This window comes from Paenibacillus sp. FSL R5-192 (assembly GCF_000517845.1).
Lineage (GTDB): Bacteria > Bacillota > Bacilli > Paenibacillales > Paenibacillaceae > Paenibacillus > Paenibacillus amylolyticus.
In genome coordinates, this window is record NZ_ASPR01000013.1 from 1 (window position 1) to 57,671 (window position 57,671).

The window sequence follows — 57,671 nt, forward strand, 5'->3', positions numbered from 1 at the left end:
TTCTTGCAGAAAGCTTGTAGGCGAAGTGTATGCTTTCGAAGTAGCTTTCCTGCAGAAAGCTTGTAGCTCCGCTTCTTCAGGTCCTTTCTGTCTTCTCCGTTTTGTGTAAATGTTTTGTTCAATTTATATAGATTTGGGGTATATATTAAGGAGGGATATCTTGGTTGATAACCGATCATATGTTCTGTATAATGGGATAAAAAGGAAGTGTAACTGTTGATTCAATCTGCGTTTAAACATATTGACGTGGCTGTAACATCTTTAATCGATATATGTGATCAGCTGTCGGAAGAAGACTTGGCTTTGACTCCAATTGAAGGTAAACGACCTGTTGGAGAATTACTAGCCCATCTGTCTGTGATCTGCCGAGCGGATGTTTATATTTCCGAAGGTGCATCGGAGGAAGAGATGGCTCAATTCTATGCAGAGAATCAGGTGCATTCGCTCGGTGAGATCAAGCAGGCTCTGATTGATAACCAGATGTATCTATACCAACGGTACAGGCAGTTTAACACGGAAGAGTTATTACATGTGACGGATTCGTACTGGGGAGCTTCCTATAGTCGGCTGGAGTGGTTACTTGAGATTATGGGGCATGTATATCATCACAGAGGACAATTGTATACGATGCTGACCCTGACGGGCAAAGAACCCGAATCAGTACTTTTTAAATAGAAACGGATAGAATACATATAAGCATGTTATAGGAAATATCATGGGTTAAAGTGGGAATAGACCGACGATACTACACGCCATACGTGAAATAACGGAGGATTAGGGACGTGGAACAACACGATACATGGAATGCATCGATGGACAATACGTTGATTGACAGGTTAAAACAGATTCCTGAACTTGGTCAGGCCACGCGGATTGAACCTGTTATGAAGGGTTATTCAGCAGATACTAAATTCAAAATGTTTGTCCCTGGTCAAGGCCATGTGCTGGTGAGGGTGTATGATATTGCTGAGGAATGGATGAAGCAAAGGGAATATCAATATTTGCAGAGCATGCAACAATTAGGTGTACTGTGTCCAGCAACGTTGGGCACAGGTAGATTGGATGAGAAGAACGGATATATGATTCTTAGCTACATTGAAGGCGAAGATGCTTCTGAGAGATTGCCTCAGCTGAATGAACAGCAGCAGTGGGCGGTTGGTTTGGAAGCAGGAGCGCAGCTACAGCTGATTCACCAGTTGCCGATGGAGGAACAGATCGAATCATGGTACATACGCAAGAGCACCAAGCATCAACGTTACGTGGAGCGCTATAAACAGTGCCCTATTGTGATGAAAGAGGATCATGTTATTCTAACGTTTATTGCAGACCATCTCGGTTGGATGAAAAATCGTCCAGATGGATTTCAGCATGATGACTTTCACCCGAGCAATCTTGTCGTTAAGCAGGATAAACTCGTAGGAGTGATTGATTTTAATCGTTATGATCAAGGTGATCCCATTCATGAATTTTTGAAGCTGGGTTTGTTTGCTTCAGAGATCAGTATTCCATATTCCATAGGTCAAATTCAAGGCTATTTCGATGGCAATGAACCGGATGAGTTATTCTGGAGATTGTATTCACTGTATACGGCTATGGCGCTGGTGTCTTCTGTAGTGTGGATTCAGCAGGTGAAGCCTGAAGAGACGCTTGAGATGATGGCCAAGATCGAGCGTGTCCGTGAAGATCACGATGATTTTCGCAGTTTCATCCCTCGGTGGTATACTTTGAACAGGTAAGGAATTATGGAAGGGAAAGGAATAATGCCGTGGCACAGCCAGCAACCATTCTGCTTGTGGATGATGAGCAGGAGATTATTAAACTGATGGAAATTTATTTTGGCAACGAGGGTTATCGGATTCTCACCGCGAATGATGGGCTTGAAGCACTGGAACAATTGAAAAAAGAGTCGATCGATCTCATTATTCTGGATGCCATGATGCCAAATATGGACGGAATCGAAGCTTGTATGAAAATTCGGGAAGAGCAGAAAATGCCGATTATTATGCTGTCCGCCAAAAGTATGGATATGGATAAAATCACAGGGCTAAGCATCGGTGCCGATGATTATGTGACCAAGCCGTTTAACCCGCTTGAACTTGTCGCACGGGCGAAATCCCAGCTGCGCAGGTATCATACCTTTAATGAAGGTCGGGAGAACAAAGAGCACGAGTGGGTTATTGATGATCTGGTCATAAATACCGATACACATGAAGTTTGGGTGGATGAGCAGCCGGTTCGTCTGACTCCGCGTGAATTTGCAGTTCTTGAATTACTAGCTCGTCACCAAGGTTCAGTACTTAGTATGGAACAGATCTATCGTCAAGTCTGGAAAGAAGAATTCATGGAGTCGAATAATACAGTCATGGTACATATTCGCAAGATTCGTGAGAAGATTGAACTCGACAGCAAACACCCCAAGTTTATTCAGACCGTATGGGGTGTTGGTTATAAGATGATCAAACCGCAATAAACATGTACATTCACAGGATGTCGTGTAACATGAACACATTCAGGGAGTTCCTACTATGAATTCAAAGTTGATTAATACAGTCCGATGGAAATTTATCTATGCATTTCTGCTGAGCGGTATATTAACTGCAGTTATTTTGTACGGGGGTAGTAAGGTGGGGCAGACCATCCTGGAAGCTCAGACGTATCCGGATTATTCCATTCCAGCCCAAGGGATCAGGTGGTTGGTGAATAATATCGGTTCGGTGCCTTTGATGATTGTGGTAGGCGTGCTTGGTTTTGTGCTGTTTTTTTTCCTGTTCTCACGCAAGGTGATGCGGGTCCTGGATGAAATTACGGCGGGGATTCAGGAGGTTGCCAAAGGAGAGTTATCCCATCGCATCGAAGTGAAAACCTCGGATGAATTCGGAGTGGTTGCTGCAAGCATTAATCAGATGGCTGAACAATTGCAGTTATCGCTTCAGGAAGAGCGTAATGCAGTTGCTGCCAAAAACGATCTGATTACGGGGATATCACATGATCTGAGAACACCACTCACTTCTATTCTGGGATTTCTGGAGTACATCGAGAAGGATCGCTACCAGGATGAGATTGAGATGCGCTATTACGTTAGCATTGCCTATGAGAAATCCTTGACCCTTCGCAAGTTAATTGATGACTTGTTCGAATATACGCGTGTGAGTGGCGGGAGCCTTCCGTTATCTCTGCAAGCGTTGAACCTGAATTCGTTTCTGATGCAGCTGGCTGAAGAGTTTGCTCCCATGCTGGAGGATGCTGGCATGACCTACAAGATCATCGGCGGGCAAGACCCACTATGGATACAGGCTGCTCCGGGGGAGCTTGTAAGAGCATATGAGAATCTGTTCAGCAATGCCATTCGGTATGGTTCGCAAGGTAAACGAATGGAGATTGGGCTGGCCATTGAAGGTAAAGAGGCTGTAGTCCGCATCAGTAATTATGGTGATCCGATTCCGGCACAAGATCTGCCACATCTATTTGATCGATTCTATCGGGTAGATAAATCCCGTTCCCGCGATACGGGAGGTACCGGTCTCGGCCTGGCGATTGCCAAATCGATGATTGAATTACATCGAGGAAGTATCGTTGCTTACAGTGAAAATGGCAGAACGGATTTTGTTACCCGTTTCCCTGTAACCGCTGCTTCGCCAAGTAATTACTCAGAGGAAAAAAATTAAGAATTTGGTAAGAAGTTAGCCACTATCTCATTAAGAAATATTCGGTATTCTACCTCTATTACCATATTATTGTATAGAGGAGGATACCGAATATGAAGTCTCAATTTAGTACAGTAAGACTAAGATACATATACATTGGAGGAGCAAGCGCGTTACTGAGCGCAGCGCTCCTTTTTGTCGTTTATCACATGCTACGGTTTGCCCACAATCACATCCTTCCAGATGCAGCATGGATAACGCGTATGATGAACTGGGGAATCAATCATATCGGAACAAAGCCGCTCTTTATCTTCATTGGAGGAGCCATGTTTGCGATCCTTTTCTGGATTCGATCCCAGAAGATTGCGGAAGATCTCAGTCAACTTGCACGCGGAACAGCCGAACTTGCATTGGGCCATAATCCTGGAAGAATTGATGTTCTAAGTGGTGGTGAACTACGACAAATTGCTACCAATCTGAATGTAATTACGTTTCTCCTGCATGAGGAAGGGCTGAGCAGATCAGAACCGAAACATGAGAGAAGAGAGGTAGAGGGAGCGTTTATTCAGCATGAGCAACCCGGCCTTCAGCAACATAATGAAGAAGACAAGGAGAACACTCAAACTATTTCTACACAGGTTGACCTACCGATAAAACTTACTCTCTACGGTATTCAATCTTCTCTGGATGAGATTATCCAAGGGCGGTGTCAGGACGAGGTGGAAGTTCAGCATTGGGTCAAGTTGGCGTATGAACAGACATTGCTGCTTCATCATGCTCTGGAGATTACACAACGAGATAGACAGGAACACGAAGTTTCAATTGAACGGGTACACAAGGAGCCTGAATGTTGAAACACGTGAGCAAGCGATGGATGTATTACGTTTTTGATGCCGCAGTGGTTGTAGTTTTGATATTGACCCTTTTCTATCTCTATCTGATTACTTATGGCGAAGGAATGCTTCGCAATCGTCCAGAGGCCATGCAGGTGGCCTCTTCAACCATTATTACGAATGCAGAGGGGACCGAAATTTCGAGGTTGCATACGCAGACCAAAGGGTATTCCGAATATGCTGAACTGAACGCTATGCCAGATTTATTAAAGATGGCTTTTTTGGCTACAGAAGATCGACGTTTCTACAACCATGATGGACTGGATTTCATCGGACTTGGCAGAGCCATTATGCAAGACATCTTACATATGAATCTGAGTCAGGGAGGAAGCTCCATTACGCAGCAACTGGCAAGAAATCTGTATTTGAATGGGGATAAAACGTTGAGTCGAAAGGTGAATGAGATATCGATTGCGATGGCCCTGGAGAAGAAGTATAGCAAGGATGAAATTCTGGAAATGTATCTGAATCAGATCTACATGGGACGCCAGCAGTATGGTGTAAAAGCGGCAGCCTGGCGGTATTTCGGAATTAAGGATATGCACCAATTGAAACTATGGCAGATTGCTACATTAGCTGGAATGCCCAAAGGTCCATCCATATACAATCCAGTAGATCATCCTGAGCTTTCCAAACAAAGACGTGCCGTTATCCTTGGACTAATGCATGAACAGGGACTAATTACACGAAAGCAGATGCTCCAAGCCCGTGACGTCGATTTCACGCCGCCTGAAACCGTATTGAATGCAACAACTTCACCGGGCTTGAGCGAGCCCGCATATGTGTCTGCCGTGGATGCTGTGATTCAGGAGGCTTCTCGGCTCACAGGTAAAAGTGAAGCAGAGATTCAATCGGCAGGTTGGGTTATTCAAACTGGGCTAGACGAACAGGCACAACTGGCGATGGAAGAAACATTTGCAGACGCTACCCGATTCCCCGATGATCGCCAAGACGAGCAGGTCCAGGCAAGTATGGTTATTATCGACCAGCACAACGGTGAAGTGAAAGCGATGATGGGTGGACGTAATCCTTTAAAAGGGGGCATCAACCGGGCGATTATGGATGCAAGGCAGCCAGGTTCATCTTTTAAACCGATTATTGCATATGGCCCTGCGTTGGAGTCGGGGAAGTTCAAGCCAGAGAGCATACTACCGGATAAACGCATGCAATATGGCAGCTATCAACCTTCCAATCTCAGTGGGCGTTACAGTGGTTCAATAGCCATGTCCCAAGCCTTGCAAAAGTCTATCAATGCCCCAGCCGTATGGCTGCTTCATGAGACAGGACTGAACGATGCACATCAATTTGCGGCACGACTCGGTATTGAACTGGGGAAAGAAGATCTAAACCTCTCAATTGCCTTGGGAGGTGTGCATCAGGGAGTGTCGCCAATGAAGATGGCGCAGGCCTATACGGTGTTTGCGAATCATGGCAAATTGAATACAGCCCATCTGATACGCGAGATTACAGATTCACAAGGACGGACAATATTTGCTCATAAGTCGGAAAATAAGCAGGTAATGTCCTCCAGTACGGCGAATGCCATGACCAGAATGCTGCAAAATGTAGTCAGTCAGGGAACAGGAAGCCAGGCACAACTCGGTCAGCACAAGGTAGCAGGGAAAACGGGAACAACACAGGCTGCATTACCTGGTGTGGGAAGAGAGGCCAATCGGGATTTGTGGTTTGTGGGCTATACGAGCAGCTGGACTGCGGCGGTCTGGATGGGATTTGATCATACGGATGAAGAACATTATATGAGGTCAGGAAGTGGTGTTGCAGCGGAGTTGTTCGCAACAGTGATGAGACGTGCTACCCAATAGAATGCAAGAGAGAGACCTTATTCCAGATGGTTCTTTCCTTCTCTTGGATAACACAGAAAATAGCTTCTAATGTATAATATGTGTCTTATCTATCGTAAACGGAGGCTGAAATGAACTATAAATATAGGGACTCGGAACTGGATACAAGCTCGCTGCAGCCTAAAAGTGGTATCAGACCGGAACGGCCTGGCATCTCCGGATTAGGCGGATGGCTTATATTAATTCAGATTGGCCTGTGGGTCACACTGGTGCTTCTTATTGCGGATATGTCGCAGGTAAATGTCATTATGGATCCGGTGAGATGGGAGGGTGTCCGTGGTGTTGATTCGGAACTTTATACTGAAGGGATACGCCCGCTCCTTTGGTTCGGAGTCATAAGCAGCGTCATGTTACTATTGCTCGTTATCGTGAATCTCGTACTGCTGCATAAGAAAAAAAGGCAATTTCCGTGCATGATGATTATTCTGTACATTGCAAATGTATTCATTGGAGTCGTGACATGGATCTTGATCGCACGAATTGAGATTCCGAGAGAGCAACATGTGCTCGATCCAACATCAGCATTTAATTTAACAATCCGATCGCTTCTGACATGTTGTATCTTTATCCCGTATTTCCTACGGTCGGTACGTGTGAAAAATACGTTTGTGAAGTAAATAGACTTCTTTGATTGTCTCACTGCACTATGCACTATAGTGCTCTATAGGATAGTGACACGTAAGGCCCGTAGGTATACAAGATTTCATCCTGTATGCCTAACGGGCCTTCCACGTGTTGAATATTATGAAAAGAATAATCATTTCGATGATGATTTTGCCCGAAGTGAGGCGGGAATTCGGCGTATCATCTGGTTTAATACCTCGGATAACACAAGGCCTACGGCAATAGCGCCGGATAACATGAGTGCCTTGGCGGCCATCTCCATAGCGGCACTGTAGTCATTTTGCACAAAACTTCGCATCGCATTATACGCCAGTCCACCAGGAACGAGAGGAATGATGCCTGCAACGCTGAAGATGATGACGGGTGCGCGAAACATGCGAGAGAATACCTGGCTGATGACACCTACGGCTATGGTCGCTGCAAGTGTAGCAGGAACCGCATCCGCTGCATATTCAAGCACGATATAGATAATCCAGCCGATCATGCCGACAAATCCACCGTGGAGCAGCATGCGCCGTGGTGCGTTGAAGATGATCCCAAACGCGGCTGAGGCGACAAAACTGGTCAAGGCTTGTTCAATAAAATGGAGCATATCCTGCATTCCTCCGTCTTACATAAAAAGTGAAAATACAACTGCAATGCCTGTACCTATAGCAAAAGCAGTCAGAAATGCCTCGGCTCCCTTGGATAATCCGGAGACGAGATGTCCGGCCATCAGGTCGCGTACAGCATTGGTAATCAGCAGCCCCGGAACCAGCGGCATAACCGAACCAATGATGATTTTGTCCCGTTCATGACCTACTCCCATATAGATCAGGAGAAAAGCGAGTAAGCCAATGACAAAGGATGCCGTAAGCTCGGCAAAGAATTTGACCCGCACCAACCTGTGAAAGGCAATAACGGCTGCATAACCTATGCCCCCGCAGATTAACGCCGGAAGAAAGTCGCTCCAGCCCCCGCCAAACATAATGGTAAAACAACCACTGGATAACGCTGCGGCCGTAAGCTGCACAGCCGTTGAATAGGAGGAGGGCTTTCCTTCGATCTGTATCAACAGATCATGGGCTTCCTGAGCGGATAGCTCACCTTGTCCGATGCGACGGGAGACCGCATTCACCTCGGACACCTTGTCCAGATCCGTCGTACGCTCGGAGATACGAATGAGCTTGGCAGGTTCGGTTGCATCAACAGAGAAGAAGATGCCTGTCGGAACAACGTAACTGTGCGAATGGGGTAAGCCCAGCGCAGCTGCCATACGTTTCATCGTATCTTCCACACGGTAGGTTTCACCACCGCTTTGTAGCATGATTTTGCCTGCGAGCAGACAGATTGCAATCACGCGTGATTGTTCAGTAGGATTGCTGCCAATCATACCCGTCTCGGCTTGTGATACGGGTGATGAATCATGACGTATGTATTCCAACCGGATCAAGCTCCGTTTCATATGAGATATGGGGTGGTGCGACACCATTGTATCATATTTCACACGCTCGCAAGGAATCATACGGCACCATCGCCAAGACGATAAAAAAGCCTCGTTCCCAAGACTTGAAGATCTCAGGAGCGAAGCTTCTTGGAACAGGTTCGGATATAGAAGTACAATACCACTACATCAACAGTGTGATAACCAACAATTCATACAGCACAAGCGGCAAAATCGTTGGTCCAAACAAAGCGCGCGGTTCAGGATATCCATGCATCGGGGTAACCTGGAGATACAAAATTCCCCGGTCTGCACTGATGACGACACCTTCCCACACTTGCCCATCGATATTCTGGACTTGTACCTTCTTGCCTATATGCTGCCGAGCTGTATGATGAAGCATATTCCGCACATTTTGCACGGATTGAAGCATCGGTTGATTGGCTTGATACACGACACGCGTGGATGGCGTGGATGTAGATTCAGACATGATGCACAACCCTTCCTCAAAATAAGTTCTTACTTCAAGGTATGCATCTGCCTATAAAAGGTGATTACACAAACGCCATCTCAAGGCTCCCGCGTCCATTTTCATAAGCGACTTTGCCCAATGCTCCATTCACAAAGGTGAGCTGCGGCGGAACATGGCCGAGATCCACATCGTACAGTACAGGGACATCCAGATCCCCAAGTGCAGAGGATAGGGCATCGGTAAAATTAAAATCGGCTGTATCGGAATAACCCGCAGGTCGTCCAATCATGAAACCTTTCACACCTGCAAACCAGCCAGCCTGTTTCATCTGCCACAGATGACGGTAGATATCCCCCGCATTCATCTCACAGCTCTCCAGATACCAGATGGTACCTTCGACTGCACAGTATTGCTCCAGATAGGATGCAACAGGTGCATATGGCGTGCCAATCAGACTGGAGATTGTATCCATACAGCCACCGATCAGCCGACCGGAGAACGACACAGCGGTATCTGCATCTTCCGAGTGGCCGAGCTGTTTCCATTGCGAAGGTGTATCCAGGTTAAATCCAGGCAATTCCGGTTTCCATGCCGATTGATAATGTGTGGAAGACGATTGTGTGATCTGTCCGCCGTATTTGGTCTGTAACACATCAATCCAGCGCGCAGTCACGGGATCGAGGGCGTTTGATCTTAGATCAACATAGTTGGTGCCATGTGCTGATGCTGTTCCGGTGATCAGGGTATAGGCGAACAGGAACGTACTTATATCCGAATATCCCATGACCCATTTGGGCGGTAATGTTTTCAAAGCTTCCCAATCCAGCAGGGGGAGGATATCCATCAGAAATTCCCCGCCCCATGGAGGGATAATGGCTTGAATATTTGGATTGCGGAAAAACTCATTCATCTCTTCGGCGCGTTCCTCTTTGGAGGCACTCACACATTTGGTGTTGTGGCGGAGCGATGGGCTTTCCAGCACGTCAAAACCAAGGCGCTCCATATTACGTTTGCTCTCCTCAAGATAATGGTATAGGGATTCGCCTACACCGCTGGAGGGGGCTGCCACACCGATGGTATTTCCCGGAGCGAGTGGCTGCGGATAACGGATGGAACGTTGATTCATATCTAAACACACCTTCCCTATGAACATCATTGCTCGTAATAATGAATGTTTCCATTATATAGAATATTTGCGATAATCACAGCCTACTGGTAGAAAATTAAGGATTAACAGGGATGTCCAATGAGAAGGGAGACTTTACTTTCATCGGATAGGTGGAGATGTTCATTTTCACTTCCCCTTTTAATTTGGCTCCATTTTTGATAGTAGAAGAAACAATCGTATGACTGTCATCCGTTCCCTCTCCACTACTCCAACTGGCGCCAGGGACTTCATATGACTTCCCTGTACTGTCTGTAACTTTCCTGAAAGTTAGAACGAACCCACCGTCCATCCTGCCAGCAACGGAGAAGTCAATAATTAGATCTTTGCCTTCGACCTTGCTGCCTACCATCTTCAATCCAGGTGGTCCACCTGTAATCCGGTGTGACTTCAGATCAAGGGTAAGAGCCAACTCATCTTTATCCAATCCGGAGAAGCCAGATCCCTGTAACGTCAGCTTTTTCGGTATGGAGAAGTACATGCTTTCGAAGTAAATGGACCGTTCATCCTCACCGGTTGAGGTATCTGTTCTCCACGCGCGGCCTTGCTCATCAACCAGTTGAAGATCGCTGAGGCCGAATACCTTCTTGGTATTTTTAGGATCAAAATTCACATCAAGCACAAGACGTGTTGGATACATAGTAGCCTGTTTCACATTAATACGCTGTCCATCCACTGTTAACGTCTGATTCACAGGAATGACCTTTTTCATGCCTTTGGTAAGATTCTTGTCTACCGGGAACGTTATTTTCCACTTTTCTGCACGCGTTGTATCTCTGGCCTTAAACACGACGCTCAGCTCTTCAGGAGGAGAGGTTCCATCCGTGAAGATCACGTCTATCATATTCTCATTCACATTCTCGTCTGGTGAAGGTGTTGGATAAGCGTGAGTAAACGCAACTGGAAGATCTTTACCGTTCTCATCGAGCAGATCAATATCATAGTTGAATTTCTCGGGATCTTTCATGCCTTTCATCGTGTAAAAAATAACCATACGTGACTCGTCTGTGATAATGCCATCAACGGTCAAGGAAGTACCATCATGCTCGTCGGTGACACCGACCTGCTGTAAGAGGGACTTATCGATGGCCATCATTAATCCTTTGTCCTGGCGAATCATACTCACAATGCCCTCCATTCCGGGCAATTGCTCCACGAAGGATGCAAAAGCGGGAGAGACACGGATACATCCGGTAAACAGCAGGATGAAGGCCGCTGCCGAGATTGAACTCATGTACCAGCGCAGCCGGGACTTTCGCTTACGGGCAGCCTGGCGGATTCCGGACTGCACAGCCTGATAGGCGGCGGAATCGGGCACAGGCATGGTTTCGTACTCCGTCTTTCGAGCATTCAGACGTTCTTCCAATGTGTCGAATGAGTTTTGTTCATCCGTCATGAGGATACATCTCCCTTCGTTTCAAGTTGATCACGGAGCTGTCCGAGCGCCCGATGTAATCGAGATTTTACGGTTCCGGTCGGGATTTCGAGAATATCGGCAACTTCAGTTAAGGAGAAACCTTCGAAATAACTCAGGATAATAATCTGTTTGCAATCCCGGTCAAGGGTGGATACGGCCGCAGCAAGATCGGGGTCCGCAGGACGATCCCAGCTGCTGGATTCATGAATCTCGGTGACGGGACTGAACCGACTTTTGCGTTTGCGTTCGTCCGCACAGTAGTTGAGCAGAATGCGGATGAGCCAAGTGCCGAAGTAGGATGGTTCCTTTAATTTTTTGAGTTTACGGAACGCCCTGAACGTTGATTCCTGAATCGCTTCGAGCGCATCACCTTCGTTATGCAGGTAGGCATAGGCGATACGGTACAGTTGGCTCTGATGTAATTCCATTAAGGCTGCAAAAGCCTCGGCATCCCCTTTTTGTGCGGCGATGGTGAGCTGAATAGGGGTCACATGGCTCCTCCTTTCATGGATATGTTGAGTATTAGACCGTGTAAGGCATCAAACGGTTCTTACTCCCTGGAAAAAATATGATGTATCGCGATTTCTATATAAGTTGAACTATATTTACACGAGAACGTAGAGGACTGAAATAACGTGAAGAAGCGGAGCTAAAAGCTTTCTGAAAGAAAGCTCCTTCGGAAGCATACACTTCGCCTTTATCGCCAGATTTTCACCTTTGTAAAAGTGAATTAAAAAAATCTGGGGATAACAGCGATCGGAGGGTTGTTCTGTCATCGGAGTGGCAAGTGTAAATATTCTTTAGCTCAACTTATATAGTCTCTCGATAGAGGTATGTAATCGAACAACAAATAACCGTCAGACCTTCTCTTTGTACTCCAAAAAGAGTCCTGACAGTTATTCGCGTATTACTCACGTTATCTAATCATTATTGCTGATGCGCTGTAACGGCTGCTCGCAGACATGAAGCTGTAGACGTGTTACCACTTTCAAGTGAAATCTCTAGTGCGGTCTGGCCTGCTGAGTTTAGCGCGTTTGGATCAGCTCCATGCTGAAGTAACATCTCGATAAGTTCGATCTGATCCGTATGAAATGCTGCCGAGTGCAACGCATATTGTCCATCGCTGTCCAGAATATTCGTGGATGCCCCATGTTCGAGTAAAAGTTGGATAACTTCTGGTGAACGTTCTCCGGCAAGTGCGGCATGCAGTGCAGTATTGGACGGGATAAAGGAAATCTTGGAATGAGAAAGGGTGTTAACATCTGCTCCATGCTCCAGAAGGAGACGAACTGCTTCTGCTTGTCCATAATGAGAGGCATATCCCAGCGGAGTTAACCCATCCTGATTTTCAATATTTGTGAGTTCCGGGTGAGAAGCGAGCAATAATTGCAGGTTGTCCACATCTCCCGCCTGTGCAGCCTGAAATAATTGATTAATCTGTTCTGCATGATTCATAAAGGAATACCTCCATCTGATGAGATATTAGAATTTACAGGGATTCATTATACAGCTTCTTCACAGCTTCCAGCCCAGGTACCGCAAAGCAAGCGAGTGGAGAGGGCAGATCATTCAATGGGAACCAACCGATCTCACCGATTGCTCCGCCTTCTTCCAGATTACGAGCATGACCGCCAATCACCTTGGTGGAATAGAGCACGGATATCCAATGTTCCTTCTGTTGTGGCTGGATCGTCTCCGCCGTGCAGAGCAGACTGTCAATGGCGATATCCAGATTCACTTCCTCCTTGATTTCACGGATGACGGCAGTTTCCAGTGATTCATAGGGATCGACTTTCCCGCCAGGAATACTCCAGGTGTGCTGCTCGGGCTGACGATTCCGCCAGGCGAGAAGCACTTCGCCCCGTTCATTGAGGATGACCGCACCTACGCCGATGCGAGGTGAAATTTCAGATTCACCTTTTGGAACAGAACTTAATTCCGACATTGACAGCGCAGCTTGTTCGTTCCCATTAGGTTGTGAAAAACCACCCGCTACCATATCCCCAGATTCAGGAGTACGAGTAGACTGGAATGACAAGGGAAGCCCAGCCTGTGCGGACCATTCTTCGGCAAGGATACTCATCGAGATCAGGTCGTAATGCATGCCATCCCGCAAAACTGCTGAACGCTGGCGACCCTCTTCCCGGAATCCGGCTTTTAGGTACGCACGTCTCGCGGCTTCATTGTATTCAATGACTTCCAGCGCAATCCGGTTTAGGTTCAATTCGTGGAAGCCATATCGAAGAATCAGAGCCAGAGCGTCGCTTCCGTAGCCTTTACCTCGATCATTTTCTTCGCCGATACCAATGGCCAGACGAGCCGACCGATTGTTCCATTCAATTCGGTAGAGGGCTGTGAATCCAATGAATCGGTTACCCTCCAGTGTACGTAATGCAAATTCAAATCCGTTGTCGCGGCGGACAGACGAAGAACCCGTTTCATCCGGCGTTAACGGGATCGCGATATCGGTATCCATGTTACGCAAATATTCATAATCATCTGTGAAGCGGGAGAGACGCATGCAATCTTCCGGGCATGGGGCCGCTAATCTGACTTTGGAACCTAGAAAACCATTTAAATGACGTGGAGACATGTTGCACCTCTTTTATTCGATATGAAATCAATCGTTTCTCCCCATTATACTACGAACAGGAGAGGATACCGAAAAATGGCACCAAACGAGCTACACTCAGGGAAAAACAACAAAAAAAAGCAGCCGTTTCGGGCTACTTGTACATTCATTATTTCAGATCATTCAATAAATTCTTCATTTTTTTGTAATGTCCACTGACCCGATCAACCATGTAGTTATACATGAGCTGATTCTCCGAAAGATTCGCCATTTCCTTGTCAATGTCAACGTTATTGTTGTTATTGTTCATGGCTGTTTCGTTGTTCTCGACAATTCGGTACTGTACGATCGAAGAATTGGGATCACTGATAGGAAAGTGTTTGTCATGAGTCCGCTTCATGGCGAGCTGATCTGTTTTGCCATTTTCAACGATACGTCTCAACTCTTCCTGAAACTCTACCGTTTTCTTTTTGTAGTTAGGCGTGTCTGCATTGGCTATGTTGTTGGTAATGGCATTATGCTGTGCAGTAAGCGCTTGTAACAGTGATTCGTTACGTCTTGTCGTATTCGTTTCGATCACGGGCTCAGTCTCCTTCACTGTAGATTGTACAGTTACTTCTATAATAAGAAATTAAGTTGCACACTGTCAACATAACAAAGAAAAAGACAAGCACATGCCGGAGGTCCCCCGATAAGAAGAACCCTGCCTTCATGAAATCTTGTCTTAGATTTTGCCCTCATGGATCAGCGTTGAACAACCTCTTTAAGAGGGACGATTAATATTTTTGCCGTAATAGATCTCGTCCATCTCCAGCTTCAGCCACTCCGTAATCTCCTGTTGTTCCTTCTTGCTGAGCTTATCCTTGGTGTACCCAAACAGATAATTGTCGAGATCGAATTCCCTCAATTTACATTTGGTGTGAAAAATATTCTCCTGATAGACGTTCACGTCAATCATGTCAAAGCTGCTCTTGATCTCATCCGGAATATAATTCTGAATCGAGCCGATCTCATGGTCAATGAACAGCTTGCGTCCGCTCGTATCCCGCGTAAAACCACGCACCCTGTAATCCATCGTCATAATGTCCGTATCAAAGGAGTGGATCAGATAATTCAGTGCCTTAAGCGGTGAGATCTCACCACAGGTGGAGACATCAATGTCCGCACGGAAAGTACTTATACCTTCACTAGGATGAAACTCAGGGTAGGTGTGCACAGTGATATGGCTTTTATCCAGCTGCATGACAACGTTATCGGGTAGAGGGCCGGGAGATTCATCGAGTGATTCTTCGGGGATCTCCACAATTGGACCTTCCGAGACAAGCATCGTAACACTCGCACCTTGAGGCACGTAATCCTGCTGGGCAACATTAAGAACGTGGGCTCCGATGATGTCGGAGACGTTGTTCAGAATTTTACTCAGCCGGGCGGCGTTATACTGTTCATCAATATATTCAATGTAAGCTTCGCGTTCGTCTTTGGTTTTGGTATAACAGATATCGTACATATTAAAGCTGAGCGACTTGGTCAGGTTGTTAAATCCATGCAGTTGAATGCGCTGCTCTGGCGTAATTGTCATGGTTGCAGTTCCCCTTATCCCATACGACATATCATCGCAGTTATAATACTACTTATACCCAACCTGCCTCGAAAAAAAACATATGTACGTCATTCAAAATACGATTCCCCTCTGATGAAAACTATGCATGAATGGACTTCAGATGATCTACATTTTTTCAGAATGAAGAATCGTCAAAGTCTATAACATCGTTCATGCGCTCATCCTCAGCTACAGATTGAATATCCTCTGAAGTGACACTGATGATTGTATAGTCCTCGTTCTGCTGTTTCTTCACGGCTTTTTCCTTCACAAAACGGGGGCTGCCTTCTCCGGCATCTTCGTCATAGACGAGCAGAAGACCATCGCTTTTACGCAGCAACAGGTCATCCCGTGCAGTGAACTGCCACGGCCCGATATAAGGTTGATTGCTAATCGCACCGTAATAGTCCACACCCGAGAGGATGGAACGGTAATACTCCTGCTTGTCTTCTTTCCATTGCTCCTCCGGGTTCTGAAAGGCAGTGATGATCGACAGCTTCAGATGTGGATACGTCTTCTTCAGATCAATCACCACTTCGCAGGCCCACAGGTCCACACCGTATTGTCCCGGCGTCAGCACCCATTCCAGACCATCCTCCACGAGGGGAGTGAGTCGGGAAGAGATGGCTTTTTTGATAAAAGGAATACCTTCATGCTTCTGTCCAAAAATCTGCAATTCATGTGCCCGGTAACCGGTGATCAACAGGTTTTTCAGTGTCCGTTCCTCCTTTCAGGCATGATCAATCGATCAGTTGATCAGTCGATTCTATATAACGATGCAGTTATTTCACGGGTGGAGTTTCTGCACGGAACGGATACAGGAATGGCTTTGGAATATCCGTTTCAAATGACATTAACTCATCCGTTGTGGGATGGATAAACGAGAGTATACGTGCATGAAGTCCGAGACGGCCAAGGTCTCTTGTGCGTGCACCGTATTTTCTGTCACCGGCAATCGGATGTCCGAGATCTTCCATATGCACACGAATCTGATTTTTACGCCCTGTCTCCAGACGCACTTCCAGCAAGGAGAACTCACGGTTCGACTTCAGACGTTTGTAATGTGTGATGGCATGTTGTCCATCATTCGGACGAGAGCTGGAATACATTTTCAGCGTTTTGGTTTCCTTCAGCCAGGAAGAGATGGTGCCTTCTTCTTTGGCTACTGAACCTTCAACAAGGGCAACGTAGACGCGGTCCTGCACATTTTCTTTCCAGTTGTTTTGCAGCTTCTGCTGTACCTCTTCACTTTTGGCAAACATCATGACACCTGACGTATCCCGATCCAGACGATGTACAACAAAGATCCGGTTGAGCGGATTCGTGCGGCGTACATGCTCTGTCAGTTGGCGATAAGCCGTCAGGTCATCCGTCTTGTCAGCAGCGATGGACAACAGTCCGGCTTCCTTGCGGATCACAATGATATCATCGTCTTCATGCAAAATGTTAATACCCGTCAAGGATGGAGCAGCGACTGCACCTTCTTTTCGAATGTAGACAATCTGACCTGGCGTCAGCGCTTCATTAAACTTGGTTACAACCTTCTGATCCACGGATACCTGTCCACGACCCAGAATGGACTTCACTGCGTTCCGTCCTGATTTCAAATGCTGCAACAGGAAATTCAACAGTTCATCCGGTTCGGTCACTTTGTACTGGCGTGGTGGTTCCTGCTTGCGATAGTAGGAATTGCCTGGTCGTTTGGATGCGCTGGCATTTTTGGGTTTGTTGCCTCCAGCTTTCTTGGGTGCACCCGATGATTTAGCGGTTATTGGCTTCTTATTCTCCTCCGTATTGCGTGATGCGGAAGCACCTGATGTTTTGGCAGATGAGAAGTTGGACTTGCCGGAACGTGCTGAAGATGAACCTGTATAAGATTTACCCTTGGCCGAGGCCGATGTCTTGCTGGTTGGACGTTTGCGTTTATTCATGAATAGTAATCTCCTTCTGAACAGCCTGTACCGCTTGTGTGCATACGATCCGTTCATTTTCGTTATGCAGTTCAATATACCATTAACAGTCGACAAATAAAAATAGGTTCATACAATCTGCTATACATCCAATCATAAGAGTAGTGAGATTCATAGGATAGGGTATCCCATAGCATTGGAGGTGTTACTCATGGGCGTGTTTCTCGATATGAGAACTTCGATGAACTCGGCAACCGTAGGACAGCCCGGTTTGTCACTGTCAGAATCCCCGACAGCTTTTGGCACCATTGGTCTACAGACGCAGGGTGTGGTGAATCCCATTATTACGTTGAACGGGACAGTAGGTGTTACGGGAGAACTGGGAGATACCTTTGTTGTGGAGCTTGTGCGAGGTTTTTTATATGATCCTTTCTATATCATCTACCGTGCTGAAGGTACGATTGGACAGAACGGAGGTGCCGAATTCCATTCGTTCACAGCTCAGGATCTGTCTGCACCACCAGCATTGGAAAGTGTGTATACTTCGTTCATCTCGGGGGTGTCCACAGCAGTAAGAACCGGGCCGGAGATGTTATACGGTATTGCAGCCACCGGTTAGTAGTGAAAGGCGAAATATAACAGGCAGAGTGCTTCGTCATCACTTCTGTTGACGGCAGAGTTCGCTTCATACCCCAGATACGCAAGACAATGCAACGATAGGTTTCGACTAGCGCTCAGCAAGAAACCCCCGGCTCAAGAAGTCGGGGGTTTTTGCCGTACAAGCATCTGCACGTTTCAATATAAATCACGAATCTAAAGTTTGAAACTGTCCAGGATCAGTTGGCACGGCCTTTCAGAATGATGTTGTTGGCTTTGCCAAAGTCAATGGCCACTTTGCCTGCAAGTGCAGCTGTTCGCTCCGCAAGGATAACCGCGTTGACGCCACAGGAGAAGAGAGCGACATCGAAGGTATGTTGATTATTCTGAATCCAATGCAGCGTTTCATCCATTTGATCATAGCTGTCAAAGGGCAGGGCAGTCACAATGTTTAGATTATACGGATCACGTTCGAGCATGACACGCAGTGCCTCAATCTCACGAGTAACGAGTAACACACGCTTGCCTGCAAGCATCTGCCAGAAACGCGGGTTCTGCGCCAGTTCCCGATTAACACAGGCATGACAAGTCATCGGAGGAGAGATGCCAAAGTGTGCAAATACCATGTCGGTCAGGGGTCTTTTGAGATAATCGGGAGCATTAATGGTGCTGTCACCACGAGGAAGAATGCCCACGATATCGGCACGTTGCAAGGAAGCGGCGACTTCATCCCGTAGTTTCGGGTTGGGAAGACGAAGTCCCTTTTGCCCTAGGTTGGCTTTCTTGGCCCAACGCTCCTGAAGGACCTGTTCCGTGGGCCATACGGTTTCTTGAGACATGACGATATTCTCGCCATCACCGACTCTTACAAGAGACAGCGGTCGGTGTTCTAGAAGTGCCGCTTCGAGCTGATCAAGCACACCTTCCATTTCAAGATAGATCGAATTCATGTGATGGGTTGCCTCCTTTGAAAATTGAACTGTTCTATTCTATGTTGCGAATACCGTAACGATATGTACGTTCGACCCAAAGGGCGCCATCTTCGGTTGTATATCAATCTATTTATATGAAAGTTAGTACATCTGTCGGTACCGCTTCTATCAACGTTTCATACGATATAGAGTGCTGGATTCACAAGCGAGATGTGGCTTGAAAGCGATCAGATAGATAGAAGATGGTCTTCGTAGGAAGACGGCATCAAAACTATGAAAACAGTCTGTATCCGGTAAACGGAACTTGCAGCGTTCATGAGGAGGAATGTTATGTCCAGGAAAGTTGTGATTGAGATTAACTTTAACAATTACGGGATGGACCCACAGCGATTAACGCGGGAATGGCTGGAGCGTCGGATGGGCATCTTCCGCACGTTCACATTGCATTGCCTGAAGGCGCAGACGAATCAGGATTTCCTCACAGTGGTGAAGTTGTCCAAGGAATCCGGGGAATTAATGCAGGAGATTCTGGCGGGTCAGGAGCCGCTTCCCTCCAATATTCGTTTTGGAACCAATATGGAGAGTGTGCGTGCCATTTTGGCGTTTGCCAAAGGTGCGGAGCAACTCTATATTGCCCGTCTGGATTCGGATGATCTATACCATAAAACCTTTGTTCAACAGCTCTACGATATTCAACCACAGCAGCAGACGATGGCATTGATTAACCAGAACGGATATCTGTGGGACAGTGTGAATAACGAGATGGCCCCAGCGTTTCACCGTTCTCCACAGTTCTATGTCTACTTATATAAGACAGCCGAATACGCAGCAGGATACCGGGTCAAGCTCCCGGGCAGAGGTACACATGGCAATGTCATTGAACTGCCGCACGAGCTGCTTGCTCCGCGCAATTATGTCAACATCGTGCATTCGAGCAATACTTCAACCAAAAAGGTACCGCCCAAAGACCGGTTAAGCCGGGATGAGATGGCACAGGTACTACGCGAATTCATGATCTGATCAGGGAGGGATTCATCCATGATTCAAGGACAAACGATTCTGATCACCGGAGGAACGGGCTCCTGGGGTCAAAAGCTGACCGAGGTGCTGCTGGAGCAAGACCCGGCTGAGATTCGCCTTCTGTCACGTAATGAATACGCCCAGATTGCGATGCAGCGAGAGTTCAACCATGATCCGCGTCTGCGATTCATCATTGGGGATATCCGCGATAATCGGGCAGTGGAAGATGCATGCAGAGGTGTGGATGTGCTCTTCCATCTGGCTGCGCTGAAGCATGTTCCGGTCTGCGAGGACCAGCCTGATGAAGCGTTCAAGACCAATGTGATCGGTACCCAGAATATTATTCGGGCTGCGATACGTATGCAGGTTGCCAAAGTCATCGATGTGTCCACAGATAAGGCGGTAGATCCGATTAACGTATATGGCATGACAAAGGCTTTGGGTGAAAAAATGATGATTCGTGCCAACTGGCTAAGTGAAGGTACCCGGTTTGTCTGCATCCGCGGGGGCAATGTGCTTGGAACCAGCGGCAGTGTTGTGCCCTTGTTCCGTCGTCAGATCGATGAAGGCAAAAGCCCGACCATTACGGACAAAGGCATGACCCGTTTTTTCCTGACGCGTACCGAAGCTATACATTTACTGCTTAAGGCGGCTGAGGCGGCCGTGGGCGGAGAGACTTTTGTGATGAAAATGAAAGCTTGCAAGATGACGGAACTTGCATCCGTCATGTTGGAACAGGCAGGTCGTCCATCCTTCGATTATAAGGTGACGGGAATACGTCCAGGCGAGAAATTACATGAAGTGCTGATCTCGCCCTTTGAAGCGCCGCGTACGTATCAATATGATGCGCAGTATTATGTCATCCTGCCGGAGCACAAGGACAAGAGCCTAACGGATCAGTACAGCAGTCTGCCACGTGTGAACTTCTCCGAGTATCGCTCGGACAGTGCCATGATGAACAAACCAGCGATTGCCCGGTTTTTGCGTGCAGGTGGCTATATCGATTAGGGTGTGTCTCAAAACTCGTTCGGAGTTTTCAGACACACCCACCGAGGGGAGGCGGAGCGTTTGGAGGTGGAAGGAATGGAAGAAAATCATCAACACAACCAGCACGAAGGTAATGAAGAGTTACAGCAACGTACCCTAATACAACATATTAATGACCGCTCCCTAAAAGCTGTTGTCATTGGTCTCGGTTATGTTGGTTTACCCATGGCTGTAGAGATGGCACAGGCAGGTTATCAAGTCCACGGGATTGACATCGATACTTCCAAGGTAGCCAAGCTGAACGCCGGGAATTCGTATGTCATAGGTATAGAAGATGATGTTGTGCAGTCGCTTATGCAGGCTGGATTATTCACGGCAAGCACCGATTATGCAGCGGTGGCACAGGCCAATGTCATTGTAATCTGTGTGCCCACTCCGCTGACTGCCGAGCATCAACCGGATATCTCGTATATTTCGGCGGCGGTGGATGGCATGAGTCCTTATTTGCAGGAGGGCAGCCTGGTTATATTGGAAAGCACGACCTATCCGGGCACAACGGAGGAACGTGTGAAACAACCGATTGAAGCGGCAAACGGCTGGCGAGCTGGAGAACAGTTCTACGTCTGTTATTCTCCAGAGCGGGTAGATCCGGGCAGTGTGCATTATGGTGTGAAAAATACCCCGAAGATTATTGGTGGCTCCACACCCGCTTGTCTGAATTATGGTAAACAGTTCTACGGCTCGTTCCTCAACGAAGTTGTTCCGGTTAGTTCAACAACGGTAGCGGAGACGGCAAAGCTGTTCGAAAATACATTTCGCAGTGTCAACATTGCACTCGTGAATGAGCTGACTCCGGCCTGTGAACAGATGGGTGTAAACATCTGGGAGGTGCTGAATGCGGCGGCGACCAAGCCGTTTGGTTATATGCCATTCTATCCCGGTCCCGGCATCGGCGGGCACTGTATCCCAATCGATCCGATCTATCTGTCCTGGGCTGCGAACCGTCAGGGATCGGAGCTGCAGTTCATCCAGCTGGCGGATGCAACCAATCGGCAAATGCCAGAGAGAGTAGTGAAGCGTGCCTCGGAGCTGCTGGAACAGAATGGTGTAACTGTGCGAGGAGCACGTGTTGTACTGGCGGGTATGGCTTATAAAAAAGACATTGACGACTTGCGTGAATCGCCAGCGCTGGACGTTTATCGGCTGCTGAGCGCAGCGGGTGCAGAAGTGGTTTTTACAGATCCAATGGTGCCTGTCTTCCGCAAGGATGACGGTACAGTGCTTCAATCCCGGCCGGCTACGCCGGAATTGTGGACAGGAGCTGATCTGGTGATCATCACCACGGATCATTCGGGATTCGATTATCAGGAAATGGCAGATCATGCAAAGCTGATTTTTGATACACGCAATGCAACGGCCGGATGCCTCGGGGGAAATATTGTGGTGCTGGGTCAGCCGGTTCATCGGGTGAAAACGGGAGAAACCTATGGCCAATCATGATCGAGTGAGTGAACGCTATTACGGCGAGATCAATTCGGAGGATTCTCATGAAGCGACAAGAACGCGTATCCACTGGATGTGTCGTGAGGCGACTGGCAAACGCATCCTGGATGTCGGGTGCAGTCAGGGCATTACGTCCATTCTGCTGGCACGTGAAGGATTTCGTGTAACAGGGATTGATCTGGAAGAAGAAAGTGTTCGATATGCGCAAGCTGAGCTTGCCAAAGAGTCTAGGCCAGTTAGGAACAATGTGGATTTTCGAATGCTGGATATTACGCAATGGAAAGTAAGGACTGCCTTTGATACTGTGCTGCTTGGAGAAGTGCTGGAGCATTTTGCTCATCCGGAGACGTTGTTGATCCAGATTTATCGGCTGTTGCAAGGTGATGGGACGTTGGTTGTGACTGTGCCGTATGGGTATCACCCGTTCTATGACCACAAGCAGACCTTCTATGCGGGAAGCCTGGCGATGTGCCTAATACCGTATTTCGAAGTCTTGAAACTGGAAGTTCATCATAAATATCTATGTTGCGTGGCCCGCAAACGGCCGAGTACACAACTGCATATGTCGCCGACTTTGGACCAACTGATGGAGTGGATGGAACTGGATCATGTCCATTTTGCCGAGGTGGAACATCAGCACCTCCGCGTAATGAAGCAGCGCAAGAAGGCACTGGACAGTGCGGTGGAGCAGGTGAAACGCCTTCGCCGTCAGGAGAGTGGGGAAGGGTAGCAACAGCGGCAAGGGCAGGGGTATTCTAACGAATCTCACACGTCTTATTTTGATGAATTAGACGAGATGAGAAATGTAACGAATCTCAGCGGCGCTATTTCATCTGAAAGCTGCGATAAACGACGAATGGATGCCTATAATGCGAGAATAGCGGGTCTCAGATTCGTTACATTTACCAGGTGGCTGAAATACACCAAATAGCGTCACCTCAGTTCGTTAGCCACAGTGAAGATGAAATGAATTCCGTGATCAATACCAATACCAAATAAATTGGATTAAACATTTACACGAAACGGAGAAGACAAAAAGAATATCAAGAAGCTGAGCTAAAAGCGTTCTGAATGAAAGATGCACCGGAAGCATATGCTTCGCCTTTATCCCCGGATTTACCCTTTATAAAAGGAATCAAAAAAATGGGACTAACAACGATCGGAAAGTTTCTGTCATCGGAGTGTCCAGTGCAAATCTCTTTTAGTTCAACTTATGATAGTACTTTGTTCGGAGTATTTAACCAACAAAAGCAAATCGTTATGACATTTCGTAATACGCGTACGACAGGAAGGGGCTCAAAACGTGATCACCATCAGTCTGTGCATGATTGTGAAGAACGAGGAACGCACGCTGGCGCGCTGTCTGGACTCGGTTGCCGGCATCGCGGACGAGATCGTCATTGTGGATACCGGTTCATCGGATCGCACGATGGACATCGCTGCGCAGTATACCGACCATGTCTACACGTATGAATGGAAGGAAGACTTTGCCGCAGCGCGGAATGAGTCATTCGCCAAGGCCACGCAGGAGTATATCCTATGGCTGGATGCGGATGATGTGTTGCTGCCCGCGGAACGGGCGAAGCTGGAGGTGTTGAAGCAGCAGCTTCCGTCAGGGGGGAAGACGGAAGCTGTGATCTTGAACTACACGCTGGCCGAGGGAGCGGAGGGGAGTCCACTTGTGACGGACCGACGCCTTCGCCTGGTCAAGCGGGATGCCGGGTGCCGCTGGCATGGCCGGCTGCACGAGCAGCTTAGCTTTCCGCGGGGCGAGGTCATTACGGCAGATATTGCCGTCACGCATCGCCGCGAAGCGGGACATCATTCGGCGCGAAACGTGCGCATTCTGCGCAAATGGATCGTCGAAGAGGGCGTAGCCCAAGGTCGCCTGCTGTTCTATTATGCAGGCGAGTGTTATGACCGCCAGCGTTATGCGGCGGCGGCACGCGGATACACGAAGCTTCTGGAGCAGCCAAGCGGTTACCGCGAGGATCGCCTGATTGCCTGCGCGCGGCTGGCGGAATGTTATGAACGACTGGGTGAGCCGGGCCGTAAGCTCGGAGCATTGCTGCAGTCGTTCCAGTATGATCTGCCACATGCCGATTTCTGCTGCGCTATTGCGGCCTGTTTCCATGAACGGCAGGAACCCGTCTCGGCGATCTACTGGTATATGCAGGCGGTGGACGTGAGCAGCCGCGATCCGGGTCTGCGCCCGGTGCCTAGGGCTTGCCGTACATGGCTGCCACATGCTCGTTTATCCCTTTGTTATGCCCATCTGGGCAACTGGGAGCAGGCACTCATGCATAACACCAAAGCCCGTGAGTACTTGCCCAACGATCCCGGGTTGCTTGCTAATCGGCAGAAGCTCGAAGTGGTGGTACGCAAGGAGATGAAGGAGCGGGAAGAACGTGGTGAAGTGTCACCGCGTAAGTAGGGAGACGAACTGGGACAGATGAGGACAGAAGGGTTTGAAGCGGGAGTAGAGATAGAGAAAATAGATTGAAGTAGAAGTGAAATAACACAAAAACTAATCCGTTGCTGGTAGGATGCGATAGGGCGGATCAGTGAAAATAAGGGTTGAGTGGAGATAGAGTGTAAGGCACAATTGCGAGCAGAAGCAGAAGCAGAAGCAGAAGCAGAAGCAGAAGCAGAAGCAGAAGCAGAAGCAGAAGCAGAAGCAGAAGCAGAAGAGGATTAAGAGGTAGAATAGATATAATAGATAAATATGATGCTGCCATATGTTTAAAGTCCGATAGCTACGAAGTTGTTAGTGAACAAGCATATTAGATCACAATAAAGTATAAGTAAATAAACGATAAAATGCAGAACAAGAGCAGCCCCGCTCAGCCGAAAGAGTCGGTGAGAGGGGCTTTTAATGCTTCTCGTGCTGCGTGTATCTCCTGCCATGGTGTAATGAAAGTAGCATTTGGTGAAATTTTCACAAGGCATACAGAGCATTGGGACTTTTGACATGCGGTGCAGTGAAGATTACGCATCATGATGGAACTTCGCGCGTTTTAGACTTACACTATGTTGCTAAGTTGTTTTACTTTTCGGGTGCCAAGCATCGCACAGACTGGTCCTTCATTCGTAAGCTTTTGCAAGCCCAGCCCCAGCCATCATATATTTCGTCATCGATATTGAGGGTCATGGTCTCATCCGTATATTCATTCCAGTTTTCAATCCGAAGTGTGTTTTCACTGTCCCATTCGAGATGGTTATTTCCGTGGTGCTTGCCACGATAGATCGTTTTTACCGTGGCGTCCTCAGGGGCATTTGTCTTCTTTACATCGACCCAGATCGTAATCCCGCCTGCGGCACCACCATAGGGCACACCATAAATCTCGGCAGTATACTCACCATTCCTTGAAGGCATGGAATAACTCAATTCCCCCAGCTCGGAACGGTCAAATGTGGAGAAGTAAGGACGGAGCCAGAAATACAGGAATACGGCGGCAAACAGTACAAGAATCAACAATGTTAATGTAGTGAGAATAGGGTGTCTACGTATCCAAGGTTTGCGAGAATTTGTATTGGATGAACTTGAATTAGCTTGAGTATTTGAGTCCATAAGGTTGAACCTCCATATGCAGCTTACAGTGAAATTTGCTTTGCAGGAATATAAATGTCCATCTCTCCGTAGTAGTCCTGAGCCAGACTGCCGTCAATTCTTTCAAAATAGTAGGGATCACTCTTCTCGTACCCCGAATGGCTCTGCCAATATTCATCGATAAATGTCCAGACACTGTCCAGATGATCAATATTGATGAGACTTGGATGGAAATCACAGACAAATTTGAATACGGCATACTGGTTGGCTGGGACCTCAATTCCGTCCAGTTCTTCAGGGATATGATCCAGACTGGTGACCTCTACAGACGGCTGATATGTACTGTAATCCTCGTTAATTTCATTGGTAAATCCGATATATACGTTGGGTTGCAGCACGTTAGGAATCGAATGAAAGTGTTTGTCAAAAAAGTCGTTGCCTGCTGAATTGGCTTCATAGTGCTCTTCGTTATCCGCATACCGAATGTGGGACCGTTGCCCAATGAGTTTCATAGCCGGTTTTCGTACATACGTTGGTTTGAAAATATATCCATATGGAAGCGTTGTGATCATGGACGAAGTCATGCGGGCAGTGAATTCAAGGTCTCCAGCTCCCTGTTTGCGATACTGCAGGGGTGTAATGCCGAAGGCTTGTTTGAAAGCACGTATGTAGGATTGTTCATGTTCAAAAGCGTAATGTCCGCTGATATCGATAATCTTCCAGTTCAGATTCACCAATTGCTCTAGGCTGCGTGCCAATTTGCGTGAACGAATGTATTCTCCAGGCAGTTGTCCGCTGACATGTTTGAACATGCGATGCAGGTGGAATTTGGATATATGAGTCACAGATGCCAGATGATCCAGCGTTAATTTGTCTTGAATATGGTCTTCTATGTAGTCGAATAGCTTATCCAGTGTGTTTAGCAGATCGTGTTGCATATCAATCTCCCTACTTCTAATAGTACTTACAGCAATAAATGTTCATTTTTTCCTTATCACCGATGATATCATAACCAAGTACATAATTTAATGACAAGATTGGAGAAAGCATCCATGTTTGCTGACAAAAAAAATTATACAACGTTAGGCATGTTAACTCGATTATGGACACTAACGGGCAAGTACCGTATGTTCATCATTCTGTTACTTTTCGCCGCATGTATGGTCTCCCTGATTGAGGTCGGTTATTTGGAATCGATCCGAAGACTGGTCAAAGGCGCGACTGAAGCACAGTTTTCGTTACTCTACTCAGGTTTGATCATAGGCGTTAGCATTGTAGTATTACGATTGATTGTAACCGCATTCATGACGAGGGTCGAGACGTTATTCCAGCAAAAGACATTATTGTCTGTGCAGTCTCTACTGCTCTCATCCTTTAGCAACACAGAGACACGCGATCTGGCGCATTATCATACAGGTGACCTAACCTCTAGGGTCTGGACTTCAGCCAAGGAAGCACAGAAGGGGATCAACCAACATGGCATTGAACTCGCGAAAAATATCATTCAGCTGATTCTTGCCTTTGCTTACTTCAGCTGGGTTAACTTGCCGCTGTCGTTGGCTATCATTGCATTCACTTTGATCTATCCTCTTGTAACAGTAGGACTGGGTAAACGTCTACAAAGACGGCATGATCAGTTGAATGCCAGTGCAGCATCAAGAGATGAGATACTGACTGAAATCATCCAAGCCCCGGTTGAGATCCGAAGTTACGGACTCGCGGGTTATGTACACCATCAATTTAAAGGTCGAATGGATCAGGTTTTCAAACATACGATGTCTGTATCTGTGTTACAACGACTTTCGGAAGCAGCCGGACGGGTCTCCACGTATGGTGGCATGATTCTGATTCTCTATCTAGGCGGCATGCAGGTCCTGAATGGACATATGGATGTAGGCGGACTGGCAGCTTTTCTGGTAGCAAGCAGTCAGTTAACTCGTCCGATTGAATCGTTATCTGGGCTGTGGAATGATTTTATTGGTTCGGCTTCTCATGCGTCCAGAATCTTTGAAGTGCTGGATTTGGAGAGAGAGAACACGGTTGCTAATACCAGTACAAATACACATGTACGGCCCGATACGTATTTAGTGCAGCTTGAAAAACAATCTAAACCGGCTGGCATCAACGTGCAGCATGTGTCTTATAGGTATGCGGAGCAAGAAGAAGTGTTAACAGATATTTCTTTTGAGGCCAAGAAAGGAAAGCTTACTGTAATCACAGGGCCAAGTGGGTGCGGAAAAACCACGTTATTGAAATTGATAGCCGGATTAGATAGACCTGTTACTGGTTTGATCCAGGTCATGGATCAGAAGAGTTCACTGAAGGATATGCACGAAGTTCAGACAGGGAATGTCAATCAGGTGTATGTTCCGCAACAAGCCTTTATTTTCACAGGAACAGTGGAAGAGAATATTGTTTTTGGACAAGAGGGGGTATCTGCCGATCAAGTAGAGGTCGCGGCCCACATGACACATGCACATGACGCGATTATGCGTCAATCGCTCGGCTATGGGACAGAGCTTCAGTCACAAGGCGGGACGATGTCGGGTGGTGAGCTTCAGCGTATTAGTCTAGCCAGAGCGATGCTGAGGAATCCGGATATTCTTCTGTTGGATGAACCGACGTCATCTCAAGACCCGTGGCATGAGCAACGTTTGAATGATCTTTTTGCCCGAATCACTGCTGACAAAGGCACAACGGTTATTGCCGTTACTCATCGATTATCGCTGATCGAACGGGCAGATCAGGTCATCTATATTCAGAAAGGACGCGTCAAAGATACGGGGACTCATCGTGAATTGCTGGATCGTCCAAACGGATATCGAAATTATATTGCGGAGCAGGATACGGAAGTGGAGGAACAGCATGAGTAACAAGACCGAAGATGCAGCATACACCGATGAAGTTGAAATGAAGAGCAGTCATGAGAAAAGTGGAGCTTATGAGATAAATGAAAATAATGAAAATGAAAATATCGAAAATGAAGCTCATCATCAGATGAACGAAAGTGATGTTTCAGATGACCCAAAACAAGCTATATCATTGGCAACGGTATGGCCCGTTATTTTTCGCTGGATGAAGCCTTATGGATTAGCTGTAGCGATCTTGCTCATTTTTATCGCCGCAGATGCGGTCTTTGATTGGGGACTTGCCTTTGTACAGGGATTCTTCGTGGATGCTATTCATGATGGGGGACAGGAGCAGTTAAACGCTACAGCGTTGATCTTTATCGCCATTCTGGCAGGGTTTATCGTATTGCTCGCGATGCATCGTTACGTGCTGGTATGGCTCAAGGAATCGATGCAACGGGATATGTCCATGGATCTGTTGAAACTGTTAAACCTGATGCCCTATTCCTGGGTGCGCAGACAGAAGTCCGGGGATGTGATGCTTCGCATCAAGGAAGACACCAAGCATGGTGCAGAAGTTGTGGAGGCTATTGCAGAGGGTGTTACGGTTGTATTCATCATTGCTCTATCGCTGGGATACTTGTACAGAGCAGATGCATGGGTTGCGGTTATCGCCTTGGTAAGTGCAGGGGCAATCTGGTTCACGGCGAGGTTGTATGATCAGAGAATTGTACATCTGTCCGATGAGGTCGAATCCAGGGAAGGCGTGTCCCAAGAACAGATCCAACAGTATGTTGAAGGGATACCGGTGATTCAGATGTATAATGCTTCACCGTGGTTTCTCGCTCGTTTTCGGACACAACAGCAATCACTGAATCATGTTCAGGCCAAGTTACAGATGACCCTGAGCATGTCGGATAACGTGGCGATGGCGGTGTTTGGTCTGGCTCAATTGGCAGCGTTGTTCCTTATTGCTTTGTCAGCGGCTAGGGGAACTTTGTCTCCGGGCATGGTTGTTGCAAGTAGTCTGCTGTTTGAATTGGTGGTGTGGCCAGTACTCGGCTTGTCCAGCCAGTGGAGTCAGATGCAGGCCAGCGTGGGTGCATTTGGACGTATCTCTGCATGGTTGAAATTGGCGGAGAACAAGAAGACAGACGCATCTAATACTAAGCACGAGGAACTTGCACAGGGAATTTGTAACCAAGATCAAGGGAATACACAAAAAGGGGCACATAAAGAGAACGAAATTGCTATACTACGTCTTCAACAGGTTACGGTAACCGATGAAGACAGTGGTCGGACGATTTTGGATCAGATTACGCTTAATCTGGTTCCTGGTGAACTGGTTGCGGTAGTTGGCGCCAGTGGTGCTGGCAAATCTACACTGTGCCAAGTGTGTGCAGGGTTGATCGAGCCAATAAACGGAAGCGTATTACTGGGTGATAAACATGTTGCAGAGTATATAGAGATGGATAATCAATCCAGACTGACGTATATGCCACAGAGACCAACTTTTTTCACAGGAACGATTGAAGACAATATTCGTCTGAGTTCAGACGTTACATTGGACAGAGTGAAGTTTGCGGCAGAGCAGGCAGGTTTGCATGAATATATTGAGGCACAAGAAGGACAATACGCAGCAATGTTGCAAGAGAAAGGGGCCAATCTATCTGGAGGCCAACAACAGCGACTGTCGCTTGCCAGACTCTTTACGAGGTCATCTGATCTGTATATTCTGGACGAACCAACGTCATCCCTGGATATTCAGACAGAACAGAACGTGATGAATCACTTGCTGAATTTTATGAAAGGCAGCATAGGGTTGCTTGTCACACATCGAATGGAGGTAGCTCGTCAGTGCTCTCGCATCCTTGTGATGGAACATGGGCGAATTGCCGAGGATGGGACGCATGAACAACTGATGCAGAGGAAAGGATTGTATTATCGCATGAATGCAAAAGGCGGTGATACAACATGAATGAATCTGGGGTTAAGATAGTAATGGATACGCTGGAGTTCTTGAGTCAGGATCGTGAAGCACGTCGTTTGTATGAAGAGCGCCAGAAATATTTACATGACGAAGCTTCTATGATTGAGTGGGCTACGGAAAAGGGAATAGCTCATGGAATAGCCAAGGGGATAGAAAAGGAATTAGTAGAAGGGGAAAAAGAAAGGCGATTGAAATTGTGAAGAACATGCTCTCACTTGGACTCGAAGTTGCTGTTATTGCAAAGGCCAGTGGCTTGCCGGAGTCTGAGGTAGAGTCGTTAAAAGATTAAAGTGAAGTTGTAAAGTTGTAAGGTGTAGTAGCTTCACCAGATGAATGGGTACAGGTACACTAGCGTGATATGAGTGTGTCGGTTGTGAATAAAAGTTTACAACAATCGTTTTGTCCAACTAGGGCAGGACGGTTGTTTTTATTTTAATGAAGAAGCTTTAAACGTTTTACAGTAAAACGCGGTTGCTCATTCGGGGCTGGGCCGTTAAACTAAAGGGAGCGGCGTTTGCTTGACGGACAAGTCATGAGAACGCCATTTTGTTGTCAAGGATGCGGGATATGTGCCGCTTTCGGATGTCAGAATCGGATCGGACCAAGCTGGTGGAAAAACACCGGTGATAAGTAAGGAGTCTTTACATGAGTGTGCAAACACCTACATTAGAAGAAGCGCAGGGTCTCCTGCAAAAATATTATGGCTACCCCGACTTCCGTGAGGGACAGAAAAAGATTGTAGCCAGTCTGCTGGAACGTGAAGATACGTTGGGTATTATGCCAACTGGGGGCGGTAAGTCGATCTGTTATCAGATCCCCGCTCTGTTATATTCGGGTCTGACGCTTGTTGTCTCCCCGTTGATCTCATTGATGAAGGACCAGGTCGATGCGTTGACGACCGCCGGAATTGCTGCCGCGTATATTAATAGTACACTTAGCGGCAAAGAAGTGAATGATCGCATCCGCGCGGCGCAGCGCGGTGAGCTGAAGTTGCTCTATGTCGCGCCTGAGCGACTGGAGCTGGATTGGTTCCGCGAGGAGATGGGCCATTTGCCGATCTCTTGCGTTGCCGTGGATGAGGCCCACTGTGTATCGCAGTGGGGGCATGATTTTCGGACAAGCTACCTGGCGGTAGCGCCGTTTGTGGACAGTTTGCCGGAGCGGCCGGTGGTTGCGGCCTTTACGGCTACAGCGACGCCCGAGGTCATGGGCGATATTCTGCGGCTGCTGCGTTTGCAGGACCCGCAGACGTATGTGACCGGACTTGGGCGGGATAATCTGGCGTTTAGCGTGCTGCGTGGCGAGAGCAAGAAGGATTTTGTCCTGAATTATGCGCGCGAGCATGCCAGCGAGCCAGGTATTATATACGCCGCGACCCGTAAGGACGTGGACGATCTGCATCAGCGTTTGTTGCAGGCGGGATTGCCCGCAGGACGCTACCATGCCGGGATGACGGACGATGAACGGTCCCAGAGCCAGGAAGCTTTTTTGTACGATGATATCCGAGTGATGGTGGCGACCAATGCGTTCGGGATGGGGATTGATAAGTCGAACGTGCGTTACGTTATTCATAACAGCATGCCGAAAAATATGGAGGCATACGTGCAGGAAGCCGGACGTGCAGGCCGGGATGGAGAGCCAAGCCAGTGTATTCTGTTATTCGGGGCACAGGACATTATCACCCAGAAGTTCCTGATTGAGCAGAATCCGATGGACGGCGACCGCAAACAGAACGATTACCGGAAGCTGCAACAGATGGTGGATTACTGTTACACAACGCGTTGTCTGCGCAGTGCGCAACTGGATTATTTCGGTGAGGTGCATGACGATACACCTTGCGGTACTTGCAGTTCCTGTACGGACGACCGCGAGTTGGTAGACATGACGATTGATGCACAGAAAATATTCAGCTGCATTCACCGCATGCGTGAACGGTATGGTGTATCGCTGGTCGCTTCTGTGCTCAAAGGCTCCCGTGCCAAAAAAGTGCTCGATTACGGCTTCAACTCTCTGCCAACCTACGGCGTGATGGGTAATCGGACAGAGCGCGAGATATCGGAGATCATCAACGTGATGGTATCCGAAGGATATCTGATGCTGTCTGAGGGACAGTATCCGGTTGTGCGTTTACAGCCACTAGCGGTTGAAGTGCTCAAAGGCCAGCGTGAAGTGATGCAGCGTGTTGTCCGCAAGACAGCGGCAACAGCTTCGGGTACGAACTATGGTGGACGCCGCGGACGCGATGCGATGCCATCTGCGGTTAATGAGACGGTATTTGAACAACTTCGTCTGATCCGGCGTGATCTGGCGGCGAAAGAGCATGTACCATCGTACATTATCTTCAATGATGCGACCCTGCGTGAGATGAGTGTGGTATGTCCACAGACAGAACGTGACATGCTGGATATCAAAGGGGTCGGTGAGGTCAAGTACCGCAAGTACGGACTGCCGTTCCTGGAGTTTTTCCAGAAGCAATCGGGCGAAGAAGTGGATACGGATGATGATGCGTTTTACGAGTATGAGTGAGTATGAAATGAGTAAGAGTAAGAGTGAATTGAGTATGAATTGTTAATTTTCACTTTCCAATCTTTGAAGTTGGTTGTCGCGTCTCTGTAGAGTGGACAAATGGTGGCGAATTGTCTTTCAAAGGGTGGACATTGGCGTTGGTAATGGCTGACCGTATCGTATACAACATGTAGTTTGAAGGTACGGATTTTATACTGTATGTTGTGGTTTTGATTTAGTGCGGTGTATATGTCTTTTTGAAAAGAGTGTCCACTCTTTGAAAGACAAAAGTTGGATATGTCCATGAGACATGGAATGGCTAGGTCAAAAGAGGTTTAGATGAACAGCATCCGGGGCAGGATGGCTGTGCAGCTTTCCTTTTATCAAAAAAATATGGTCTGGGTGTCCAGGCAAAGGTTGTGAACCATGAAGGTTATTCTTTCTACATTAAATGCAAAGTACATCCATACCTCCTTGGCCTTGCGGTGTCTGAAGGCATACAGTGAGAAGGATTTTGATATTGACCTGGCGGAGTATACGATCAAGGACCCAGTGATGAATATTGTGTCTGATCTGTATCAGCGCGGCGCGGACGTGATTGGTTTCTCGTGTTACATCTGGAACATCGAAGAGACGATCAAGGTCATTGATAATCTGAAAAAGGTTATGCCGAATGTGAAAATTCTGCTGGGCGGGCCGGAAGTGTCCTACGACACGGAATATTGGATGAACCGGATTCCCAATGTTGATTTCATCGTGATGGGTGAAGGGGAAGAGACGCTGCATCAGCTTTTGATGGAGCTTGAAGGAAGCAAGAAGTTCCACTTTGTCTATGGACTGGCGTATCGCAAAGGGGAAGAGGTCATTCTCATGCCAGGACGGCCGAAGGCGGATCTGAACGATTTGCCGTCACCACATCGATTTGATGAGGATATCCCAGAGCTTGGGAAGCGGGTTGTTTATTTTGAGACCAGTCGGGGCTGTCCATTCAGTTGTCAGTTCTGTCTGTCCAGTATTGAGGTCGGCGTGCGATATTACGATATTGAGCGGACGAAGTCGGATATTCTGTACCTGATCGAGAAGGGCGCGAAGCTGATCAAGTTTGTAGACCGGACGTTTAACATCAAACGGGATTATGCGCTCGAAATGTTCAAATTCCTGATCGAGAATCATCAGGGGACAGTATTTCAGTTTGAAATTACGGCGGATATTATGCGTCCCGAGGTACTCGACTATCTGGCAGAGAATGCGCCACCAGGCACATTCCGGTTCGAGATCGGGGTTCAGTCTACGAATGATCCGACAAATGAACTGGTGAAACGCCGCCAGAACTTTACCAAGCTGAGCCGTACGGTCAACAAGGTCAAAGCTAGCGGAAAAATCGACCAGCATCTGGATCTCATCGCCGGACTGCCGGAGGAAGATTACAATACGTTCCGCAAAACGTTTAATGATGTGTTTGCACTGGGGCCGGAAGAGCTTCAGCTGGGATTTCTCAAAATGCTGCGTGGTACAGGCCTGCGTCTGGATGCGGAAAAGTACAACTATACGTACATGGATCATGCACCGTATGAGATTTTGGGTAGCGACGTGTTGCCGTTCAGCGACATCGTGCGCTTGAAGCGGCTGGAGGATGTGTTGGAGAAATACTGGAACGCACACCGGATGGACCATACGCTGAAGTATCTGATGGAGCAGGAATTCAACTCACCATTTGATTTCTTCCAAGCATTCGGGGATTACTGGGAGGGACAGGGTTGGCAGAAGATTGGTCACCAACTGGAGGATCTGTTTACTCGTCTGCACAGCTTCCTGGAGTCGCGGAACACGCCGCATATGGATATCGTGCTCGGCCTGATGAAGCTGGACTATTTCCTCGGTCACAAATACAAACCACGCAAAATCTGGTGGGAAGATCCGCTTCAGAAAGACCAGTGGGCGGGTTATATGAAAACGTTGGCTGAACGTCCAGAAGACGTTCGACTGCCACGTGTTGCTGGTGCCGCAGGCACGGCATGGCTGGAAAGCAGCGGCACGGGTCCGAGTGCCGCTGCGGGAAGTTCGGCTGCTGCCGGAGAAGACTCTGCCGCAGATGCGGCGGGTGTGATCGGCAGCGAAGCCGGGGGTGCAGCGTCGCTTGCTTCGGGCGACGCAACAGGGTCCGCCGCGGATGGAGCGGCGGACATGGTGGACGGCAACGCTTCGCGTGCGTTGCCGATGACCTCGGCCATGACCGCACAGACGGTCATGGGTGCCCGTGCTTTCGCCGACCTTGGTCTCGGCGAAAAGGAACTGCAGAAGCACACCGTATTGGATGTGCTTCCGTTCCGGCTTGAGCGTGTGCTAGCTGGCGCCAGCCCGCTTGCCGCGAAAGGCCGGACGCTGCTGGTCGTTGTGTACCAGCAGCATGAAGGGCAGCAGGCGCAGTATTACACGCTGCCGCTGGGAGAAGAAGCCGCTGCCATGTAGGTGCAGCGGCCTGAGATAAGCTACATGGCTAATTGGTGCCATGTAGCAAGAGGAAGCGCCACGACTATGCGGTCGTGGCGCTTTTTTTCGTGCATCGCGGCTTTGTGCTCGTGATGCTACCAAGGTGGGCACCGCGATCATTGACGCGGTGCAACCCCATTGGGCGCAGCACCTCACCCCCACGTGGCTTGCTATTGCACATGCCGCGCTCCGGTTTACCTTTTACAAGTAAAGCATCATTTAAATCGGAGAAATCAACATGATATAATCTAAGCAAAACAGATCAAGGCAGGGGAGTTCGAGAGCATGGATGATTTTACGAAGAAGCGGATTCAAAAGATTATGGACCATTACACCGAGAATGCTGTACCCGAGCATGTGAAAAGTCAGATGAAGATTAGTTATAAAATCAGAGGTAACCATGTGACATTGATTGAAGAAAGACAAGCCTTTCAAAGCGATAAATGGGTACAATTGCCGGTAGCACAATTCAGAATGGATGAGAAGGTATGGAAAGTGTATTGGCAGGACAGTAAAGGAAAGTGGTATTACATCGATGATATCGATCCGAACGAAGATTTTGAAACACAGCTCAAGATCGTGGACGAAGGTCATAACGGAATGTTCTGGGGTTAATATTTCTGAAAAGGCGTTGGGGGGTTGAGTAACCCAATTAATATTAAAAGATCTGAATATAAAACCGCAAACCTTTGAAGAGACGGATACCTTCTTTAATCTGGCATTCATCTTTAAAGTGAACTTGGAGGCCACAGAATGGATCTGAAGACGTACCTGGCAGAGCATTTTCCAAACCTGACCTTAGAACCGCCTCTTTTTTATAATTGGGATGTTGCAATACGATTCGAACTTGGCAATCCACTAATGTTTGGAATGAATACAGAGCATTACATGGAACAAGTGTATCATCGATCACTCGAATTATTTAAAGCTCTTCATGATCAAGAAGATGAAGTCCTATTAATAACTCAAGCTTATTTTGCAGATAAGCTTAAACACAAAGTGGAAAAATTGAACCTGTACAGAAAATATATCAAGAAGAAAGGGCCGATTAGAGCCTTGAGCCTTGAGATATTTCCAGGTTTGGATTGTGAACCGGATGACATCCTAAACCCAAGGAACAACATGTATAGGTATTGGACTAAATGTAGAGTTGAGGGCTTGAGATATAATCAGTTAATCAAAGCTATATGTAATCATGAGGTTGGAATTAAGCCAAAGATATATCATAGGGTGTATTTCATTAATATAAGTAAGAAAACGATATTTCATATCTATGATGATAGAGGTTGCGATGTGATTTCAGCATCAAAAGAAGCACTAACGGATATCTATACAGAATATAACGATTGGATTCTAGATTATGATCGACACAGAATTAACAATATATTTATAGGATAATGGGGTGGATGATCCAAGGAAGTTCCCAGATGTTGATCGCACAGGGATAATGTATTATTTGAAATACAGGTTTGGAAAGAACTTTAAGAGTGTTCCGATGTAAGGAGTATGGATTATGGATAAAAAAGAGAAGAAGATTATTATTGCTATAATTGTACTTGCTGTAGTTGTATTAGGAGTTATATGGTACCTAAAAGTAGGCTATCTATTAAAGAAACCGGAGATGCCTGAGGCAAATATTGCAATTCAGACCCAAATGGTGGATGGTGGTGCGATCAGTTTACGAAATGCTGATTATACGGAAAATCAAATCAAGATTGGATATGAAGTGAAAGGGTTTAGTTTGGAGGAATATAATATTGCTTGTGAGCTTTATCGTGACGGACATTTGATTTCAACTTCTGGCTCAACAGGTGGAGGTTTGATAGAACTGGACGAAAAGCATTATTACTTCATCGGTTATGAGAATATAACTGAAATGACTTTGCCTGAATCTATACATCTAAACGTGAAGATTAAAGTGATACCCAATGATTTTAGACAAAAATCGATAACTTTAACATTTGACGTTAGTCTTGATAAAGAAGTGAAATAGATTAAAGAGGGCAGTAAATTTTGATAAAAGAAATTCAAGGGGGTCCTATGAAGACCATCGTTTATATGGTAAGGCATGCGGAGTCACCGTATACGGAAGGAACGGAAAGAACGAGGGGGCTTACCCTACAGGGCAAGATGAATGCAGAACGAATAACGGAAATATTAACGAATGAAGGAATACATGCCATTGTCTCAAGTCCTTATGCCAGGGCTATTCTGACCTTAGAGGGTGTGGCAGCAGCGTTAGAATTAGATATTCAGATCATGGAGGATCTGCGGGAAAGGCATTTTTCAGATGATATGATTGCGGATGAAGAGTTTGAGCCTGCTTCGAAGAAGATGTTCGATGACCCGGATTATGCATTGCCAGGGGGCGAGTCGAACACGGTTTGCCAGAGTAGAGCAGTGGGCGTGTTGAAACAGATATTAGAAGAATACAAGGGTGAAAAAGTGGCGATCGGCACACACGGACATGTAATGACGTTGATGATGAATTACTTTGATTCGAGTTACGGATTGGATTTTATGAATCAAACCAAGAAACCGGACATTTATCGACTACAATTTGACGAGATGGAATTAGAGAACGTGACAAGGCTATGGAGCGAATGAAAGTGAGTAAGCGAGAACGCTTGTTCATAATTTTGGTTACAGGGGAGTGATTCCAATGACGTTACAAAACTTGTTTCTTGGAAAACCAACGAAACTATGGAATGAGAGAATGATTGAAGGCGGAGATGAGCTTTTCACAGAAGAGAGATTACTCATGTCTGATCAAGCCCTAGATACATATTTGCACCAATTAATAGCATTACAAGAAACGCAAGATTCTGAGCGCATGATGAAGGCTGTAGAAGAAGTTGTGCTTAGGTTTAATGAAATGAATGAGGCCAATGGTTATTTTATTGAGACGATGGAACGTGAAGAATTGGCTGATTTTATAGACAAGGCGGCTAGACTGGCTGGATTAGACATCCAGGAGGATGAAGACATTACGGAAGAATGGAGAGAGTGGTAATTCGGCAGAACAGTGTTTTCCAATTTTAATGATAAGGGTGATCAATATGGAACGAGGACTCATTATATTTTTGAACGGAACGTCAAGTTCGGGGAAGACAAGCATTGCGATGGAAATGAAAAATCAGGGAGACATTCCGTTTCATCATCTATCTGTAGATCAATTTCTGCATAATTATGATCAGTTTATCGACAATACATATCCAGATATGAAACCAACAAGAGAAGTGGAACACCATGTGATGACCGATATCCTGTTCGATCCCATCAATTCGATGTACTGTGCAACCATTAAGCTATTTTCGGAAATGGGTTTGAATGTCATCGTGGATACAGTCATCAGCAATGACAAGTGGTTTAATGATTTTTATGAGTTACTATCGGATTATCCGATATTGTTTGTAGGCGTGCAGTGCTCGAAAGAGGAACTCACCAGAAGAGAGCAGAGCAGGGGAGACCGCGAGATTGGACTTGCCCATTCCCAGTTTGATTACATCTACTCCTATGATGAATATGATCTGGAAGTGAATACGGAAGAGCTTAGCTCAGCTGCATGTGCGGAAAAAATATTAAGTTATATGAAGTCTGATCAGGAATACTCGGCATTTAAGAAATTAAGCAGAAGAGAGGTAAAAACACCGTAAAAGAAATGAATTCAAGACCAAGGCTGGTAAGGTGGTCAAAAATTGGAGATGGAGGATTAGACCTCAAGACAAAGTCTGTATTTTGCAAACAAATTTGGATATAGTTCGCTTGAAGTAGTTTATAATCAGCTTAAGGAGTAAGGAGGAGTCGAGCATGATTATTTTCAAAGCAACCCAACTCACATTAAAAGATCTTCATGCCAAACCGGAAACCATCCAAGACAGCGATGACTTCTTTAGTTGGCATGCAAACTTCTTCACGTTGTATGGCAGAAAACACTATGTGTTTATGAATGATTTGTCCAGATTAAGCTTGACTGTCGATGGGATTAGAACGAATCAAGCGAATAAACTGGCAGGAATCTTTAAAAAGAATTTAGAGGACTATTTGGCCGTTGAGAAACTTCCTGACCACCTGGTGAACTATTATTTGGAAAAATGTAATGAGAGCATGATCACCAAAACCGATAGTCGAAGTGTTATAAGTACCATGAATGAAATCATGCTTGTGATGAAGACGCTTGAAGTTGAAGATAATGATTTTCGTGATAAAGATGAACGGCATATGAGGAATAATAGATCTATGTATAAACCCATCGACTATAAAAAACCCATTGAGATATTTGTTAAAGAGCTTCAAACACGGTTTGAAATGGAGAGTTAGAGAAACTGGATTTTCATCGGAGACCTCTAATGCAAAAACAGTATAAGATAGATCATGGTGGGTTATTCCAGCAAACCACATCTGGTCAAGTCAGACGTCTCGAATACGGTAAAATGAGATCAGGAGATATGTTAAAATTACAGAAAGTAGAACTAACTCAATAACAGGAGGTAGAACACATGAAATGGCAAGAAGTTAGAGAACTGTTCCCTGACCAATTTGTTCTGGTTTCTATCATTCATTATCATGAGGAAGATAACAAAAAAATAGTAGATGAAGTTGCACCAATCCGAACCATATCAGAACGAGATGTAAATAAAGAGTTTTTTCAAGTAGAGCCTGGTAACGTCGTGTATCATACTTCAAATCAAGACTTTGTGATCAACCTTCGCAGAGATCCATTAATGAGAGTGAGACGTAATACGAATGAAAATTAACTATGATGGTCAGTTAATTACAACGTCACTCACCATTACATTTAGAGGCAGAGTATTAAGAATAGATGATGTAATTATAGATACAGGATCCTCACATACGATCTTTTAGAGGAAGTCGGTGTGACCTATGAAACCGGCGATTCGATATATGAAGCATACGGGATTGGAGGAAGTATTCCTTTCTACACCAAAGTCATGGACAGGATTGAAATAGGAACAAAAAGCATTGGGAATATAGAAATAGATGTAGGCATATTACCTAAAGAACATAAAGGGCTTCTCGGATTGGATATTCTGAAACAACAAAATTTTATAATTGATCTGAAAATATTAGAATTACATTATTGAAAATTATAGTAATGAATGAGACCTATTTATAGTGCGTTTCGGATAATAAGATACATATACAAGTGGTTTTTACCTAACAAATTTTGTTGGGTTTTTTTGTTCTAGATCCTACGCGCTTTTCAACAGTTGAATTATGCTCTTATCCCATTACTCTAATCCGTAACCAACACTAAACATAAGCACGATTCGCTGCCATGAAACCGATTGCCCGTTCTCCGGTTTGAGCACAAGAAGCATGGTTTATTTTCTTCCAAGAAGCTATTGCCTTTCTCCGCACCATGTCGCATTAGTCCGGCTCAAATGTCGCAAAAGTACATGGTAACGCGATGCGTAGATCGTATATACTCTCTTTATGTTTCGATAATGAAAATCATTATCAGTATTATACATAAGGGGGATTCATCATGAATCAAGGAACAAAGAGGCAGGCTGCCGGAAGCAAGGCATATGCTGCTCACAAATCACGATTATTCATGGGCTTGATGTTGGCCCTTATTCTTGTCCTGACGGCTTGCGGTGCCGCAACAGGTACAGATAGCGGTAAACAATCTGGGGCAACGCCAGCGGAGACAGCTGCGAATGCGGAAACGCAGACGGACGGAGCTTTTCCCGTAACGATCACACACATGAAGGGTGAGCTGACGCTAAACGAAAAACCACAGAGAATTGCAGTCCTTGATGTTAAGTTTCTGGATCAAATGTTAGCGGTTGGTGAGAAGCCGGCTGGCAGTGTTATCGCTGGAGGTAATACCGATTATCCAGAATACTTAGGCGATCAGCCGAGTGATGTACAGGTTCTGGGTACACGGGACGAGCCTAATCTGGAAGCGATTGTAGCCTTGGACCCGGATCTGATTATTATGACGGATTTCCAGGAGAAGCAGTATGAGAGTGTAAGCAAAATTGCACCTACTCTCGTACTGGACTTCTACGAAGACTGGCGTGATACGTTAGCCACAGTTGCTAAGATTACAGATAAGCAGGACGAAGCGGAGAAAGTGCGTACAGCCTATGAAGAGAAAGTTGCTGGACTGAAGGCTAAGCTGGCGGAGAAGATGGGCGATGAAACGGTAGCTCTTATTCGTCCGAGAAAAGAAGGCATTCGTGTTCATGGTATCGAGCATCGCACAGGCGGCATTCTGTATCAGGATTTGGGTTTGAAAATGCCTGCACTTGTTGAGGGAATCAAGGATGATACTTCTGTTGAGATCTCGATGGAGAAAGTCCCTGATATTAAGGCAGATCGTTATTTTGTGCTGTCGGATGAGCTGTTTGCGGCAGAGGCAGAGGCTATGTTAAGTAATCCCGTGTGGAAGTCCCTTGATGCTGTGAAAAATAACCGCACGTATGACGTTAACTCAACATTGTGGATTGCATATTACGGACCTCTTGCGATTAATCTTATTGTAGATCAGGCATCGGAAGCCCTGCTCGGATCGAATTAATATGAACCCATATCTCTCGACAGACTTATGGAAAGAGACAGTGGAGGATTATTCGATCTTGCTCGGTGAGCCACCTGAACATAGTGTCCGTACCATTGCTCTAAGTGAGTTGCATGACGAAGCGGCATGCCGAGAGTACATCAGCTGGTTTCAGGAGTACATCGATGCTCCTGACATGAAGGTTGCCGCTTCCATGTTAGCCAAGCGAATTGGCTATCTGTGGACGGCTCCGCTGGTGACCGCGATGACTTTTCATCATCAGCATGTTTCGTTTCAGCTGGAGAACAGCTTTCTCTATCATCCGGCGCTCTCAGATCATGAGGGCGGCACACGATTTCCTTTTCTAGCGGTGAATGGACTTCAGGCTGAAGGACTAACGGGAGACAGGGCAGTGTGGCGGGAAAAGGTGGTCGAGGAGATGTTTGCAGTACAACTTACACCGCTGTTAAAGACGCTTGCTGCGATTGCGCCACTTTCGATGAGTATTCTCTGGGAGAATATCATGGTACGTATCGGCCGACTATTCGCTCCTGATGAAGCCGAGACTGAGCAGGAAAGTAAGATCATTCGAGAGGACTTTTCATATCTGACGCAGGTGGCATCCGGGGAAGTGTTTGGTGAGAGGAAGAATCCGTTAACCCGCTTCACCGATTGTAAGGACAATGTGCATGTTGCCAAAAGCGAGCGAATTACCTGCTGTTTCTATTACCAGATGTCAGGCGAATATTGTCTCAAATGTCCGAAAATTGACAATGAGAAAGAATCTCAACTAAAATGACAACAGCAACAAATTTACCTTTGCTATTGTCAGGAGATGAGAAAAATGCCGCTGCAAGAACAGACAAGTCTATGGAGTGATACGGCGATCAAGATGCTTGACGGGTATAGCGGTACTTTGCAGACAGGTAGCGTTTTACACGAAACGGAATTAACTTCAAATGTGCTGCTGCTGGCATATGGAGGGGAAGGGGAGCTTGCAATGGATGGCGAGGGTTGCCACATTGGAGCTTCTTTTGCTTGTCATGTGGTGAAGGGATCATCCTTTACGCTGACGGCCAGATCAGTTTCGGAGAGGAATCACAGCAGAAAACTGTTAGGGTTCAGAAATACGCAACCTTTATGTTTTGATGGGACTATCCATATAATGGTGTAAAAAGAGTTGATATCAGATTGCCACAAAGTCCAGCTTGTACATCAACTTTTTAGTCAATTCCAAGCTTTAACCAACGTTTGTTCATCAGTTTACTTATCAGAACACTCATTACAAATAAGATACCATTATAGACAATAACCGTTAATACATTACTTAGAGAAATGAAATTGCTCCCTTGTACAAACACTTGGTCAATATGGGAATAAAGGAGATTCGAAGCGTCGAATACAGCAACATATGTTAATTTATCAGAACTAGCTACTAAAACGACACCTAATATCCAGTATAAGATGCTTAAACCAATACTCATCAAGATGTTAGATGAAAGCAAACTGATTGTCCCAATAATGAGGATATATTGTGTGACTACAGACGTCAACAAAAACACCATAAGAAAAAACAGGCTAAAATCCTTGTACATCATAGATACAAATGAAAGTAATATTGTAATTAAAATAAGCGATTCCATAAAAAGTACAGCAACTTTATTCAAAAAAAATCTAAGACTGTCATACGATAATAATCTATAAAACAGAATGGTTTTATTAGAGTATTCTTTATTAACGAAGAATGCAATGATAAACGAGAACATTAAAAATCCAAATTGAGTAAACACAGTATACGTACTGAAGAGATACTCTCGATAACTTAGAGATGTAACTTTATCAATTCCAATAGGAAGGAACCAACCGATTAAGAACGACAATACAAAAATAAGTGCCAGAAACATAAATACTTTATTAAATAGGCTTTTTGCAAATTCAATCATAGTCACTAGTCCTCAATATATATTTTTATTAGTTGATCTTTGTCCTCGTATTGCACTAGTTTTTTGTCTTGAAAGAGGAAGTACCTTCCCTCGATGTTTTTGAGATCTGATAAATTGTGAGTGATGTTTAATATGATTTTGTTTGAATGCTGCTTGCTATAGATATTAAGAAATTGGTGAATCTCATTGACTGTTTTTTTATCAAGAGAATTAGTGATCTCGTCCAGAATGATAATCTCTTTATTTTCTAAAAGAAATGATACCAGCTTAAGCTTCTGTTTCTGTCCATCACTTAAATTTTTAATGAGAATGTTGGATGGTATATTTTCAATATTCAATAAATCACTAAGCTGATCCAACATCATCCGATCATATCTTTTAATTAATATCTTAAAAAGCAATTTTGCGGAAATATCTTCAGGTATATTAGAATAACTTGAGATTACGGTTAGATTTGAGGATAGTTGTTTCGGGAAAAAACCGCTCTTATTTAGAATAAAGTCTTTCGCCAATCTGGATTTCCCCACACCGTTCTTCCCTACAATATGGTTGACACTCCCTGGTTGAAAATGTAAATGTGCGTGATCAAGCAAGAGATTATTTTTGATTCTTAACGTATAGCCACTTATATCTAAAACCATGGCATGAATTCCTCCTCTTTTAAAACCACAATAATACTGAACGTATAGCTAGTAAAACTCCAATAATCTGAATTATTTTAATAATCAAATGATTTTTCTTAGAGTTTTCAAATTCATCTTTATTTAGGAGTGTAAGTAAAATTTTATATCCATCAGAGTTCAACACGGGGATCACATTCCATAATAATGCTAAAAAGAAGAAAATATATGATACCGACAACATATCCATTTTCAAGAATAACGTATTGATGATCTGGAACGTTAAAATAATGAATAAATTTATGTAAATACCTGCTGAATGAACAATGAGCTTTTCTTTTTTGGATAACATATAAATATCGTTTAGTTGAACATAAAAAGAAGGAAAAACATAAAAGTTCATTTTGAATCCAACTTTATTATGCTTCCGCCCAAAAAAATTCATGGATTTTATGTGGCCTAGCTCATGAATAAAGACATTAAAAATCATGTAAGAAGCAAAAATGAAATAGTTTTTCAGGTTATGTTCAAACCCAGGGAATTTATAACCGAAAAAATGAATAAAATAAAGATTAGACACAAGTAGTATTAAAAAAATTGTGATATAAATGGTGAAATTCACAGAATTAATTTTACTCTTATATTCGGTCAACTGCTCCTTTAAAGTTTCATTTAAATGGATAATACTTGTCTTATAAAATTCTTTTTTGCACTTATCTTTAACAAAGACTTCGTTTTCTACAAAAATTTCATATTCTTCGTTTTCAAACGTAAAACACTGCTTCATACCATATTCTCGTAGTAATTCATCATATATGGTGTTAACAAATCAATATTCTCTTCCGTTTTAAATAAAATATTGCAAATGTTACATATTGATGAAAATTGTTCCGGAATTTTAATATGATTAAATTCAGGGTTGCTCTGAACTATATCAATAAACCATTTAAACCCTTCCTTTCTCATAATGTAAAATAGAAGATTGGCGTTTAATTTTTCAATGGTTCTGTCAAACGTTTGATCCATACTTTCTCTCAAATGCAATTTGGTATCAAATACCGCTGGCGAGCAACAAGGATATATTTGACCATCAAAATGATACACGACTTCAAATCCAGGACAATGCAAACTCCTTTCGTTACTGAGTTTATAAATATGTTGAAAGCTGTCCGGTTCTTCATGTTTTGCTTCTCCAACTGGCATGAGTGGGAACTTTGTCACTCTGATCCCAAGCAAAGATTCTCCCATATATTCTAATATACGATTAGACATTTTACTTTTTGTTACAGCCATATTTAGCGCCACGCTCGTATTAGAGAAGTCTCTGCTACATTCCAGTATATTTTTAATGGCGTCTGCTTTAACGTATGGTTCATGAAATTCATCATAACTTATTGTTAGATTGGTCACATTGTAATACTCCATGTCGTTAAAATACTGTTCTGTTTTTTTTCTACTCATACCCCAAAAGCCGTTACTAATAAGGGTGATTCTCTTCTGATGAGGTTTTATAATTTCTAATAGCTCTTGTAAAAATGGATAGTTCAAAAAAATTTCTCCACCTGTGAATGAAATCAAGTTTACTTTTTTATTTTCAGCCAATTCATGGGCAAGTTGTCTTATGTAATTTGGCTCCATAGACTGAGTCGAGGCTGGAGAACAAGAAAAGCAGCAATGAGCGCAGGCTGCGTTACATTTCGCTCCCAGGTTTATGACCGCATTGTTATACATGAACATTTCCTTTCTACCGTTCTTAAATGAAGTGAGATGTAAAAGCGTTATTTCATACACAGTCGCTCGAAATTCCTACTAAATAATTCCTAATAAAGTAGCCAGACCCCATAATTAGTGGTTGGCAGTCTTCAGGCGCAAATTGTGCCAGAGCTCACATGAGTAATTCCCGTATGTATCAAAATTGATGAAGAAGCTTGGAGCTTTAGATGACTCAACCACTAATTTGAGTTTTAGCTTTTATGGAATTCACAGATTCAGAAAAGACATTTTACTTGCTTCCGCCTCCTGAACCTACAATCCAAGCACCCTCTCCAGATCTGACAAAATACCACATATCATTAACTTTAGCCAGTTTCTCCGATTTAGAAATCAATTCTTTAATCTCTAATTTTTTCATATGTATTCACCTCCTTCTAATTACCACCATTATACATGTAATTGTTATACAGACAAGTTAAAAATATGTGAAACCTATTAAATGATTGGATACTGCTGGGGATTAACGAGACTTTGATCAACATTGCTGAATCTTCGCCTAACAACTGAATATTCGTTTCCCTCATAGTGTTCTGACCATTGCTTTGCCTGAGCTGCATGACGAAGAGGTGTGCCGAGTCCGAAAATTGACAATGAGAAAGAATCTCAACTACAATAACAACAGCAATGATTATGCCTATGTGATTGTCAGGAGATGAGAAAAATGCCGCTGCAAGAACAGACAAGTCTATGGAGTGATACAACGATCAAGATGCTTGACGGGTATAGCGGTACTTTGCAGACAGGCAGTGTTCTTAGCGAAACTGAATTAACTTCAAATGTGCTGCTGCTGGCATATGGAGGGGAAGGGGAGCTTGCAATGGATGGCGAGGGTAGCCACATTGGAGCTTCTTTTGCCTGTCATGTGGTGAAGGGATCATCCTTTACGCTGACGGCCAGATCAGAGGACATTCATTATATTGTCATTATGTACAAGGCTTCTTCCATAGAGGGTGCCTCTCTTGTTGTGCCTTCATATCGCAAGCACCCGCTGCGCAGGTCATTTGTTCAAAACTCGGCAACCCATGCGGAATGGATCGAAAACGCCGAAAAAATCGTTGTCAAATGGCGCCGCGGTGAAGGACTGGAACGTTTCTATGCCAACGCTTTGCTTCAAGGAATGATCTACGAGCTGATCATGGAGTATGAACGGGGTCAAGGGGGAGCGGAGTCCGACATGGTGGATGTAGTCGCTTCTTATATCACATCGCACTATCGTCAAAACTTGGAGCTAAAAGAGCTGGCAGCCCTGGCGGGCTGTAGTGTAAGACAGCTGCAGCGACGATTCAAACAAGAGAAGCAGCTTGGACCGATGGAATACGTCATTCAGCTGCGTATGGAAAGTGCCTCACGCATGCTGCGTCATACGGATGCGTCCATTGGGGAAATTGCTGAAAAAATGGGCTACCGCGACATGTATTATTTCAGTAGGGCATTTAAAAAATATAATGGCGTCCCACCGCTACATTACCGGCATGCCGCCGCTTCGAGAAGAGATGCAGACTATGCGAATGCTTTGCTGCAACATCGCACAGCTTCTTCCTATGAATCAGCCGAAGGCCCGGTCATCTGCCATATGCGCGGGGAGTACACCGTCACCGAAATAGCACAGCGTATAGCTGTCCTCGATGTGCAATATGCTGATCATTTGCTTGCACTGGGCTTGTCTCCGGTAGGAAGTGTCGGACTTGGAAGTAGCGTGTTAACGTTCCCTCAATCACTCCGGTCAGGACTCCAGCATACAGCATTACTTGGTACGTATGAATACCCCGATCTCCAGGCGGTAGAGCGACTTGCACCGGATCTGATTATTTGCACCGAGGTGCATGATCAGCACCATGAACTGTTAAGTGGAATCGCTCCAGTACTCATGTTCAAGCGTAACGAAAACTGGCAGACCATTCTAAGTCTGTTCGGTGAACTGACAGGCAAGCGAGCAGAGGCCAAGCAGATTATCGCGGATTATCATCGCCGAACAGCTTTGCTATCCGAGGAATTGTCCTCCGTACTGGCAGGAAAAAGTGTGGCATTGATTCGTCCACTAGATTCCCTCGTGCGCGTCCATTCTGCTGCTCATCGCACAGGCGCTGTGTTGTACCGGGATCTGGGTCTGCCCGTTCCGTTATTTGTGGCAGATACCACCGACACGGCCTATCATATCTCGGTTGAGAGATTACCTGCAGTACAGGCTAGCCACTACTTTTTGCTGAGTAATGAGTTTATGCAGGATGGGATATCTGCGACCGAGCAACGTGTCTGGGGGATGCTCGATACGGATGAAGGCCAGCACATACACTCGGTCGATGCCGCAACATGGATCGGTTGTTATGGGCCGACAGGTATTAATGGGATAGTGGATCAGATTGAACAGGCGTTGTTGGCTTGATAGGTAGTTGCTGGCGCTAGCCCGCTTGCAGCGAAAGTTGGTACGCTCTACCTTTTTTAAAGTTGATATGTTCCAAATGCATCGGAAGGTCGTCGGATTCCCCATGGGATAAAGAAGGGCCTTTTTGTTTTATTACTATACGGAAGGTTCCACTGCATACTCGCGTCCTGTACAACCCTGCATATATTCAGCGTATTCAAAGCCTATTGGATCGATTGGATAAGGGGTTGAGAAAACTAATAAATCTCCCTTATTAGCCAATTCACCTTCGCAATTGTAACAATATGGGTTATCATATACGTAGTTCAGGCACAAGTAGGAGGTGACTTAATGAGAAAAAATATTGCAATAATCATACTAATGGTTGGATTGGTAATAAGCATGTACTTCAACTATCAATTCAAAGCGTACAAAGATAATCAAGAAGTTGAATACACGGTTAAACTAAATCATGGAACTCAAATGGGTATAAAAGAATCAATCTTTAATTTAGATAATGTGATAAAAAGCTTAGAGGACGGCTCTTCGAAGGAAACAGTCATACATGCCTTAGGAAATGTGGCGGTATCTTTGAAAGTTGGTGAAGAATCATTTGTCTTTCTGAAATCCGACTTCAGGGAAGATCAATTATCATCAACTTATTTAATCTATAATGTGTTTAGAGATATGTATACGCATATAAGAGTAGAAATCATAGGCGAAATTTTATCGAATAAGATATCGCTAGAAAAAGAATCGAGAAATCAACTGATTAAGGATATTGGAGTGCTTAAACAAGATTTGGAGTATATTGATAGTCAATTTAACGAGGATATTCTGAAAGAACAAAGTCCTAAGTGGATTGAAAACAGATGGAAAGAGTTAATTGGAGAGATTGTAAATCGAAATACGGATTATAAGTTATATGAAAGAATGAAAATGAAATACAATCTATAATGAGTTCGTGAGAGACTATGGATATAGGCGGATAACCCCGCACCAACTAACTGTGCTCATGTAGCAGCACCCTTTCGGGTGCTTTTAAGCCGGTGGTGGGTTAGCATCTACGAAACGACATCAAACCATAAGGAGGCCAATTACGTGATTAGATTGTGTAAAAGCATGGATACGGATGTAATGTATCAGATTATTAATGATGCAGCAAAGGCATACAAAGGAGTAATTCCTGACGATAGGTATCATGAGCCTTATATGACATTGGAAGAGCTAAAGTGCGAAATGAACGATGGTGTAGTATTTTGGGGGTTTGAAGAAAAAAATCAATTATTAGGAGTTATGGGAATTCAAGATAAGGGTGATGTATGTTTAATTAGACACGCATATGTACGAACAAACCAACGGAATAGCGGAATAGGTACGAAGCTTTTAACTCATATGGTGGCTTTAACAAATAAACCGATCTTAATAGGGACATGGGACTCAGCTGAATGGGCTAAGAAATTTTACTTAAAGAATGGTTTTAAACTGGTAGCACCTGATGAGAAGAAAAAGCTATTAAATACCTATTGGAATGTTCCAGAAAGACAAATTGAGACCTCTGTAGTCTTATGCGATAGCAAGAGGGCCACTTGACAAAATTTCAGAATATACAAGTTCAAATTAAATTAAAATTGGTTTCGTATAATATCATATTCCCGCGTAGGGGCTTGCGCCCTTTGATCTGCCCGTAATATTTCTGTGGAATGGATTAGCAGGTACATCCATTCCCTAAGATAAGGGCTATCTAAAGGGGGGCGTCGTGATGCTGGAACATTCCAGAAATTAATAAATCAAAATTTGAAAAGAGGTTTTTTCCTAAAACCGCTTATGTTTAGTTCTGGACGCTTAAGTGAAAGACTATAAGGAGGGACATAATGAAGCTTTTTCGTGGAAAAGAAGCTTTAATTCAAGATACTGATCTTATAAAACCTTCAATATATACGCCTCTTGGAACAATTGAACTTTCACTTGCTGCCTCTGGCGAATGTTATTTTCCTACTCACTGTACTCAGCTCAAACATGGCGGATTGCTCTACCAATATTACTACGACTCGTTTGATTGCGAGTTAGTGCTCTGTAATCTGAACCACAATCTTTCTTCACCTCAGGAAGTAGACGAATGCTGGGGAGCCGTATTTAGAATCAAACCCAATGCATATCATCAGATAAGCACTTGTAGCTTTTCTGCTTTGTGGAAAGAGGGATACAGCTGGGAAGATTACGGATCTGACACGGGAGAAAATCTTGAAGCTGTCGAATATGAGAATGAACAGTACCGCTTACACATAGGAACCCAAGAAGAACCACTGATAATGGGAAAAAGAAACCAAGGTGATAGGACTCCTAAATCTCTTGCTTTGAACTCTGCTTTTGAGAAGTGTAGTTTTGTCTTACATTCTGATCAAGGCATTGAAGTATCTATGACAGAGATTAATTCCCACCAGATATGCCAAGTACATTTTTTAATAGCATGGAAGAGAAAAATAGAAGAGGATATTTCTACTTGGTTAGCTGTAGACCAGCCTACGAAAGAAATCTTAAAGGGAGAAGATATTTGGTAAACGATAAACGAAAAAAGTCTATAAGGACCAAGAGATACAACTTTGAGCAAGTGGTGGAAGAGTTGTAGTACTTTACATAAAAATAGAGGATGAATTTTGATATACGTCTAAGGTAGAAGGAGAGCATGTAATGAACAACATAAACTCTCATAATTGCAACCTAAATATAAGGTATGACCTGCCTGTTGAGGTATGGGATAAAGTTTCTAAAGTATATGAGAGTATGCCAGGGTGGATTGGTTATAAAAGTGGAATTCCATATTGGTTTGGAACTGAAGAGGATGATGTTTTCATTGAAGCATCCGTTGAGCCTAGTGGATTATCATTTTATGCACAGATGAATAGCGATGTATGGATATCTTGGATAGAAACATTTAAGTTGGAAGCGTCAAAAGTGTTGGGTTTTGATGTTGGTGAACCTGAAGATGGATATGTGTGATGAATGAACGAAGTTGTAAGAATCATGGGCAGTGAATACCCACGCTGGGTGACATAGGTGTCTGGAGGTATTGTTGCAGATCATCAATGGTAAGCTCATTCAGTGGCATGATAACTCAACTGAGCTGCGTAAAATCTATAGTGAAACATTTATGTTGGAGGATCTAAACCAATAAAATGATCTAAAAAGGATAAAAAGAAAAAAATGATAACCTCTATTAGCATTGATGAACGGAATGGGACCACATTTAATGAAGAGATCGTTATGAAACCTACATGGGCAGACAGTTTACGTTTTTTGAGAAAACTCGATGGAGATAAATTTACATTAGTTTTTTTTGAGGTATCTGACACAGGTTCAGCATTAGTTGGAGGCGGACCGGAATATTTTGTAGTGTCTATTACAATGGATGAACATATATATACGCTTATGAACGATAAGCGGGGAAATAGTGAAATTTCTCTAGTGATTGGTGGTCAGTTAGGAAATTATTGCGATAACATTTGTATAGAATTAATACCCATGCTTGAAGTACTAAAGTATTTTTATGAAACTGGTAAACTACACGAATTACATCAATGGAAACAAGAATAATTACTGGTCAGTTAGGGTTCTCGGGCTCGTAAACACCAAAGGTTATGTGCAATTGTATTAAAAGAGTTGGAGTAGGAGAGATCCATACATCAATTCTTAAAGAGGTGAAACTCCTGAAAGACAAAACCAAAGTGATGGCCTATTTTTGTTTATTTGGGGATGAATTCGATCCGAATCATGTAACTTCAATACTTAGAATCGAACCTACCAATACGGCTTACAAAGGCGACATAATTAACAAAAAGCATCGAATAAAAGAAACATCATGGACATTAGGTACGGATTATGAAGAATCATTAGATGTAAATCACCAATTAATAAAAGTAGTCGATATGTTAAGAAACAAAGTAAAAGAGATCAACTCGATTCGAATTGAACATCAATTAAGAACAAAATTTTTCATTGTAATAAGAATAGAAGAGGGGAAAACGCCTGCTCTTTATTTCGATTCTGATTTTATTGAATTTGTTAATATGATTCATGCTGAAATTGATGTTGATTTGTATGCAAATCCATATAATGATGAAAAATTGGAATAAGAAAATAAAGTTTGTAAGACACGCTTTGAAGGAATGGACATCAGATAACATTATGTAGGAATAAACGAACCTTAAGGCTCATCAATATCGGATAACAAAGTGTTTATGATGTGTGACAGGTATCCTTTTTGCTGAAAATAGTGGTGTTTTTCTTAAAGGAGGATCTTAAATAATGAGAAAACGACATTCTATTGAAAAAGCGGAGTGGTCAGAAACAAGAGAGAACCAGTATCACAAAGACTGCAAGAATATTGTATTTTCATTTGGCGATAGACTCATTGAAGAGGGTGGCACGGTTTATTTGAAACGAAAAGAAGTCGAGATTAAGGTAATAAAACCTCTTAAAAGAAAAACATTCTGGTATGAAACTTGGCTAAAGATCAAAGAAATCTACAGTACATAGTCTAATGAAATTCAACATGATCGCTTAAGCGCCAGTGAAGGTTGATTAATCATTTTGTGAGTAATATTTGGAGGTAATTGAATGACGATAATTTGTCTCGAAGGTGCCAGTTCTGTAGGTAAAAGTACCACTTGTCAGCAGTTCGCTACACAATATGATGCATTTATTGTTCCAGAAACAGGGCTTCTTTTTGAATCTCCTCAACTTGACGGTAAGGAACTTATGATGTGGTTGCTGGAGAGACAAATCGATAGATGGCATATAGCATATGAGAAGAATCAACAACATGAGTATGTGATTTTGGATGGCGATGTATTTAAGATTTGGTACAGCTGGATATATGGTTATGAGCACCTATCTTTAGATGAAACAGCGAACTTTTTTAGAGAGAAGTTATTGAAGAATGAAATATCATTACCGGATGCTTATGTACTGTTCTGGGCTGAAGAAGATGAGCTGCGCAAGCGAAAGGAGATGGATCAGACAAGATCCAGAAGAAATTTTGATAAACATCTGCGCATGATTGAACCTCAAATGAGATACTTCCATTATCTTAATGAACTGGTACCAGGATATGTAGGGATTCATAAAGCAGAGACTGTAGCAGATAATATACATCATATTGTAAAGCATAGCGAGACATTACCGGACATAAAAAAACGAGAGATCGAAATCTTTGATAGAGTAATTGATTTTTACAAGAGTACTACTCCTTAATCTTAGTGTGGCTTTTGATATCAGATCTCAAAGCTATTCTAGCTGTGTCTTGGATAACTGACCAAATACTGCGATCAAAGAAAAAGAAATATATGAGGTGGGTTATGGGCGTAAGAAAAAAATATAAACGTAAAATCGTTCGCTCCAATCGATTATTTTATTGGTATGTTGAACCGGATATTGACGATGAAGGGATAATCAAATTACATATCGTTTCTGAGGATAAGAAGTTAATCGTCACTTATGAAGTTGGACAACACAGTATTAAGAACAAGATCCCATTTATAGTCATCATCGGAGAAGAATTCGAAGGATGGACAACAGAATATATAGGATACAGAAGAGTACTAACACCGAAATGGAGCGATGAGATCATCACGCCAAAATTGATAGGTGAAATCATTGATTGGTGCCTCTTGAAAGATAAAGAAATAAACATCGTTAATTGGAAAAGTGAGATTCTTCGGCCTCTCTCCTAGATGGATTGTAATTGCATTTGAAAATAATTTGGAGTCATATGGACTCTTTTGAAAACGCATACTCGAAAACAAGAGATGTAATTAACATTTAATATAAAAGGAGAGAAGCTAATGCAGATGAATCGTGGATATCACACGGTTAACAAAGTAATCGCTTGTGTTCTGTCATTCATATTTATCATTATGGCAATAGGGGTACCTGCCCACGCTGAAGAGAAACAGGTTGAGACTACACCATCCAGGATTCCTTTATCCAAGTTAGAGGAAACGATTGATGCTTATGTAGCCTCGTATGAGAAGTATACCGCTGCCGTTTCGGTTGTGGCTATCAAAGATGGTGAAACCATTGTGAATAAAGCATATGGTTACGCAGATATTGAGAATCAGCGAAAGGCGGATACCTCTACGGTTTTTGAATGGGCTTCCATCTCGAAACTGTTGGTCTATACGAGTGTGATGCAGCTTGTCGAACAAGGAAAGCTTGATTTGGAGACGGATATCCAAGAGTATCTGCCAGAGGGATTTTTCAAAAAGCTGAGATACGATGAACCGATTACCCTAATGAACCTGATGCATCACAATGCGGGTTGGGAAGATCAAACAGCGGCCGAAGTGTTCTATTACTCCGAGGATGAAACGTTAGAATTAGGAGAAACGTTGCGTAGAAATGAGCCGAAACAGATATATAAACCGAATAGCATAGTGGGTTATTCGAACTACGGCGTTGGTCTAGCTGGTTACATCGTGGAAGAGATAAGTGGCCAACCTTTTTATGAATATGTTGATCAACATATTTTCGAACCACTTCATATGAACGACACTTCAATTCATCCAACGGGGCAAGATCATCCAGACCTAGTACAAAGAAGAAATGAGATTGAAGGGTATACAAAAGATTTAAAACTGATCCCTGAGAACAGAGTATACGTAACGTTTTATCCTACAGGGGCAGCGATTGGGACAGCAGAAGATTTAGGAAAATTCCTTGCAGCATTGATGCCTGTAGATGATAGCAATGTATTATTTAAGAACAGGGATACGTTGAACGAAATGTTGTCAACAAGTCTATATTATGAAGGCACTTCTACTCCGCGATTTGCGCATGGGTTCGTTGAGATGGAATACTGGGTGCCTACACTGATGCACGAGGGGAATTTGAAAGCATTCTCCAGTAAACTTGTCTTTGATCCCGAATCTAAATTTGGGATGGTCGTCATGACAAACCAGTCTTTTGAAGAGATTTATTATTATGGGCTTACTAAAGAGATTTTCGGTGATAATGTCAATTCTAATAGAGTTACTTCGGAGGGGGGAGGATATTATCAACCCGCAAGACGGGCAGCCGCTAGATTTACTAATTTATTTACGTTTCTTGATATAACGAAATATACAAAAGCTGATTTAGCAAAGTCTTATAATGTTGTCGAGCATAATGGTATTGTTGAGAAAATTTCAGTCACTCCTTACATTGATTATTTGCCTGTATCGAATGTAAAGGTGAACTTAATTAAGATATCTCTTATTCCTGTTGCACTAGCCATCATTTTCAGTTTAATTGCTTTGATCGGCTATTTGATCCGGATGCTTCTTAACAAGCTATATAAACGAGGAAATCCTAATACCAATTTTAATAAATATCATCTTGTAATTAACTTTGCAGGTGTGGCACTCCTTCTTAATCTTTTCATCCTACAAACGAAGTTGAGGTTTCCCAATTATCCTGCTTATTCTTCGATACGCATCAATTTAATGTTTAACCTACTTTATGTGGTTCTAGCAATGGCGTATCTTGGCTTGCTTATCTACAAACTGCGGAAGAACAGTTATAGCAAAAAGCAAAAGGTGATGTACATCATGTCTGGCATCTCGGCGCTCATCTTGGCTGCTTTTATTGTGGGATGGAATTTGTATGTTTAGAGTGGATCGTGCGTAGATGATTTCCATATATATGTGATATTTCAGGACGAATCATGAAAACGCATTAGATACAAAGACAGCAGTTCTTTATTGGGATCTGTTGTCTTTCTATTTGTCCGCTAAGTATGAAAACAAAGTCGAAGCGCGAAGAAATATTGATCAGTGCTCTTATTGAGATCATTCATTGGCTTGCTGCATCAACCAAACGACCATTTTCAATGATACTACTGTTACCAAGTAAATTTTCCTACAATGGTTCATTAGCATGCAGATTGGAACATGTTCAATATTCATTAGTTGAGGCATATCATGGCTATTCATCTGTTGGAAAAAAGGGACAGATCTGCGTCTTACATCCTAGACCTGATTGTTCATAGGACTGCACGTACAACTGAATAATACAAAAAAATGAAAGATTGAAACTACTCTTTGAGATCTTAGAACTGATTTTTTGTTTGGTGATTAGGCAAAAAGATCTAAAAATAGTTCTTATAGCACAAAAAATACTCTTCGCAAATGTCACAAAATGGTTTATTATGTATGTAGTTCAGGAAAATACATTATCAAGTGGTATGTGAAGGCAAGTTATTTAGTTGTCATAAATCTTATACACACCTATGCATGAGTGTGTTTCGAAACGGGCTAAATAAATTATTTACAAAAAAATGGTGATAATATCACTTAAATCCTTACAAAGGAGAATATAACATGAGGATTACAAACAGATCTTTTTATCATGGAGTAGCATTAGCAGGAATTACTGAACATGAGAACTTCACTTCGATTAACA

The 57,671-nt window shown here is 44.3% G+C and carries 60 protein-coding genes and 2 pseudogenes (1 of these 62 running past the window's edge); 42 read left to right on the forward strand and 20 right to left on the reverse strand.

From position 1 onward, the window contains the following. The first annotated feature begins 216 nt into the window (after positions 1-216). The 7 genes from C161_RS07610 (at position 217) to C161_RS31435 (ending at position 7,016) form a co-directional block, all read left to right on the forward strand. Positions 217-675, forward strand: coding sequence for a DinB family protein (locus C161_RS07610; RefSeq protein ID WP_051449640.1), 459 nt, complete (start codon positions 217-219; stop codon positions 673-675). Positions 676-782: 107 nt separating this feature from the next. Next, a complete protein-coding gene (locus C161_RS07615; protein WP_143781382.1) occupies positions 783-1,736 on the forward strand; it encodes an aminoglycoside phosphotransferase family protein in 954 nt (317 codons plus the stop codon). Positions 1,737-1,765: 29 nt separating this feature from the next. Beyond that, entirely contained in the window at positions 1,766-2,470 is a 705-nt protein-coding gene (locus tag C161_RS07620; protein ID WP_036669277.1) for a response regulator transcription factor, read from the forward strand. Positions 2,471-2,525: 55 nt separating this feature from the next. Beyond that, complete coding sequence (locus C161_RS07625) at positions 2,526-3,665, forward strand: sensor histidine kinase (protein ID WP_036669279.1); 1,140 nt, start codon at positions 2,526-2,528, stop codon at positions 3,663-3,665. Positions 3,666-3,757: 92 nt separating this feature from the next. After that, positions 3,758-4,498, forward strand: coding sequence for a hypothetical protein (locus C161_RS07630; RefSeq protein ID WP_036669281.1), 741 nt, complete (start codon positions 3,758-3,760; stop codon positions 4,496-4,498). After that, positions 4,492-6,360, forward strand: a complete 1,869-nt coding sequence (locus C161_RS07635; protein WP_036669284.1) for a transglycosylase domain-containing protein — start codon at positions 4,492-4,494, stop codon at positions 6,358-6,360. The genes C161_RS07630 and C161_RS07635 overlap by 7 nt, the downstream gene beginning before the upstream one ends. A gap of 110 nt (positions 6,361-6,470) precedes the next feature. Beyond that, positions 6,471-7,016 carry a DUF2569 domain-containing protein gene (locus tag C161_RS31435; protein ID WP_051449641.1) on the forward strand — a complete coding sequence of 182 codons (546 nt, stop codon included), beginning with the start codon at positions 6,471-6,473 and terminating at the stop codon, positions 7,014-7,016. A 140-nt stretch (positions 7,017-7,156) separates the two neighbouring features. On the opposite strand, the gene C161_RS07645 is transcribed toward C161_RS31435, so the two are convergent. The 13 genes and pseudogenes from C161_RS07645 to C161_RS07705 form a co-directional block, all read right to left on the reverse strand. Next, entirely contained in the window at positions 7,157-7,615 is a 459-nt protein-coding gene (locus C161_RS07645) for a threonine/serine exporter family protein (RefSeq protein WP_036610676.1), read from the reverse strand. Positions 7,616-7,633: 18 nt separating this feature from the next. Beyond that, positions 7,634-8,395, reverse strand: coding sequence for a threonine/serine exporter family protein (locus C161_RS07650; RefSeq protein WP_036669533.1), 762 nt, complete (start codon positions 8,393-8,395; stop codon positions 7,634-7,636). Between the two features lie 235 nt (positions 8,396-8,630). Then, positions 8,631-8,936, reverse strand: a complete 306-nt coding sequence (locus C161_RS07655) for a hypothetical protein (RefSeq protein ID WP_036669286.1) — start codon at positions 8,934-8,936, stop codon at positions 8,631-8,633. A 64-nt stretch (positions 8,937-9,000) separates the two neighbouring features. Beyond that, entirely contained in the window at positions 9,001-10,044 is a 1,044-nt protein-coding gene (locus C161_RS07660) for a S66 family peptidase (RefSeq protein ID WP_036669288.1), read from the reverse strand. Between the two features lie 97 nt (positions 10,045-10,141). Next, on the reverse strand, positions 10,142-11,479 hold the full coding sequence (locus C161_RS07665; protein ID WP_036669289.1) for a DUF4179 domain-containing protein: 1,338 nt from the start codon (positions 11,477-11,479) through the stop codon (positions 10,142-10,144). Continuing rightward, positions 11,476-11,991, reverse strand: coding sequence for a sigma-70 family RNA polymerase sigma factor (locus C161_RS07670; protein ID WP_036669291.1), 516 nt, complete (start codon positions 11,989-11,991; stop codon positions 11,476-11,478). Before C161_RS07670 ends, C161_RS07665 begins: the two co-directional genes overlap by 4 nt. A gap of 436 nt (positions 11,992-12,427) precedes the next feature. Further along, on the reverse strand, positions 12,428-12,955 hold the full coding sequence (locus C161_RS07675) for an ankyrin repeat domain-containing protein (RefSeq protein ID WP_036669294.1): 528 nt from the start codon (positions 12,953-12,955) through the stop codon (positions 12,428-12,430). Between the two features lie 34 nt (positions 12,956-12,989). Beyond that, entirely contained in the window at positions 12,990-13,445 is a 456-nt protein-coding gene (locus tag C161_RS07680; RefSeq protein WP_036669535.1) for an NUDIX domain-containing protein, read from the reverse strand. A gap of 159 nt (positions 13,446-13,604) precedes the next feature. Next, positions 13,605-14,093, reverse strand: a pseudogene (locus C161_RS07685) (GNAT family N-acetyltransferase); the annotation flags it as partial. A gap of 148 nt (positions 14,094-14,241) precedes the next feature. Continuing rightward, on the reverse strand, positions 14,242-14,652 hold the full coding sequence (gene flgB / locus C161_RS07690; protein WP_036610664.1) for a flagellar basal body rod protein FlgB: 411 nt from the start codon (positions 14,650-14,652) through the stop codon (positions 14,242-14,244). A gap of 183 nt (positions 14,653-14,835) precedes the next feature. Further along, positions 14,836-15,651: an adenosylmethionine decarboxylase gene (gene speD, locus C161_RS07695; protein ID WP_036610662.1), complete on the reverse strand. Its 816-nt coding sequence runs from the start codon at positions 15,649-15,651 to the stop codon at positions 14,836-14,838. Between the two features lie 157 nt (positions 15,652-15,808). Next, entirely contained in the window at positions 15,809-16,387 is a 579-nt protein-coding gene (locus C161_RS07700; protein ID WP_036669296.1) for a DUF1273 domain-containing protein, read from the reverse strand. Positions 16,388-16,454: 67 nt separating this feature from the next. Then, positions 16,455-17,603, reverse strand: coding sequence for an RluA family pseudouridine synthase (locus tag C161_RS07705; protein WP_156946088.1), 1,149 nt, complete (start codon positions 17,601-17,603; stop codon positions 16,455-16,457). A gap of 190 nt (positions 17,604-17,793) precedes the next feature. Between C161_RS07705 and C161_RS07710 the strand changes: the two genes are divergently transcribed. After that, positions 17,794-18,201 (forward strand): hypothetical protein, encoded by a 408-nt coding sequence (locus C161_RS07710; protein ID WP_036610660.1) that lies wholly within the window; start codon positions 17,794-17,796, stop codon positions 18,199-18,201. Positions 18,202-18,418: 217 nt separating this feature from the next. On the opposite strand, the gene C161_RS07715 is transcribed toward C161_RS07710, so the two are convergent. After that, a complete protein-coding gene (locus C161_RS07715) occupies positions 18,419-19,129 on the reverse strand; it encodes a GT-D fold domain-containing glycosyltransferase (protein ID WP_036669298.1) in 711 nt (236 codons plus the stop codon). 312 nt (positions 19,130-19,441) lie between these two features. On the opposite strand from C161_RS07715, the gene C161_RS07720 reads away from it, so the two are divergent. The 5 genes from C161_RS07720 to C161_RS07740 all read left to right on the forward strand — a co-directional run bounded on the left by C161_RS07720 (position 19,442) and on the right by C161_RS07740 (position 25,055). Continuing rightward, on the forward strand, positions 19,442-20,131 hold the full coding sequence (locus C161_RS07720; RefSeq protein WP_036669300.1) for a glycosyltransferase: 690 nt from the start codon (positions 19,442-19,444) through the stop codon (positions 20,129-20,131). Between the two features lie 18 nt (positions 20,132-20,149). Then, positions 20,150-21,139 (forward strand): SDR family NAD(P)-dependent oxidoreductase, encoded by a 990-nt coding sequence (locus tag C161_RS07725; protein WP_036669305.1) that lies wholly within the window; start codon positions 20,150-20,152, stop codon positions 21,137-21,139. A gap of 75 nt (positions 21,140-21,214) precedes the next feature. Then, positions 21,215-22,618, forward strand: a complete 1,404-nt coding sequence (locus C161_RS07730) for a nucleotide sugar dehydrogenase (protein ID WP_051449657.1) — start codon at positions 21,215-21,217, stop codon at positions 22,616-22,618. After that, positions 22,605-23,351 (forward strand): class I SAM-dependent methyltransferase, encoded by a 747-nt coding sequence (locus C161_RS07735; protein WP_036669308.1) that lies wholly within the window; start codon positions 22,605-22,607, stop codon positions 23,349-23,351. Before C161_RS07730 ends, C161_RS07735 begins: the two co-directional genes overlap by 14 nt. Positions 23,352-23,924: 573 nt before the next feature. Beyond that, on the forward strand, positions 23,925-25,055 hold the full coding sequence (locus C161_RS07740) for a glycosyltransferase family 2 protein (protein ID WP_036669310.1): 1,131 nt from the start codon (positions 23,925-23,927) through the stop codon (positions 25,053-25,055). Positions 25,056-25,667: 612 nt separating this feature from the next. On the opposite strand, the gene C161_RS31440 is transcribed toward C161_RS07740, so the two are convergent. Beyond that, the gene (locus C161_RS31440) at positions 25,668-26,192 is read right to left on the reverse strand and encodes a DUF5412 family protein (RefSeq protein WP_051449642.1); all 525 of its coding nucleotides are present in this window, start codon (positions 26,190-26,192) and stop codon (positions 25,668-25,670) included. Between the two features lie 23 nt (positions 26,193-26,215). Beyond that, positions 26,216-27,109, reverse strand: coding sequence for an AraC family transcriptional regulator (locus C161_RS07750; RefSeq protein ID WP_036669311.1), 894 nt, complete (start codon positions 27,107-27,109; stop codon positions 26,216-26,218). 114 nt (positions 27,110-27,223) lie between these two features. Between C161_RS07750 and C161_RS07755 the strand changes: the two genes are divergently transcribed. From C161_RS07755 to C161_RS07835, 17 genes and pseudogenes are all read left to right on the forward strand, one after another. Then, positions 27,224-29,044 carry an ABC transporter ATP-binding protein gene (locus C161_RS07755; RefSeq protein WP_036669313.1) on the forward strand — a complete coding sequence of 607 codons (1,821 nt, stop codon included), beginning with the start codon at positions 27,224-27,226 and terminating at the stop codon, positions 29,042-29,044. 202 nt (positions 29,045-29,246) lie between these two features. After that, positions 29,247-30,998: an ABC transporter ATP-binding protein gene (locus C161_RS07760; protein WP_235193767.1), complete on the forward strand. Its 1,752-nt coding sequence runs from the start codon at positions 29,247-29,249 to the stop codon at positions 30,996-30,998. After that, positions 30,995-31,299 (forward strand): annotated as a pseudogene (locus tag C161_RS07765) (hypothetical protein); the annotation flags it as partial. The gene C161_RS07760 and the pseudogene C161_RS07765, both read left to right, overlap by 4 nt. Positions 31,300-31,655: 356 nt before the next feature. Beyond that, positions 31,656-33,536, forward strand: a complete 1,881-nt coding sequence (gene recQ, locus C161_RS07770) for a DNA helicase RecQ (protein WP_036669316.1) — start codon at positions 31,656-31,658, stop codon at positions 33,534-33,536. A 405-nt stretch (positions 33,537-33,941) separates the two neighbouring features. Beyond that, a complete protein-coding gene (locus tag C161_RS07775; RefSeq protein WP_036669319.1) occupies positions 33,942-35,984 on the forward strand; it encodes a B12-binding domain-containing radical SAM protein in 2,043 nt (680 codons plus the stop codon). A 306-nt stretch (positions 35,985-36,290) separates the two neighbouring features. Beyond that, positions 36,291-36,620 (forward strand): DUF3024 domain-containing protein, encoded by a 330-nt coding sequence (locus C161_RS32930; protein ID WP_051449643.1) that lies wholly within the window; start codon positions 36,291-36,293, stop codon positions 36,618-36,620. A gap of 138 nt (positions 36,621-36,758) precedes the next feature. Further along, the gene (locus C161_RS07785) at positions 36,759-37,403 is read left to right on the forward strand and encodes a DUF3885 domain-containing protein (protein ID WP_036669326.1); all 645 of its coding nucleotides are present in this window, start codon (positions 36,759-36,761) and stop codon (positions 37,401-37,403) included. A gap of 115 nt (positions 37,404-37,518) precedes the next feature. Then, positions 37,519-37,998 (forward strand): hypothetical protein, encoded by a 480-nt coding sequence (locus tag C161_RS07790; RefSeq protein WP_036669330.1) that lies wholly within the window; start codon positions 37,519-37,521, stop codon positions 37,996-37,998. Positions 37,999-38,045: 47 nt separating this feature from the next. Beyond that, entirely contained in the window at positions 38,046-38,612 is a 567-nt protein-coding gene (locus C161_RS07795) for a histidine phosphatase family protein (RefSeq protein ID WP_036669545.1), read from the forward strand. Between the two features lie 55 nt (positions 38,613-38,667). After that, the gene (locus tag C161_RS07800) at positions 38,668-39,018 is read left to right on the forward strand and encodes a hypothetical protein (RefSeq protein ID WP_036669332.1); all 351 of its coding nucleotides are present in this window, start codon (positions 38,668-38,670) and stop codon (positions 39,016-39,018) included. A gap of 46 nt (positions 39,019-39,064) precedes the next feature. Beyond that, positions 39,065-39,661, forward strand: coding sequence for a chloramphenicol phosphotransferase CPT family protein (locus tag C161_RS07805; RefSeq protein ID WP_036669335.1), 597 nt, complete (start codon positions 39,065-39,067; stop codon positions 39,659-39,661). Between the two features lie 154 nt (positions 39,662-39,815). Continuing rightward, complete coding sequence (locus tag C161_RS07810) at positions 39,816-40,325, forward strand: DUF6933 domain-containing protein (RefSeq protein ID WP_036669337.1); 510 nt, start codon at positions 39,816-39,818, stop codon at positions 40,323-40,325. A gap of 179 nt (positions 40,326-40,504) precedes the next feature. Further along, on the forward strand, positions 40,505-40,762 hold the full coding sequence (locus C161_RS07815) for a hypothetical protein (RefSeq protein ID WP_036669338.1): 258 nt from the start codon (positions 40,505-40,507) through the stop codon (positions 40,760-40,762). 120 nt (positions 40,763-40,882) lie between these two features. Continuing rightward, positions 40,883-41,110 (forward strand): hypothetical protein, encoded by a 228-nt coding sequence (locus C161_RS32935; protein ID WP_235193759.1) that lies wholly within the window; start codon positions 40,883-40,885, stop codon positions 41,108-41,110. A gap of 404 nt (positions 41,111-41,514) precedes the next feature. Further along, the gene (locus C161_RS07825; protein WP_036669341.1) at positions 41,515-42,555 is read left to right on the forward strand and encodes an ABC transporter substrate-binding protein; all 1,041 of its coding nucleotides are present in this window, start codon (positions 41,515-41,517) and stop codon (positions 42,553-42,555) included. Position 42,556: 1 nt separating this feature from the next. Beyond that, positions 42,557-43,333 carry an IucA/IucC family C-terminal-domain containing protein gene (locus C161_RS07830; protein WP_036610604.1) on the forward strand — a complete coding sequence of 259 codons (777 nt, stop codon included), beginning with the start codon at positions 42,557-42,559 and terminating at the stop codon, positions 43,331-43,333. Positions 43,334-43,378: 45 nt separating this feature from the next. After that, a complete protein-coding gene (locus tag C161_RS07835; protein WP_036669343.1) occupies positions 43,379-43,708 on the forward strand; it encodes a hypothetical protein in 330 nt (109 codons plus the stop codon). A 774-nt stretch (positions 43,709-44,482) separates the two neighbouring features. Here C161_RS07835 and C161_RS07845 read toward each other — a convergent pair. From C161_RS07845 to C161_RS07860, 4 genes are all read right to left on the reverse strand, one after another. Continuing rightward, the gene (locus C161_RS07845) at positions 44,483-45,118 is read right to left on the reverse strand and encodes an ATP-binding cassette domain-containing protein (RefSeq protein ID WP_036669344.1); all 636 of its coding nucleotides are present in this window, start codon (positions 45,116-45,118) and stop codon (positions 44,483-44,485) included. A 19-nt stretch (positions 45,119-45,137) separates the two neighbouring features. Continuing rightward, entirely contained in the window at positions 45,138-45,884 is a 747-nt protein-coding gene (locus tag C161_RS07850; protein WP_036610592.1) for a hypothetical protein, read from the reverse strand. Continuing rightward, positions 45,881-46,828 carry a YydG family radical SAM peptide epimerase gene (locus C161_RS07855; RefSeq protein WP_036611077.1) on the reverse strand — a complete coding sequence of 316 codons (948 nt, stop codon included), beginning with the start codon at positions 46,826-46,828 and terminating at the stop codon, positions 45,881-45,883. Before C161_RS07855 ends, C161_RS07850 begins: the two co-directional genes overlap by 4 nt. A gap of 271 nt (positions 46,829-47,099) precedes the next feature. Then, on the reverse strand, positions 47,100-47,228 hold the full coding sequence (locus C161_RS07860) for an epipeptide YydF family RiPP (protein ID WP_036669347.1): 129 nt from the start codon (positions 47,226-47,228) through the stop codon (positions 47,100-47,102). 303 nt (positions 47,229-47,531) lie between these two features. Between C161_RS07860 and C161_RS07865 the strand changes: the two genes are divergently transcribed. The 12 genes from C161_RS07865 to C161_RS07920 all read left to right on the forward strand — a co-directional run. Continuing rightward, on the forward strand, positions 47,532-49,253 hold the full coding sequence (locus C161_RS07865) for a helix-turn-helix domain-containing protein (RefSeq protein WP_036669350.1): 1,722 nt from the start codon (positions 47,532-47,534) through the stop codon (positions 49,251-49,253). Between the two features lie 330 nt (positions 49,254-49,583). Further along, entirely contained in the window at positions 49,584-50,189 is a 606-nt protein-coding gene (locus C161_RS07870; protein ID WP_036669352.1) for a hypothetical protein, read from the forward strand. 144 nt (positions 50,190-50,333) lie between these two features. Further along, positions 50,334-50,825, forward strand: coding sequence for a GNAT family N-acetyltransferase (locus C161_RS07875; RefSeq protein ID WP_036669356.1), 492 nt, complete (start codon positions 50,334-50,336; stop codon positions 50,823-50,825). 281 nt (positions 50,826-51,106) lie between these two features. Beyond that, a complete protein-coding gene (locus C161_RS07880; RefSeq protein WP_036669357.1) occupies positions 51,107-51,793 on the forward strand; it encodes a hypothetical protein in 687 nt (228 codons plus the stop codon). Positions 51,794-51,923: 130 nt separating this feature from the next. Then, a complete protein-coding gene (locus C161_RS07885; protein WP_036669359.1) occupies positions 51,924-52,232 on the forward strand; it encodes a hypothetical protein in 309 nt (102 codons plus the stop codon). A 264-nt stretch (positions 52,233-52,496) separates the two neighbouring features. Then, positions 52,497-52,826, forward strand: coding sequence for a hypothetical protein (locus C161_RS07890; protein ID WP_156946089.1), 330 nt, complete (start codon positions 52,497-52,499; stop codon positions 52,824-52,826). A gap of 104 nt (positions 52,827-52,930) precedes the next feature. Next, positions 52,931-53,365, forward strand: a complete 435-nt coding sequence (locus C161_RS07895) for a DUF4279 domain-containing protein (protein WP_235193760.1) — start codon at positions 52,931-52,933, stop codon at positions 53,363-53,365. A gap of 172 nt (positions 53,366-53,537) precedes the next feature. Continuing rightward, complete coding sequence (locus C161_RS07900; RefSeq protein WP_036669362.1) at positions 53,538-53,768, forward strand: hypothetical protein; 231 nt, start codon at positions 53,538-53,540, stop codon at positions 53,766-53,768. A gap of 81 nt (positions 53,769-53,849) precedes the next feature. Continuing rightward, positions 53,850-54,485 (forward strand): AAA family ATPase, encoded by a 636-nt coding sequence (locus C161_RS07905; protein ID WP_036610570.1) that lies wholly within the window; start codon positions 53,850-53,852, stop codon positions 54,483-54,485. Between the two features lie 104 nt (positions 54,486-54,589). After that, complete coding sequence (locus C161_RS07910) at positions 54,590-54,964, forward strand: hypothetical protein (RefSeq protein ID WP_036669364.1); 375 nt, start codon at positions 54,590-54,592, stop codon at positions 54,962-54,964. 111 nt (positions 54,965-55,075) lie between these two features. Then, positions 55,076-56,881, forward strand: a complete 1,806-nt coding sequence (locus tag C161_RS07915; protein ID WP_036669367.1) for a serine hydrolase domain-containing protein — start codon at positions 55,076-55,078, stop codon at positions 56,879-56,881. A gap of 708 nt (positions 56,882-57,589) precedes the next feature. Continuing rightward, positions 57,590-57,671 carry the start of a hypothetical protein gene (locus C161_RS07920; RefSeq protein ID WP_036669369.1) on the forward strand. It continues 389 nt past the right edge of the window, so only the first 82 of its 471 coding nucleotides appear in the window; its start codon is at positions 57,590-57,592; its stop codon lies beyond the right edge, outside the window.

What these genes read in the sequence shown, in the direction of transcription:
- C161_RS07625 (WP_036669279.1), top strand. Translation starts at nt 2,526, where the DNA reads ATGAATTCAAAGTTGATTAATACAGTCCGATGGAAATTTATCTATGCA.
- C161_RS07630 (WP_036669281.1), top strand. Translation starts at nt 3,758, where the DNA reads ATGAAGTCTCAATTTAGTACAGTAAGACTAAGATACATATACATTGGA.
- C161_RS07635 (WP_036669284.1), top strand. Translation starts at nt 4,492, where the DNA reads ATGTTGAAACACGTGAGCAAGCGATGGATGTATTACGTTTTTGATGCC.
- C161_RS31435 (WP_051449641.1), top strand. Translation starts at nt 6,471, where the DNA reads ATGAACTATAAATATAGGGACTCGGAACTGGATACAAGCTCGCTGCAG.
- C161_RS07645 (WP_036610676.1), bottom strand. Translation starts at nt 7,615, where the DNA reads ATGCTCCATTTTATTGAACAAGCCTTGACCAGTTTTGTCGCCTCAGCC.
- C161_RS07650 (WP_036669533.1), bottom strand. Translation starts at nt 8,395, where the DNA reads ATGATTGGCAGCAATCCTACTGAACAATCACGCGTGATTGCAATCTGT.
- C161_RS07655 (WP_036669286.1), bottom strand. Translation starts at nt 8,936, where the DNA reads ATGTCTGAATCTACATCCACGCCATCCACGCGTGTCGTGTATCAAGCC.
- C161_RS07660 (WP_036669288.1), bottom strand. Translation starts at nt 10,044, where the DNA reads ATGAATCAACGTTCCATCCGTTATCCGCAGCCACTCGCTCCGGGAAAT.
- C161_RS07665 (WP_036669289.1), bottom strand. Translation starts at nt 11,479, where the DNA reads ATGACGGATGAACAAAACTCATTCGACACATTGGAAGAACGTCTGAAT.
- C161_RS07675 (WP_036669294.1), bottom strand. Translation starts at nt 12,955, where the DNA reads ATGAATCATGCAGAACAGATTAATCAATTATTTCAGGCTGCACAGGCG.
- C161_RS07680 (WP_036669535.1), bottom strand. Translation starts at nt 13,445, where the DNA reads ATGTCGGAATTAAGTTCTGTTCCAAAAGGTGAATCTGAAATTTCACCT.
- speD (WP_036610662.1), bottom strand. Translation starts at nt 15,651, where the DNA reads ATGACAATTACGCCAGAGCAGCGCATTCAACTGCATGGATTTAACAAC.
- C161_RS07705 (WP_156946088.1), bottom strand. Translation starts at nt 17,603, where the DNA reads ATGAATAAACGCAAACGTCCAACCAGCAAGACATCGGCCTCGGCCAAG.
- C161_RS07710 (WP_036610660.1), top strand. Translation starts at nt 17,794, where the DNA reads ATGGGCGTGTTTCTCGATATGAGAACTTCGATGAACTCGGCAACCGTA.
- C161_RS07715 (WP_036669298.1), bottom strand. Translation starts at nt 19,129, where the DNA reads ATGAATTCGATCTATCTTGAAATGGAAGGTGTGCTTGATCAGCTCGAA.
- C161_RS07720 (WP_036669300.1), top strand. Translation starts at nt 19,442, where the DNA reads ATGTCCAGGAAAGTTGTGATTGAGATTAACTTTAACAATTACGGGATG.
- C161_RS07725 (WP_036669305.1), top strand. Translation starts at nt 20,150, where the DNA reads ATGATTCAAGGACAAACGATTCTGATCACCGGAGGAACGGGCTCCTGG.
- C161_RS07730 (WP_051449657.1), top strand. Translation starts at nt 21,215, where the DNA reads ATGGAAGAAAATCATCAACACAACCAGCACGAAGGTAATGAAGAGTTA.
- C161_RS07735 (WP_036669308.1), top strand. Translation starts at nt 22,605, where the DNA reads ATGGCCAATCATGATCGAGTGAGTGAACGCTATTACGGCGAGATCAAT.
- C161_RS31440 (WP_051449642.1), bottom strand. Translation starts at nt 26,192, where the DNA reads ATGGACTCAAATACTCAAGCTAATTCAAGTTCATCCAATACAAATTCT.
- C161_RS07750 (WP_036669311.1), bottom strand. Translation starts at nt 27,109, where the DNA reads ATGCAACACGATCTGCTAAACACACTGGATAAGCTATTCGACTACATA.
- C161_RS07755 (WP_036669313.1), top strand. Translation starts at nt 27,224, where the DNA reads ATGTTTGCTGACAAAAAAAATTATACAACGTTAGGCATGTTAACTCGA.
- C161_RS07760 (WP_235193767.1), top strand. Translation starts at nt 29,247, where the DNA reads ATGAAGCCTTATGGATTAGCTGTAGCGATCTTGCTCATTTTTATCGCC.
- recQ (WP_036669316.1), top strand. Translation starts at nt 31,656, where the DNA reads ATGAGTGTGCAAACACCTACATTAGAAGAAGCGCAGGGTCTCCTGCAA.
- C161_RS07775 (WP_036669319.1), top strand. Translation starts at nt 33,942, where the DNA reads ATGAAGGTTATTCTTTCTACATTAAATGCAAAGTACATCCATACCTCC.
- C161_RS32930 (WP_051449643.1), top strand. Translation starts at nt 36,291, where the DNA reads ATGGATGATTTTACGAAGAAGCGGATTCAAAAGATTATGGACCATTAC.
- C161_RS07785 (WP_036669326.1), top strand. Translation starts at nt 36,759, where the DNA reads ATGGATCTGAAGACGTACCTGGCAGAGCATTTTCCAAACCTGACCTTA.
- C161_RS07790 (WP_036669330.1), top strand. Translation starts at nt 37,519, where the DNA reads ATGGATAAAAAAGAGAAGAAGATTATTATTGCTATAATTGTACTTGCT.
- C161_RS07795 (WP_036669545.1), top strand. Translation starts at nt 38,046, where the DNA reads ATGAAGACCATCGTTTATATGGTAAGGCATGCGGAGTCACCGTATACG.
- C161_RS07800 (WP_036669332.1), top strand. Translation starts at nt 38,668, where the DNA reads ATGACGTTACAAAACTTGTTTCTTGGAAAACCAACGAAACTATGGAAT.
- C161_RS07805 (WP_036669335.1), top strand. Translation starts at nt 39,065, where the DNA reads ATGGAACGAGGACTCATTATATTTTTGAACGGAACGTCAAGTTCGGGG.
- C161_RS07810 (WP_036669337.1), top strand. Translation starts at nt 39,816, where the DNA reads ATGATTATTTTCAAAGCAACCCAACTCACATTAAAAGATCTTCATGCC.
- C161_RS07815 (WP_036669338.1), top strand. Translation starts at nt 40,505, where the DNA reads ATGAAATGGCAAGAAGTTAGAGAACTGTTCCCTGACCAATTTGTTCTG.
- C161_RS07825 (WP_036669341.1), top strand. Translation starts at nt 41,515, where the DNA reads ATGAATCAAGGAACAAAGAGGCAGGCTGCCGGAAGCAAGGCATATGCT.
- C161_RS07830 (WP_036610604.1), top strand. Translation starts at nt 42,557, where the DNA reads ATGAACCCATATCTCTCGACAGACTTATGGAAAGAGACAGTGGAGGAT.
- C161_RS07835 (WP_036669343.1), top strand. Translation starts at nt 43,379, where the DNA reads ATGCCGCTGCAAGAACAGACAAGTCTATGGAGTGATACGGCGATCAAG.
- C161_RS07845 (WP_036669344.1), bottom strand. Translation starts at nt 45,118, where the DNA reads ATGGTTTTAGATATAAGTGGCTATACGTTAAGAATCAAAAATAATCTC.
- C161_RS07850 (WP_036610592.1), bottom strand. Translation starts at nt 45,884, where the DNA reads ATGAAGCAGTGTTTTACGTTTGAAAACGAAGAATATGAAATTTTTGTA.
- C161_RS07855 (WP_036611077.1), bottom strand. Translation starts at nt 46,828, where the DNA reads ATGTATAACAATGCGGTCATAAACCTGGGAGCGAAATGTAACGCAGCC.
- C161_RS07860 (WP_036669347.1), bottom strand. Translation starts at nt 47,228, where the DNA reads ATGAAAAAATTAGAGATTAAAGAATTGATTTCTAAATCGGAGAAACTG.
- C161_RS07865 (WP_036669350.1), top strand. Translation starts at nt 47,532, where the DNA reads ATGCCGCTGCAAGAACAGACAAGTCTATGGAGTGATACAACGATCAAG.
- C161_RS07870 (WP_036669352.1), top strand. Translation starts at nt 49,584, where the DNA reads ATGAGAAAAAATATTGCAATAATCATACTAATGGTTGGATTGGTAATA.
- C161_RS07880 (WP_036669357.1), top strand. Translation starts at nt 51,107, where the DNA reads ATGAAGCTTTTTCGTGGAAAAGAAGCTTTAATTCAAGATACTGATCTT.
- C161_RS07885 (WP_036669359.1), top strand. Translation starts at nt 51,924, where the DNA reads ATGAACAACATAAACTCTCATAATTGCAACCTAAATATAAGGTATGAC.
- C161_RS07890 (WP_156946089.1), top strand. Translation starts at nt 52,497, where the DNA reads ATGAAACCTACATGGGCAGACAGTTTACGTTTTTTGAGAAAACTCGAT.
- C161_RS07900 (WP_036669362.1), top strand. Translation starts at nt 53,538, where the DNA reads ATGAGAAAACGACATTCTATTGAAAAAGCGGAGTGGTCAGAAACAAGA.
- C161_RS07905 (WP_036610570.1), top strand. Translation starts at nt 53,850, where the DNA reads ATGACGATAATTTGTCTCGAAGGTGCCAGTTCTGTAGGTAAAAGTACC.
- C161_RS07910 (WP_036669364.1), top strand. Translation starts at nt 54,590, where the DNA reads ATGGGCGTAAGAAAAAAATATAAACGTAAAATCGTTCGCTCCAATCGA.
- C161_RS07915 (WP_036669367.1), top strand. Translation starts at nt 55,076, where the DNA reads ATGCAGATGAATCGTGGATATCACACGGTTAACAAAGTAATCGCTTGT.